The sequence below is a fragment of the Brevibacterium ammoniilyticum genome (assembly GCF_038429965.1).
Classification (GTDB): Bacteria; Actinomycetota; Actinomycetes; order Actinomycetales; family Brevibacteriaceae; genus Brevibacterium; species Brevibacterium ammoniilyticum.
In genome coordinates this window covers 1-55846 of the sequence record NZ_BAABNP010000008.1, presented here as the reverse complement: position 1 = coordinate 55846, position 55846 = coordinate 1, and the positions used below count along the sequence as shown (strand labels likewise).

Here is a 55846-nt window from a genome sequence, read left to right as displayed (position 1 = left end):
CGCACGAGGCCGGGACCGAGCGCGTAGCCGCGGCCGGGCAGCTGCCGGACGATGCCGAGGCCGAGCAGGGTCCCGAGCAGGCGGTGGATCGTCGGCAGGGGCAGGTTGACGTCGGCGGCGATGTGGCTGAGCGTGGCCGATCCCTGCGAGTTCGCGATGCACTCCAGGAGGCCGAACGCCCGCTCGACTGACTGCACTCCGCCCTTGGTCTGGCGGATCGCAGGGGTGGCTGAGTCGTTCGTGGTCATCCGTTGTCCTCTTCCTCGAAGTGGGCGACACTTCCGCTCAGTGTACTGCGGAATGGAAGAGAGTTTCCGTTCAGCGCCCGCCGCGACTAGATATTCCATGATGCAGAAGCTAACATCCATGATACGGAATAAATTTCATCAGAGAGGATGACAATGGCTGTTCCCAGTCCCGGATTCTCCATCACCCTTCGCGTGGCCACGGCCGTCGGGCAGGCGTCGACATCGGACCTCGTCGCGGCCGCCGCGGCGACCGGTGCCGCCATCACCGCCCTCGACGTCGTCGAATCCACGCCCGACACCGTCGTCATCGACGTCAGCGCCGACACCCGCGACGTCGCCCACGCCGAGGAGGTCTCCACCGAGCTGAGCGCCCTGTCCGGGGTCGACGTCCGCAAGGTCTCCGACCGGACCTTCCTCCTCCACCTCGGCGGGAAGCTCGAATCGACCCCCAAGGTGCCCCTGCGCAACCGCGACGACCTCTCCCGCGCCTACACTCCGGGTGTCGCCCGGGTGTGCACGGCGATCGCTGCGAACAAGGACGATGCCAGGCGCCTGACGATCAAACGCAACACCGTCGCCGTCGTCACCGACGGCACCGCGGTCCTCGGCCTCGGCGACATCGGACCCGAAGCCGCGATGCCGGTCATGGAGGGCAAGGCCGTGCTGTTCAAGCAGTTCGCCGGCGTCGACGCCTGGCCGGTGGCACTCGATACGAAGGACACCGAGGAGATCATCGCGATCTGCAAGGCCATCGCCCCGGCATACGGCGGGATCAACCTCGAGGACATCTCCGCCCCGCGCTGCTTCGAGATCGAACGCCGTCTGCGCGACGAACTCGACATCCCCGTCTTCCACGACGATCAGCACGGCACGGGCATCGTCACCCTCGCCGCCCTGAAGAACGCACTGAAGGTCGTCGGCAAGGACATCGGGGATGTCCGCATCGTCGTCTCCGGCGTGGGTGCCGCCGGACATGCGATCATCCGCCTCCTCCAGGTCGCCGGAGCCCGGACCATCATCGCGTGCGGACGCGACGGGGCGATCGGGCCGGATTCGGTCGTCGACACCGAGCACAAGGTGTGGCTGAAGGAGAACACCAACCCCGAGGGCTTCTCCGGCACGCTCAAGGAAGCCGTGGTCGGCGCGGACGTCTTCATCGGCGTCTCCGCCCCGAACATCCTCGATGGCAGCGACATCGCGGCGATGAACGACGGGGCCCTCGTCTTCGCGATGGCCAACCCCGACCCCGAGGTCGACCCCGCCGAGGCGCTCAAGCACGCCGCCGTCGTCGCCACCGGCCGCAGCGACTACCCCAACCAGATCAACAACGTCCTCGCGTTCCCCGGGATCTTCCGCGGACTCCTCGACGCCGAAGCCACCGACGTCGACGAGTCGATCATGGTCGCCGCCGCCGACGCGATCGCCTCGTGCATCCCCGAAGAGGACCTCCACCCCGGCTACGTCGTGCCCTCGGTCTTCGACCCCGAGGTCGCGAAGAAGGTCGCCGAGGCCGTCGCCGCCGTCTCACGGTGAGGGGAGACATGTATGTGAGCGACAATGGTGGGGAGACCGGCAGGCTCACCCACACGGCAACGGAAGAGGAAGCAGTGAAGCGAACAACGCTGGATGACATCGATGCTCTGCTCGCGGACACGGATGAGCTGCTGAGCACGCGCTATCCGGGTGACCGGGACGTCCGCCAGCCGATCCACACGGTCTACGTCCCCGGTGACCACGCGAGTCCGAGGATCCAGCAGGAGTGGGGTGAGCAGGCGCTGGCGGCCGTCGAGGCCGGCGGCGGCATGGTCCAGCTCGCCGAACGCGTCATCGTCGCCTCCCGCAAGGAGAGCGGGGAGGCCTTCGGGCAGACCCCGCCCAGCCTCCACCAGGTCGCCCGGGAGGCGGAGCTGCTCGCCGAGGCGGTGACCCGGAAGCTTTCGAGCGAACCGATCGAGGACCTGAGGTTCGACTTCGAGGACGGCTTCGGCGACCGGGGCGACGAGGCCGAGGACGCCGCCGTGCGTGCGGCCGCCCGGGCCGCCGTCGCCTCCCGCGGGGAGCCCACCGCCCCTGGGTTCGTCGGCATCCGCTTCAAGAGCCTCGAGGCGGCCACCCGAGCCAGGGGTCTGCGCACCCTCGAGCTCTTCGTCACCGAGGCGATCGCCGGCAGCGGTTCCCTGCCGGAGGGCCTCGTGCTCACCCTGCCCAAGGTGAGCACCCCCGCCCAGGTGCAGGCGATGGTGCTCGCCGTCCGAGCGCTCGAGGCCGAGAACGGTCTGGCCGACGGCTCGATCACCTTCGAAGTCCAGGTCGAGACCCCGCAGCTCATCCTCGGCCCCGACGGCACCGTGCCGCTGCCGGCCGTGCTCGACGCCGGGGAGGGACGGATCACCTCGCTCCACTACGGCACGTACGACTATTCGGCGTCGATGGGGGTGGCCGCGGCCTACCAGTCGATGGAGCACCCCGTCGCGGACTTCGCGAAGAACCAGATGATGCTCGCCGTCGCCGGCACCGGCGTCCACCTCTCCGACGGGTCGACGAACATCCTCCCCGTGGGCGAGCCCGAAGCGATCCAGCAGGCCTGGAGCCTCCACGCCCGCCTCGTCCGCCGGCACCTGCGCCGGGGGATCTACCAGGGCTGGGACATGCACCCCAACCAGCTGCCCACGCGGTTCCTCGCGACCTTCCGGTTCTACCGGGAGGGCCTCGAACTCGCCGCAGCACGCCTGCGCAGCTACGTCCACCGCACCGACTCCGGCGTCCTCGACGAACCGGCGACCGCGAAGGCGCTCGCCCGCTACCTCAGCCGCGGGCTCTCGTGCGGGGCGCATGCACCCGACGAGGTCGAGGAGCGCATCGACCTGCCGGTTGAGACCCTCGAGGCGCTCGCCCGCACCGGGACGACCCAGCCGCAGGCTTGAGCGGCCCCGCAGACCCCAGAGAACGCACGAGAGACCGAAGGAGCCCCATGAGCATCACCACCGACCCGTACACCTACTGGGCGCCGACCGGCGGACACCCGCCGCAGTCGGACCTGCTCACCGACCGCGCGATCGTCACCGAGGCCTACACGGTCATCCCCCGCGGCGTGCTGCGCGACATCGTCACCTCGGCGCTGCCCGAATGGACCGGGACGCGTTCGTGGGTGCTGTCGAAGCCCGTGGCCGGGGGAGCGGTGACGTTCTCGCAGACGATCCTCGAGGTCGCCCCCGGGGGCGGCTCCGAGCGTCCCGAACCGCAGCCGGAGGTCGAGGGCTTCCTCTTCCTCATGGCCGGTGAGCTCACTGTCACCCACGAGGGCACCGACCATGTGCTCACCCCCGGCGGGTTCGCGTACCTGCCCGCGGGGTCGACGTGGAGCGCGTCCTCGACCGGCGCCGAGGCGGCCCGCTTCCACTGGGTGCGCAAGCGCTATCAGGAGGTCGCAGGGCTGACCCCGGAGGCGGCGTTCGGCAACGAGGGCGATGTCGAACCCTCCTCGATGCCGGGCACCGATGACCGGTGGCGGACGACGCGTCCGCTCGACCCTGCGAACCTCGCCTACGACATGCACGTCAACATCGTCACCTTCGAACCCGGTGCGGTCATCCCGTTCGCGGAGACCCACGAGATGGAGCACGGCCTCTACGTCCTCGAAGGCAAAGCCGTCTACCGTCTCAACGGCGACTGGGTGGAGGTGCAGGAGGGCGACTTCATCTCGATGCGCGCATTCTGCCCGCAGGCCTGCTATGCGGGCGGTCCCGGCCGCTTCCGCTACCTGCTCTACAAAGACGTCAACCGCCAGGTCGAGCTCTGAGGCGCGACCTGACGGCTGATGTGTTCCGCTCAGATGAGCGGGCCCCGGCGAGCCCCGCTCAGATGAGCTGAAGGGTCCTCGCGGTGTACTCCGAGAGCTCGGTGAGCAGGGTCTCGTCGTCGGCGAGGCTGCGACCGAGCGAGGGGACCATGTCCTTGAGCGAGGGCTCCCAGCCGTCGTACTGACGGGGGAAGCAGGTCTTGAGCAGACCGAGCATGATCGCCACCGCCGTCGACGCGCCCGGGGAGGCGCCGAGGAGGGCGGCGATCGAACCGTCGGCGGAGGAGACGAGTTCGGTGCCGAAGCCGAGCACTCCGCCGCGCTTGGCGTCGTGCTTCATCACCTGGACGCGCTGACCGGCTTGGATGAACTCCCAGTCGGCGGGGTCCACCTCGGGGATGAACTCGTTCATCGCCGCGAAGCGGGCCTTCTTCGAGGCCGCGAGCTCGGAGAGCAGGTAGGTGACGAGGTCGGTGTTGTCCTTCGCGACGCCGAGCATCGTCGGCAGGTTGTTCCCGCGCACGGAGAACGGCAGGTCGGTGAAGCGGCCCTGCTTGAGAAACTTCGGCGAGAATCCGGCGTAGGGGCCGAACATGAGGTAGTCCTGGCCGTCGACGACACGGGTGTCGAGGTGGGGCACGGACATCGCGGGGGCGCCGAACGAGGCCTGACCGTAGACCTTCGCCTGGTGCCGGGAGACGAGCTCGGGGTTCGCGGTGCGCAGGAAGATGCCGGAGACGGGGAAGCCGCCGTAGCCGCGTCCTTCGGGGATGCCGGACTTCTGCAGCAGGGGCAGGGCACCGCCGCCGGCGCCGATGAAGACGAACTTCGCGCTCACCTTGTGGGTCTCACGCGAGAGCAGGTCGCGCACCGTGACGGTCCAGCCGTCGGAGGCGCGATCGAGGTCGGTGACCTGGTGGCTCGTGCGGATCGTCGCGCCCTTGTCGGCCGTGTAGCGCAGCAGCTGGCGGGAGAGCGAACCGAAGTCGACGTCGGTGCCGATCTGCGTGCGCGAGATGCCGTTGACCTGACCGGGTCCGCGGCCCTCGAACATGAGCGGCAGCCACTCGGCCTGCGTGGCCGGATCGTCGGTGTACTCCATCTCCGCGAAGAGCGGGTTGCGGACCATCTGCTCGCGGCGGTTCCGGATGTAGTCCCGGCCCTTCTCACCGCGGCCGTAGCTGATGTGGGGAACCTGGTTGATGAAGTTCTTCGGCTCCGGGAGCACCCCGGTGTCGACGAGGTGCGACCAGTACTGGCGCGAATGATGGAACTGCTCGTTGATCTGCGAAGCCTTCGTCAGGTCGATGTGGCCGTTCGCGTCCTCGGGGGTGTAGTTGAGCTCGCACAGTGCGGCATGACCGGTGCCGGCGTTGTTCCACGGGTCGGAGCTCTCCTTGGCGACATAGTCGAGCTTCTCGTAGACCCGGATGTCCCAGTCGGGCTGGAGTTCGGTCAGCATCGCGCCGAGGGTGGCGCTCATGATGCCGCTGCCGATGAGGACAACGTCGACCTTTTCCTGCGTTGAGGGCATTTCCACTCGCATTCTTCGTCAGAGGCTTTAACGACCTTCAGACTACTCCGAGCCCCGCCCCAACCCGAAGTCGGGGCCGGGAACCGGAGACGATGATCACTCTCAGCGCAGGCGACTGAAGCGCAAGCGACTCAGCGCGAAGGGTGGCAGTGCCAGCCCCAGCCGACATCGTGGCAGAGCTCGCCCCCATCGGTCGGCGACGGGTCGGGCGTCGGTTCCTCGGTGGGAGTCGGCGTCGGGGTCGGCTCGTCGGTGGGCGTCGGGGTCGGGCTGGGCTCTTCGGTCGGAGTCGGACTGGGTTCCTCGGTCGGCGACGGGGTCGGGGCGGGCTCCTCGGTCGGGGTCGGCGCCGGGCTCGGCTCCTCCGTGGGGTCCGGACTCGGTGCGGGTGCCGGTGGACTCGGTGCCGGTGCGGCGGGAGGATCGGTCGGACGCGCAGTCTCGGGATTCTCGCGGGGGACAGGGTGCGGGCGCTGCGGCGACGGCGGTCGCACTCGCTGTGCGGGCTCGGCGGGCACCTCGGCCGGGCTCTGGGGAGCGAAGGCATCGGGCTGGTTCGCCGAGGGCGGCGCCCCCTGGTTCGGCGACGAGCTGCCCTCGGCGTCGTCGAACTGAGCAGTCGCCGTCGGTGCCGGCGATGGAGTGCTCGCAGCCTCGGGCACCTCGCCGCCGCGCGTGAGCGCGAGCGTTCCCGCCGCGACCGCGGCGGTGGCGATGAGGACGGCGGCGGCGATCTTGACGACGGTCGCGAGGCCGCTGCCCGAGGAGAGGCCGCTGCCCGACGCCCCCGCCGGTTCGGCAGCACCGACCGGCTCACCGGCTGTGCCGGCAGGCTCGACAGCCGACCCGCCGGCGGCCCCGGCGGCCGCCTCGGCGAGGGTCGGCACGGCCGGGAACTGACCGGACTCGATGAGGGCGCCGGCGAGCATGGCGGGGGTCAGCCACGCTCCGAGTGTGGTGTTGAGGCGGCTGAGCACGAGCGACTGGCGCCGACAGTAGATGCAGTGGCGCAGGTGCGACTCGACGGATTTGCCGCGCTTGAGTCCCAGGTGGTTGCGCACATAGCGGGCGAGTTCGGAGGAGTATTCGGCGCACGCGGGCTGCGCGGGTTCGACGTGCTCCTGCAGGTACGCGGTGCGCAGCCCCTCCCGAGCGCGGTGGAGGAGCGAGTTGAAGGCGTTCGCCGAGAGTCCGAGGGCGGCAGCAGCGGCAGCCGTCGAGGTGCCGTCGATGTCGATCATCGTGATCGCCTGCTGCCACGAGGTCGGCAGGGTCCGGAACGCCCGAGCCAGCTGGTCGCGTTCGGAGACCTCGCTCGCGACGTCCTTGGGGCCGCTGCCGGCGAGGACGGCAAGGACCTCGGGGTCGACGGCGGTCGTCGCCTTCGACGTCGCCGTGGACCGGTGGGCCTCCGAGCGCACCGCGGTCATGAGATAGGACTTGAAGGATTCCCGCGGCCCCGAACCGTTGCCCCACGCGCGCCAGATCTTCGCGAAGGCCTCGGCCACCGCATCCTCGGCGCGGGTGGGATCCTGGGTCAGGCGCAGGGCGAAGTGGAGTGCGGGAAGGCGGTGCCGGTCGTAGAGTTCGGCGAAGGCCGCGCGGCCGTCCTCGGAATCCGGGGTGCCCTCGATGATGCGGGCGACGAGATCTGCGTCGGGGATGGTGCTCAAGGGTTCGGACATCGATCCTTCGCCTCGGGAGGGGACTTGAGGGGACGGCGCCTGATCGCGGGTGCGAGGAGGCGGAACGAGGGGAACGCTCAACCATCCATTGTAGGTTCACCCACCCCCTTCTCACAATCAGTCATCCGTCAAGCATCCTTGAGAGCCCTCGCCTCTCACCTGGGAGTTCTCGTGAGCGTGAAGAAAATCCGCCGGTTCGCGAACGAACGAGCCCGCTACCGGGTCTGTATAGGTGAAGGGTCCACCACCCATGGCCCTTCGCGTCCCGCCGTGACGGACGACCCCTCGAGTCCTCGACTCATCCCCGGTGGCCCTGCAGATCGCTGCAGGGCCACATTGTGCCCGGCGGTCGTTTCCGGCACCCGTCCCCGGCACGGACCGGTGGTGCCCTGCGCGCGTTACCTGTGTCACGATGGGGGCATGTCGAAACGATTCCTCCTTCGTGATGCCTTGTCCCAGTTCCCGCCCTACGTTCCGGGCAAGCCCCCGGCCGGCGACACGGGACTGACCCCGTACAAGCTGTCCTCGAACGAGAATCACCGGCCCCCGCTGCCCGGGGTCACCGAGGCCGTGGCCGAGGCCACGCAGACGCCCGCGGCCTACCCCGACCCGAAGTCGACGGGGCTCGTGGCCGACCTCGCCGCCTACCTCGACGTCGACCCCGCCGAGGTGGTCCCCGGCGCCGGTGCCTCCGAGATCCTCTCGGCGCTGACGAACATCACCCTCGAAGCCGGCACCTCGGTCGTCTACCCGTGGCCGTCGTTCGAGATGTACCCGATCCTCGCCGCCGCCCGCGGGGCCGAGAAGCGCGCGGTCCCGCTGCTGGCCGACGGTCGCCACGACTTCGCCGGGATGCTCGCCCAGATCGACGAGACGACCCGGCTGGTCCTGCTGTGCTCGCCGAACAACCCGACCGGGCCCTCGGTGCGCACCGAGGAGCTCGAGGGCTTCATGGCCGAGGTCCCGGAGAACGTCATCGTCGCCCTCGACGAGGCGTACTGGGAGTTCGCCACCGACGCCGAGGCGGTCGACGGGCTCGCTGCCTTCCGTGAGCACCCGAACCTCGTGCTCGCCCGCACCTTCTCCAAGGCTCATGGACTTGCGGGCCTGCGGGTCGGCTACGGTGTCGCCGACGCCGAGATCGCGACCGCCCTGCGGCAGGTCGTCGCCCCGTTCAGCGTCACCGCCGGGGCGCAGGCCGCCGCCGCGAAGTCCCTGGCCCGCACCGACGAGGTGCTCGTGCGGGCGAAGGAGGTCGCGGCCACCCGTGACCAGTTCGCCGCCGACCTGCGGGACCTCGGCTTCGACGTTCCCGACGCGCAGGGCAACTATGTGTGGATCGCCCTCGACGACGAGGCGGCCGCGGCCTTCGAGGATGCGTGTGCGGCCCAGGCCGTGGCGATCCGGAAGCTCAAGGGCGGCGTGCGCGTGAGCATCGGCGCCGATGAGGCCCTCGACCGGGTGCGCGCGGTCGCCGCGGACTTCGCCGCCGGCCGATGAGCCTCGACCAGGCGGCGGAGAGCCTCGGCGACCTCGCCGACCGGCTCACCGAGGGTGCGCTCGTCACCGACCGCGACGTCATCGACGCCTACGCCTTCGACCGGGCGCTGTTCTGCCCGGCCGGGCAGGCGCTCGGCCTCGTCCGGGCCCGCAGTGTCGACGACGTCGTCGCCGTCATGCGCTTCGCCACCGAACACCGCATCCCCGTCGTCACCCAAGGTGCGCGCACCGGGCTCTCCGGCGGGGCTAACGCCGTCGACGGGAGCCTGCTGCTCAACGTCGCAGGCCTCGACGCGATCCTCGAGGTCGACCCCGTCAACCGGATCTGCCGTGTCGAACCCGGCGTCATCAACGCAGACCTCAAGGCGGCGCTGAGGGCGGAAGGGCTTGCCTACCCGCCCGATCCCGGTTCGGTGGCGATCTCGACGATCGGCGGCAACGTCGCGACGAACGCCGGGGGCATGTGCTGCGTGAAGTACGGGGTGACGAAGGACTACGTCCGCGGGCTCACCGTCGTCCTCGCCGACGGCACCGTGACCAGGCTCGGACATCAGACGGCGAAGGGCGTGGCCGGCCTCGACCTCACCTCCCTGTTCGTGGGCTCGGAGGGCATCCTCGGCGTGATCGTCGAGATCACCCTCGGCCTCACCCCGGCCCTCCCGCCGCCGCTGACCGGGGTGGGGATCTTCCCCGACGCCGAATCCGCCGGGCGCACCGTCGCCGACTTCATGGCCGCGGGCCTCCAGCCCTCGATGCTCGAGCTCATCGACGCAGCGACCATGGCGATGATCAACGACTTCGGGGACTTCGGTCTGCCCGACGACGCCGGCGCCCTCCTCCTCGTCCAATCCGATGCCACACACGCCGAGGCGGAGGCGGTGCTGGCGCGCTTCCAGTCCGTGGCCGAGTCCAACGGAGCCACCGAGGTCGTCGTCTCCGACGACCCCGACGACAGCGACATGCTCGTCGCCGCCCGACGGGCCGTAGCCCCGGCGATGGAGCAGTACGCGAACGCCCACGGCGGGGGAGAGCTCGTCGACGACGTCTGCGTGCCCCGGTCCCGCCTCGGCGAGTTCTTCGCCCGGCTGCGGGAGATCGACGACCGCTACGACATCGCCGTCGCCACGGCAGGGCATGCGGGGGATGGGAACATGCATCCCTCCGTCCTCTTCGACGCCCGCGACGAGGAGCAGATCGCCCAGGCGCAGGCGGCGTTCGCCGAGATCATGGCGCTCGGGCTCGAACTCGGCGGGACGATCACGGGGGAGCACGGGGTCGGGTATCTCAAACGCGAATGGCTCGGCCGGGAGCTCGATCAGGGAGCCCAGCGCCTGCAGGCGGGGATCAAGGACACCCTCGACACCTTGGGGATCCTCAATCCCGGGAAGGTGCTGCCAGGGACGCTCTCAGGGCAATGATGTCATCCGGCGTCGTCCGGCAGCAGCCGCCCAATATCCGGGCACCGTGGTCGATCCAGTGGTCGACCGGCCATGCGCCGAGGCGGTCGTCCGGCTCTGCTGCCGACGGCGCTGCCGGCCGCCATTCCATCGTCTCCGCATCGTAGGTCTCACCCGAGTTCGGGTAGGCGAGCAGCGGGAGATCCGTGCCGGTCGCAAGCGCCTCAAGGGCCGACGACACCTGGGCCGGTCGGACGCAGTTGACGCCGAGCGCGCGGATGATCGGATGGGCGCAGGCCACCTCGGCGATCGCGGTGAGCGGGGCACCGTCGGGCAGACGCGGAGAAGTCGCGTCCCCGTCGGCGAGCGTCACCGACAGCCACGCAGGGACGCCGACGTCCTCGGCGAGGTCGGCGAGCACGCGGATCTCGGCGAGGTTCGGCTGGGTCTCCAGGGCGATGACGTCGGCGCCGGAATCGGCGAGGGCCTCGATCCTGGGACGGTGGAAGGCGGCGAACTCGTCAGTTGTGAGACGGTAGTCGCCGGTGTACTCCGAGCCGTCGCCGAGGGCGGCCCCGAACGGACCCACGGAACCGGCGACGAAGGAGGCCCCGGCCACCGCCCGCCGGGCGATGTCGACGCTGGCCGCCGCGAGGCGGCCGACCTCTGCCCCGCTCAGGCCGGCACGGGTGCTCAGCTGGTAGCTCGCGGTCGTGACGATGTCGGCACCGGCGGCGGCGAAGGCGGCGTGCACCTCGGCGAGGGTCTGCGGATCATCACGGAGGAGACCGGCCGACCACAGATCATGGTCGAGCCCGACACCCCGGGTTTCGAGCGCGGTGCCCAAGCCGCCGTCGAGGACGAGGGGGACGCCGGAGCCCAGGCTCGTGTCGAGTGCCGTGGTGAAGGTCGTGCCCATCGACCCAGTTAAACTTGTCCGGTGACCGGAATCGAATCGCCCGCAGCATCTGAGACCGTGCCCGTCGAGGCAGCGCCCATCAACGACCGTTCGGCCTTCGGCTTCGAAGTCGGCACCCGGCTCGAGACGGGCGGGCGCACCGGCGTCATCTCCACCCCGCACGGGCAGATCCCCACCCCCGCCTTCATCCCCGTGGGGACGAAGGCCACGGTCAAGGCCGTCAAACCCGAGGACGTCGCGGCCCTCGGCGGGCAGGCGGTGCTCGCGAACGCCTACCACCTCTACCTCCAGCCGGGCTCGGACATCGTCGACGAAGCCGGCGGGCTGGGGCGGTTCATGAACTGGCCGGGACCGACGTTCACCGACTCCGGCGGATTCCAGGTGATGAGCCTCGGCGCGGGGTTCAAGAAGGTCATCTCGATGGAGCTCACCGGCGAGCAGAACGACGACGTCATCGCCGAGGGCAAGGAGCGGCTGTCGAACGTCGACGACGACGGGGTGACGTTCAAGTCCCACCTCGACGGGACGATGCACCGGTTCACGCCCGAGGTCTCGATGCAGGTCCAGCATCAGCTCGGCGCGGACATCATGTTCGCCTTCGACGAGCTGACGACGCTGGTCAACACCCGCGGCTACCAGGAGACCTCGCTCGAGCGGACCCGACTGTGGGCGATCCGCTGCATCGAGGAGCACCGACGGCTGACCGAATCCCGGTCGCACCGGCCCTACCAGGCGCTCTTCGGGGTCCTCCAGGGTGCGCAGTACGAGGATCTGCGGCGCAAGGCCGCCCGTGATCTCGGGGCGATGGACTTCGACGGCTTCGGCATCGGCGGAGCCCTGGAGAAGGAGAACCTCGGGACGATCATCCGCTGGGTATGCGAGGAGCTGCCGGAGGACAAGCCGCGGCATCTGCTGGGGATCTCCGAACCCGACGACCTCTTCGAGGCGATCAAGACCGGGGCGGACACCTTCGACTGCGTCTCACCCTCGCGGGTCGCCCGCAACGCCGCGATCTACACCCGCGACGGCCGGTACAACCTCACGGGTGCCAAGTACCGCCGCGACTTCGGTCCCCTCGACCCCGAATGCGACTGCTACACGTGCGCGAACTATTCGCGGGCGTACCTGCGGCACCTGTACAAGGCCAAGGAGATGCTCTTCTCGACCCTGTGCACGATCCACAACGAGCACTTCGTCGTCAGCCTCGTCGCCGAGATCCGGCAGGCGATGGAGGACGGGCGCTTCGCGGAACTCGAGGCCGAGGTGCTCGGCCGCTACTACGCAGGGTGAGTCAGAGCGCGTAACTGGGTTCGTGCCGTTTGACGACCGTGATGACGCGGTAGGTCACCGGCAGGAGGATGACCTCGACGGCGACCTTGTAGACGAAGCCGACGACGATGTAGGTGAGGAAGTCGAGGCCGGGGATGACCCCGGCGAACGCGATCGTGCAGAAGAGCAGCGTGTCGACGAACTCGCCGACCCCGGTCGAGGTGAGGAGGCGGACCCAGAGCTTCGACTCGCCCATGCGCTTCTTCACGGCGACGAGGACGTAGGAGTTGAGCAGCTGCCCGACGAAGTACCCGGCCAGGGAGGCCGCGACGATGCGCGGGTAGAAGCCGAGGACCGCGGCGAACGCATCCTGATTCTCATACCCCGGTCCCGGCGGTGAGATGAGGACGAGCCAGAAGACGAAGGTCGCGAGGATCTGCAGGGCGAAGCCGGTGATCACGGCCTTGCGGGCGGCCTTGAAACCGTAGACCTCGCTGATGACGTCGCCGAGGATGTAGGCGATGGGGAAGAGGAACGCCCCGCCGTCGGTGACGATGGGGCCGAAGCCGATGACCTTCGTCGCCGAGATGTTCGAGATGATGAGGACCGCGCAGAAGATCGCGAGGAAGATCGCGTAGTACCGGCCGCGGGAGGATGCGAAGGCCGCGAGGCGGTGGGTGGGTTCGGTCTCGCTGCCCTGGTCGTCACTGGCCTGCGACAACGGCGATCTCCTTCCCGCCGGTCAGGGCGACGAGCTGGTCGTAGGTGAGCGGCATCATCGAGTGCGGGGTGCCGGCGGCGACCCAGAGTTCGGGGAACTCGCGCAGGGCTGTGTCGATGTAGGTGGGGATCGGTGCGGGGTGGCCGATGGGGGCGACCCCGCCGATGACCTGACCGGTCGCTGATCGCACGAGGTCCTTGTCGGCGCGGTCGAGGGAGTCGACGCCGATGAGGTCTGCGACGACGTCCGTGTCCACGCGGTGGGCGCCCGAGGTCATGATGAGCACAGGGTCGCCGCCTGCGGAGAAGATGAGGCTGTTGGCGATCGCTCCGACGTCGACTCCGAGCCGCTCCGCCGCCGAGGCGGCCGTCGGGGTGGCCTCGGTGAAGACCGTGATCTGCGGGTCGATCCCGTTCGTGGTGAGGATCTCGGCGATGCGGGTGATGTTGGGATGGCGGTCGGTGTCGGCGTCGGACTCAGCATCGTTCTCGGCCGGCTCAGGGATCGCCTCGGCGAGGCCGCGACGGCGCAGGAGGGGGCCGACGTCGGGACGGACGCCGAAGAACCTCTCGATCGCGCTCATCGGGTCGACCGAGTAGCCGGGGGCGAGGATCGCCTCGCGGAACCCGTCGCCGGCTTCCCGGCTCAGCCCGCCCTGGGCCTCGAACCATTCGCTCACCCACGCGGCGATGACCTCGGAGTAGAGGTACGAGTAGTAGCCGGCGGCGTACCCGGAGGCGAAGATGTGGCCGAAGTACGTCGTGCGGTAGCGCGGGGGCACGAGCGGGGCGAACCCGGAGGCGGCGAGGACCTCGGATTCGAAGGAGAGCACATCGGTGATGTGCTCGCCGGCTTCGAGCGAATGCCACGAGAGGTCGAGCATGGCCGCGGCGAGGTATTCGATCGTCGAGAAGCCCTGCCCGAAGCTCTCGGCGGCCAGCAGCGCGTCGACCATCTCGGTCGGCATCGGCTCACCGGTGTCGACGTGGACGGCGTAGTGGGGGAGGACCTGAGGGTGGAAGCGCCACATCTCGTTGAACTGGGAGGGGAACTCGACGTAGTCCCGGGGCACCGAGGTGCCGGCCGTCGACGGGTACGTCGAGTTCGCGAACAGGCCGTGGAGGACGTGGCCGAATTCGTGGAAGAGCGTCGTCAGCTCGGTCGGGGAGAGCAGCGTGGGCCGGCCCGGTCCCGGTTTGGCGAGGTTGAGGGAGAGGGTGGTGACGGGCAGGTCGCCGGTCAGCCTCGAGGCGGGGACGAGCTGGTCCATCCACGCTCCGCCGCGCTTCGTGTCCCGGGCGTAGGGGTCGATGAGGATGAGGCCGAGGGTGCGGTCGGTGGTGTCGGTGACCTCGAAGGCGAGGACGTCGTCATGCCAGCCGGCGATGTCGTCGCGGGCGGCGAAGGCGATCCCGTAGAGTCCGGTGGCCGCACGGAAGACGCCGCCGGAGAGCACGGTGGAGAATTCGAAGTACTTCGCGACCTCGTCGGGGTCGACGCCGAACTCGTCCTGCCGGTACTTGGCGAGGTAGTGCATGACATCGGAAGGGGCGATGTCGTCGAGTCCGTAGCGGGCGCGGACCGTGTCGAGTTCGGCGGTCAGCTGGGCGTTCGCGGGGGCGATGAGGGAGGAGACGATGTCGGCGGCGGCGTCGGGGCCGCCGGCGGTCTGGTTGTCGATCGCATAGGAGGAGTACGAGGGGTAGCCGAGCAGCTTCGCCTGCAGGGCCCGCAGTGCGGTGATGTCGGAGACCTGCGCGCGGGTGTCGCCCTTCCCGCCCTGGGATCCGCGCGCCATCGAGTTCGCGAGCACCCTTTCGCGCGTCTCCGCGCTGGTCAGGGGGCCGAGGACGAGCTGCTGGGTGAAGTTGTTCAGCGGCAGCAGGTAGCCGGTCTCCTCGCGTTCGCCGGCCCGGGTGGCTGCGGCCGCGATCTGGTCCTCGCTCAGTCCCGCCAGCTGACCCACCTCGCCGAGGTGGACGGCGAGTTCGCGTGTGTCCGTGCCGAGTGCCCGGGAGAAGGAGGTCGAGAGCGCGGTGAGTTCGGCTTCGATCGTCGCCATGTGCGCGCGGTCCTCCTCGCCGAGGCGGGCTCCGGCGCGGACGAAGTTCTCGATCGTCAGCTCCTGGTGCCGTTTGTCCTCGGGGTTGAGGTCGGTGGTGGGCACCTGTTCGATGCGGTGGAAGAGGTCGACGTTCAGCAGCATCTGAGTGCGGGTCGCGGACAACCGGACCCACACCTCGGCGACGGCATCCGTGAGCTCAGGGGTGAGGTGGTTCGATTCGATCGTGCGCACGAGGGCGGCGAGCCGTGCCATGGGCACGGTCGCCGATTCGAAGCGGACGGTGGCGGTGGCGAACGTCGGATCGGTCTCGTCGGTGACGATGTGGTCGACCTCGGACAGGGCGAAGTCGGTCGCGGCCTGGGCGGCGGCGATGAGGGAGTCGGGGGTGACGGCGGTGAAGTCGGGGAGGGAGAAGTCGCCTTGTGGGTCGAGGAGTTCGTCCCAGACATCGGCGGCCGTTGGTTCGGAACTCATCGTCGACGTACCACTTTCTTCACGATCTTCTCAGGTAACGCCTCCGATCCTAACGCGTGGCGGCCGCAGGGCGCATGGTTGCTGGCTAGACTGGGGCGCATGAGCAGCACATCCTTCCCCATCACCAATGCCTTCCGACTCGGGTTCATGGGCACCCTCGGCGTCGGGCTCGCCCTTGTGCTCATCACCGCGGTGCAGTCGGTGGGGACCGTGCTCATCTACATCGGACTCGCGCTGTTCCTCGCCCTCGGGCTCGATCCCATCGTCCAGTGGCTGGTGGCGCGGAAGCTGTCGCGGACCCTGGCCGTCATCCTCGTCGTCGTCGCGTTCATCGGCGTCGTCGTCGGCGTCGTCCTGCTCATCGCGCCGGCCGTGATCTCGCAGATCCAGCAGTTCATCACCGACCTGCCGGGGATCATCGCGAAGCTGCAGACGACCGAGTGGGTCCAGGACCTGGAGAACCGGTTCACCGGGGCAGTCGACGTCGATTCGATCTTCTCGAGTGCGACCGCGTGGGTCTCGGATCCGAAGAACGTGCTGTCGGTGGGCGGCGGCGTCGTCTCGATCGGGGCGGGGATCCTCAGCTTCGTCAGCGGCGTCATCATCGTCGTCATCCTCACGATCTACTTCGCGGTGACCCTGCCGACGATCAAGGCGGCGATGCTCTCGCTCGTGGCTGCGAGCTCGCGTGAGACCGTCGGTTCGGTCTCCGATGAGATCACGCGGTCGGTCGGGCGCTACGTCCTCGGCCAGCTCTCGCTCGGCGTCATCAACGGCGTGTGCTCGGCGATCTTCCTCACCATCATCGGGGCGCCGCTGCCGGCGCTGCTTGCGTTCGTCGCGTTCCTCGCCTCGCTCATCCCGCTCATCGGTCCGATCTCCGGTGCCATCGTCATCACGGCCTCGTGCCTCATGGTGTCCCCGGGTCTGGGGATCGCGGCGGGTATCTACTACCTCATCTACATGCAGATCGAGGCGTACCTGCTCAGCCCGCGCATCATGAATGCCGCGGTCGCGGTGCCCGGTGCCCTCGTCATCATCGCCGCGATCGCCGGCGGCACGCTCGGCGGTGTCCTCGGAGCCGTCGTGGCAGTGCCCGTGGCCGCGTCGTTCCTCATCATCATCCGCAAGGTGATCATCCCCGCGCAGGACAAGAAGTAGGGGCTCAGGTGTCGCTTGGTCGGCGGCGTCAGTCGTCGGCCGAGCGGCGGAGCTGAAGGCGTGGGCCGATGACCGGGCTCAGGTGTCGTCGTGATCGCTGTCTGTGTCGCTGTTGCGAGCGGAACTGCGGTCAGCCAGGCGTCCGATGACGAACCTGCTGAGCACGAATGTCACAAAGTAGGTGAGAGCGCCGATGGCGATTCTCAGCAGGACGTCGACATCGCGACCGAGGGGGAACCCGACGAAGACCACGGCCGTGATCCCCAGCAGGTAGGGGAGGGCCCGGAGAGTGGGGCTGAGGTCGCTGTTCATACGCTCAAGCGTAGCGCGAGCGATGGCTGATCCGAGCCGGATGAACACCGAGCTTGCAGAGGACTGACGACCATGTTCGAACAGCACTGACGACCGTGTTCGAACAGCACTGACAAGAGATGCTTCGCGGCAGCCGACACTCAGACGACCCCCGCGGATCGTGACCGGGTCACGATCTGCGGGGGCCGGTGGGGATGAGCCCGATCGTCAGCCGCCTCTCCAGGCGGTCAGCGGTGTGCTTCACGTGGCGGGGAACCCCCGGTGCTTCACTCGGTGAAGAGTGTGCCTCACTCGGTGAAGGGCACGCTGTCCTCGTGGAGGGCGTTGTGGAGGAAATCGATGGCCACGGTGCGGGCAAGGTTCGCGGCCTTCGTGTTCCGGAGGCTGTCGAGGAGGAGGAAGTCGTGGACCATGCCCGCCACGCGCAGCGAGGTGACAGGGACGCCGGCTTCGCGCAGCTTGTTCGCGTACTGCTCGCCTTCGTCGCGGAGGACGTCGGCTTCGTCGGTAATGACGAGGGTCTCCGGAAGTCCCTTGAGCTCGTCGAGGGTGGCCTGCAGCGGTGAGGCGTACTTCTCCTTCCGCTGGGCGTCGTCGGTGGTGTAGGCGTCCCAGAACCACTTCATGCCGTCGCGGGTGAGGTAGTAGTCGTCGGCGAACTGGATGTAGGACGGGGTGTCGAAGTCCGCGTTGGTGACCGGGTAGAGCAGGGCCTGGGCCTTGAGGTCGAGCCCGCCGCGGTCCTTGTTCATCAGGGCGAAGACCGCGGACATGTCACCGCCGACGGATTCGCCGGTCACGGCGATGCGTGAGGTGTCCATGCCGCGGGAGGCGCCGTTCGCGGCGACCCACTGGCCGACGGCGTAGTTCTGCTCGACCTGAGTCGGGTACTTCTTCTCGGGCGCGCGGTCGTAGACGGGGAAGACGCCGACAGCGTTCGCACCGACCGTGAGCTCGCGGAACAGCCGGTCGTGGGTCTTGTCGTCTCCGAAGACCCAGCCGGCGCCGTGGATGTAGAAGAGGACGGGCAGGTCACCGGTCGCGCCCTTGGGTCGGATGATGCGGGTTCGCACAGTGCCCCACTCCCCGGCGTCGACGTCGACCCATTCCTCGTCGACATCGGGGCGCTCGACGCCTTCGCCGCTCTGGAGATCGACGAGGATCTTCCGGCCTTCCTCCGGCGGGACTTCGTAGATGCGCGGATGTGGGGCGGTCGCCTCGGCGAGCTCCTTGGCTTCGGTTTCGAGGAACGGGGTGACGGGCTGGGGGATCTCTGACATGGGAGCGGGCTCCTTCGGTGTCGGTGTCGGCTTCGGTGGTGCGAGGCGATTCCGAGGTGCGTCGAGGCCGGTCCGATGTGACAACCGGCCTGTTCCTCAAAACGGCCTGTTCCTCAAGAGTGCCTGTTCCTCAAGAGTAGGAGGGCGCCTATGATGGCGCCATGGTCGCAAACGACACGTACCTGGGGGATGACGACAGTCGCGGGCTGGTGAACGACGGCAGGCGGCAGTCCAGGAGCGACGATGGTCGTCGGCGGGGGAACGCAGACAGGTGTCGCCCGGAGATCGCGATCGTGCGGTATCGGGAGTGCCAGCTCGCGGCTGTCTATGGGCTCACGGATGTCTTCCGCGTGGCCGATGAGCAGTTGGCGCTCGTCGGCCGGGGCGGGGAAGGCGCGCGGGTGAGCCATTGGGAGTGGTCGGACGACGGGGTCGTGTGCACGTTCGATTCGGATCCGGGCACGCCGAATGCGCCCACGCATGTCGTCTTCCCACCGAGCCTGGTGCCCCCGCAGGGGATGGACGCCGCTCACGCGCTCCGTGATTGGGCTCTGCTTCGGCGTGATGAGGGTGCGGTGCTCTGCGGTCTGTGTGCGGGGGTGTTCGTGCTGGCGGAGACGGGGCTGCTCGACCGTCGCCGGGCGACGACGCATTGGGCGTTCGCCGAGGAGTTCGCTCGCCGGTTCCCGGCTGTGCGCCTCGACGCGCGTCGGATGGTCGTCGATGAGGGCGATGTCATCACGGCGGCGGGGATCATGGCGTGGCTCGACTTCGGGCTCTCTCTCGTCGAGTCGATGTTCGGGCCGAGCATGATGATCCGCACGTCGCGGTTCATGCTCGCCGATGCGCCGCGGACGGACCAGCTGCCATACATGGGTCAGCTTCCGTCGACGACCCACGACGACGAGGTCGTGCGCCTGGCCGAGGAGACGATCGATCGGGAACTCGGGTCGTCGCTGACACTGGGCGGTCTGGCTGCTGCGACGTCGACGCATCCGAGGACGCTGCAGCGGCGGTTCAAGGCTGCGACGGGGAAGACGGTGACGCAGTACGTGCAGTGTCTGCGGGTCGAACGGGCGAACCATGCGTTGGCAACGACGGACGAAACGTTCGAGTCGATCGCTCGGTCCGTCGGATACGACGATCCGACGACTCTGCGCCGGCTCATTCTGCGCGAGACCGGACTGACTCCGACCGGTTACCGGCAGAAATTCGGCGCGAAGTCCTTGGTCGGAGGACGGGGTCAGACCTTGGTCGGGGGACGGATTCAACGGCGGTAGGGAGTCCGGTCGCTGGGCCGGCAGAGCCGGCCGGTCAGAAGGGCGGTGGGTCGCCACTGTCCCACACCCATTCAGGGGCGGCCGGCCGCTTTCTGCCGCTCGTTCGCAGGGAGTCAGTTCGTCGCACCCACCCTGGCGTCCCGACTCCGCCTTCGGGGCCCGGGCACTCCTCGCCGATGCGGACGTCGCCTGGCTGAGGTTCGGGTTCAGGCGGAGGTGGTGGGAAGCGCGGATCGACATAGTCGGACGACGACCCGCTCTCTGTGTGTCCGGTGCTCTCCAGGAGCTCGCCGCTCGCCATGAGCCTGGCGTGCTCGACGTTGACAGGGTTGTCCCCTGCAGCCACGTTCGCACGGATTCCGTGCGGGAATCGGTACTCGATGATCCCTCTGTCGTTCATGGCGACGGAGTAGTTGCCGTCGGTTTTACTCTGATGGTCCTTCTTGCACAGGGGGTGAAGGTTGCCGAACACGGTCAGCCCTCCCAATGCGGGATCGTCGTGGTTGAAGGGGATGATGTGGTCGACTTCGGATGACTCGGCGCGTCTTCGGCATCCGGGCATCGTGCACGCCTGCCATTTCGCGGTGAGCGTCTGGCGGATCCTCGCTGGAATGTAGTAGCTGGTGGCGTTGGCGTCGACAGGGGTTCCGGTTGCAGGATCAGTGAGGATCCGCGTCCACGTGGAGCACTCCTTGGCGATCCTGCGTGCTGTGTCCGCGGGGATCGGCGAGCCGTCGGGGAAGGTGCCGGGCAGGTCGGAGTACCCGAGGAGGGTGAGGAACGGGACCGTGGTGATCATCTTGCCCTGCCCTGCCAGCCAGTAGGCGTCGGTGGGCATGGTGAGGAGGATGTCGATCAGCCTGCCCTTCCTGCGGACGGTGCCGATGAGGTGGTCGTCGGTGCTGTCGGGTTTCACGTCTTCATCGGCGAGAGCGCTGGGAAGTTCGGTGCGAACGATGCGCCCGAACGCCGAATCGATGATCTCGAGGGAGGCCGGCTCGCGCCCACGGTCAGCGTCACCGGCGGGGTCGGAAGTGGTGCCAGCAGGGTCGGAAGGGACACTGGCCGAGGCGGCGGAATTCCTCTGAGCCGTTCCGCCGGCAACGGAAGGTCGGTTGTCGGTGTCTGCGCTGTCGAGGTCGATGCCGACCGCCTCGGCGGCTGCGGTGATCCGGTCGGCGACGTCGGCGACATTTCTCACGCCCTCGAGGTCGATCGGCAGATCACTGGTCTCGATCTGCCCGGTATCGGTGTCGTCGGTGCGGACCTGGATGCGGACCTGCGGGCAGGTGCGGGTGAAGATGTCGAACATGAGGGCCGCGATCTCGCGGTCGTCTTCGATGACGGCGCCGTCCGGGATCTGGTCGCCGAACGCTGCGGTGTTGCCGTTGCGGATTGCTTTCGCGAAAGCCTCGATGCGGAGGAAGCAGGCCTGCAGCTCGGCCGACGGCCCGGTCAGGGTGAGACACGAGGACCCGTCGGGGTAGGTGGTGATGTCGACGCGACGACGTTCGAACGCCTGCCGCGTGCGCTCCTCGACGGGTTCGAGGACGCTGACCCTCATGGCGAGCGACTTCTTGAACGTCTCGATCGTGATGTCGGCGCGCCGCGATTCGAGGTAATCGTCGATGTCGGGGAGGTGGGAGAACTGCACGTTCTTGCACAGTCGAGTCGCGGCATGGACGTGGGCGATGGTGAATTCTCCCGCCCGGCACCGAGCATGGAACTTGGGCAGGCCGTGGACCAGGGTCATCGCGTCGTTGATGTGTGCGTAGGTGCCTGCGGTGGTGGTGCCGAGGATGGCGGTGAACTCGCCGATCTCCTCTGTGTGGGAATGCATATGGACCCATCCGTCGATGGTCTGGGTCTCCCGGAACCTGGGGAAGCCGGGCAGGGCCGTCGTGTCCGGGGTCTCTGAGGGGGAGTCGCCTCGGTGGTCCGGGTCTGCAGAGGAATCGCCTTCCGCCATCGAGCTGGCGGACGGTTGCGATGAGCTCTCCGCATTCGCCTCGGCGAGCGAACCGGCGTCCCCGTCGGCGTTGTCGGCTTCGTGGTCTTCTTTGCTCGCGGTGGCGAAGCGGATCGCGGTGTCGGTCAGTGATGCGTGCTGGTACGGGGACTCCGGTGAGGGGTTGATGAGGCCCAGGTGATCGATGACTTCGGCGAGGAAGAGCGAGGCGGTTGTCTCGAGGGCGGCGAACTGAGCGCGGTCGCTGCTCGTGTAGACGTCCAGGACGTCAGCGAACGGGGAGTCGGGGTCGATCTCGAGGCGGGGAGGCGTCATCAGCTGGTCAGGCGGCTCATCATCGGCAGCACTCGAACCAGGTCCTGCGGGGTTCGCGAGGTCTGTCACTGCCGTTCACCTGCCTTCTCCATATCGGTGTGGATCGTTGCCCTCAGTCTAGACCTCAGAGCAAATTGTGTCAATAGAAATTTCGAAACTGGTTCGAACTAAGATTCATATGAATTCACTCTGCTGAGCGATTTTCGGCGATCGTCCTAGCGGGTATGGAGAGAATCGAGCACCTCGGGAAGCAAACGTCGAGGTGGTCGGCACAGATCGCGTGCAGCCTCGAGTTTGATCATCGGACCGGACTCAGCCGGTATCGATTCGGCGTCTGAGAGGTGCCATGCACTATTCATCACGCGGACGTGTCTGTGCAGGTGGCCGGTGTGCCGTGACAGTCGCCTCATCGGGCAAGTGGGCGCCGGCGGGTCATCGTCATTCGGTCGGAGAAACAAAATGAGCTCGACCAGGCTGCCAGTGTGGCCGGATCCGCAGCCGTCGTCTGGTCACGTCGCGCTCCGCGCGGTCAGTGATTGCGACATCGTCATGGCGCAGGAGCTGTCGACCGACCCGTATGTTCCGCAGACAGGATCTCTGCCGTTCAATGCCTCCGAGTCGCAGGCTCGTGACTGGGTCCGCAGGCAGCAGAATCGGTATGCCGACGGGTCAGGCTTCTCGTTCACGATTGCTGCTTCGGAGAGTGGTGAGCCCGTGGGGCATTGCGGTCTGTGGCTTCGCGACCTTGCACATGGGAACCCTCAAACCCTTCCAGTTCCCTTGTTCCGGGATTGCGCGAGGCCTAGGCTGGAACGACAGAGTCAGCAGTCGGAAGGCGTGCCGTCGCGACGCCGCACCACCGCCCCGACGTGCGACCACTTGATGGAGGTCATGTCATGAGCGAACAGATCGACACCGCGAAGGTCGGTGCAACCGACATTTCGACGGACCGGACGGCCGCAGAGAGCAGCGTTGTCACCGAAGAAACCGCGCCGCTCGCCCTCGAATCCACGCCGACGATCGAGGGGGAGACGAAGTCCCGGGTGGCGATGACGCAGGCGACGGTCGACCTCCTCGGCGAACTCGTCGCCAAACACGGTCAGCTGATGTTCCACCAGTCGGGCGGCTGCTGCGATGGGTCGTCGCCGATGTGCTTCCCCGAAGGCGATTTCCTCACCTCCGACGCCGATGTCCTGCTCGGCCACTTCGAACTGCCCCTGCCCGAGGCCGACGCGAACGGGTCGAGCGCGAACGACGGCCCGACCACTTCGGGTATCGACTTCTGGATGTCGGCCGAGCAGTTCGAATACTGGAAGCACACGCACCTCACGGTCGACGTCGTCCCCGGCCGGGGAGCGGGTTTCAGCGTCGAATCCCCGACCGGCAACCGATTCATCATCCGCTCGACGCTCATGGACATCGGATAGCGCCGGATACCGGACTGCGCGGGACATCGGACAACGTCGGGCGGGGCACCACGCCGGACATCACGCTGCGCCGCACGCCCGGTTGCGATCGCCCGACCCTACTTCCCCGGCGCGATGAGCTCTGGTTCGCCGAGTGAGAGCATGAGGCGATTCGCCCAGTTGAAGAACGCCGCGGCACCGATGACGTCGACGACGTCGGCATCGTCGAGCCCCGCCTCCCGCAGCGCGCCGACCTGCTCCGGCCCGAACGCAGAGGGTGTGAGACTGAGAGCGACCGAGGCGTCGACGACGGCATCCCACACCGGATCGCCGAGGCTGGAGCGCCCTGCCGTGCCCGTGTCCAACAGCCGCTGGACGACCTCCCTGCGACCGGACTCCTCGCTCGCCCGATCCGAATGGATCGACGCGCAGAACAGGCACCCGTTGAGGCGCGAAGCCGCAGTCGCCGCGAGCTCCCGCTCGGCACGACCGACCCCGTCGGTGACGTTGAAGAAGATATCGAGATCGGTCAGCGTCCGCGCCCGCAGCGCCGCCGGATCCCTGGCGAGCAGCCGGAAGTACGGATTCTTCGCCCGCCCCACCTCGATGAGCGCCTCACGCTGAGCCTCCGTGAGATCCGCCTCCGCGACCGGCGCGATCCACGGTACCCAGCCGAGCCCGGCCTGCTGGAAGACCTCGGGCCTGGCCAGGTCAGGGTACGTGCGCACCCGGTCGCCCACCTCGGCGAGGGCAGTCGGATTCGACGTCGACCCGGACCGACCCGAGACCGCAGGCGACCCCGACCCCGCCGAGGCGGTCGCGCCCTGACCGTCGCCGGGATCCCGAAGATCACCCGAGGTCAGCGGCCGCAGCGGCACCGGATCCGTGACCGCGGCCGGGGCGTGGGCAAGCGCGGCGAGGCCGGCGCTGAAGCGGACCTGGAAGCTCACGAACGACACGAGCTGGGCAAGCGTGACGATCCCGTCCTCGTCCCAGCCGGCCGCGAGCAGACGGGCGAGATGCTCAGGCCGGGCATCGCGGGGATGGAGGGTGAGCAGGTGCGCGAATTCGATCCCCGCCGAGGTGGCCTCCCCAAGCGTGTCCCGTGAGTTCGCGTCGATGCTCAGCTCCGGGCCCGCGACGTTCTCGCTGGTCAGGGCCGCCGACTCGTACGAGCCGAAGGGTCCGCGCACGGGACCGTGGGAGTCGAGGTCGACGACGACCTCGTCGAGGAGTTCGGCGACCGTCCACGACGCGGCTTCGTCCTCGTCGCGGAGGAGATCACGGTAGAACTCCTCCCCGGCCGCGGACCCGAGCAGGCCCGCGGTGAACGCGGCGATGACGTAGCGGTCGCGGTAGGAGAAGGCGCCCGGCTCATCCGGTTCGAGGAGCGCTTCGAAGCTCAGCTGCGCGTTCTCCTTCGCCTGCGCGCGATGGTCGCGGATGGCGTCGAGCGGGTCGCCGTCGGTGAGGCCGGCGAGGAGGTTGATGATGTCGGGCATCTCAGCGCGCCGATCCTGCCGCGGCAGCGCCAACGCCGCCAGTACCGGCACCCGCGCCGGCACCCGCGCCGGCACCCGCACCCGTTCCCGCAGCTCCCGCGGCACCGTCGACCTGCAGCCCGAGCGCGGGAGCGACCTCGGTGGCGAGCAGTTCGATCGAGCGCAGCGTGTGCTCATTCGTCGCGGGCACCGAATGGACCTGGAAGCTGACATCGCTCACCCGCGAGAGCACCCGATCCTCAGCCAACCGCTCGATGACCTGTTCGGGCGTGCCGAGGTACGTGTCGGTCGCTGCGAGCAGCTCGTCGAGGCTGAGGCCCGAGGTGTCGTAGCCGACGAGCCGATCCGCCTCGGCGCGCAGGGCAGGTTCGGTGAGCTCGCGCAGGCGCGGCAGGTCCTCGGCGTCGGCGACGACGGCGGTGCGTGAGGCGAGAATGCGCGGCTCTACACCGTTGGGCAGTGCGGACAGGTAGGTGTCGATGACAGGCAGCTGCACCTCGTCGAGAGAGGCCCCGGTGTTCTCGGCCGGGCGCGGCTGCGTGCGGGAGAGCATGAGACCGTCCCCGGCCGCCCCGGCCGCGCCCGCACCGGCGGCGGAGAACGTCGCCTGCCAGAGGCGGCCTCCCAGGCCCGGTGCCTGCGGATAGAGGCGGTAGCCATCCGCTCGTGCGTCGCCGGAGCGCTGTGCGTCCCCGGCATGCAGGGTCTCCGCGGCCAGCAGGGTCCGCAGAGCGCCGAAGTTGTCGGCGAAGACCTCACGCCGCTCACCGAAGGTCGTGCCGAACGCAGGGAACGACCGCGGGTTGCCGCCCGAACCGAGCCCGATCTCGACGCGACCCTCGGCGAGCACGTCGAGGACCGCGGCGTCCTCGGCCACGCGCACCCCGTTCTCCATCGGCAGGGTGATGATGGCCGTGCCCAGCCGGATCCGCGAGGTCCTCGCCGCAGCATGCGAGAGGAAGACGAGCGGGGAGGGCAGACCGCCCTCGGTCGCAGAGAAATGGTGTTGGGCGACCCAGGCGGTGGCGAACCCGAACCGCTCGGCCGTCTCGATCTGCTCGAGCGCGAACCGGTACCGCTCGTCCGCGGGGGCGTCCTCGAGGAGCCGGGTGAAGAATCCGAGCCGCGGGCCCGAGGTCAGGGTGGGGGCGATGGTCTCAGTCATGGTGGTTCTCAGCTTTCTGCTGCGGCGAAGGTGCCGGTCGGACGGGTGTCGTCGGCAGCGGCACCGGAGGCGATTGCGCCGTCGGTCCGGGCGCCGACGACCGGGGCATCGGTGGACGGGAGAATCGCGAGCGGGCGGGGGATCGCGTCGAGGAGCGCCCGCGTGTAGGCGGTCCGCGGTCGGGTGAAGAGGTCCTCCGTCGGCCCCGATTCGACGAGGTGGCCCCCGGACATCACCGACACCGTATCGGCGATCTGCCGCACCACCGAAAGGTCGTGGGAGATGAAGACATAAGTGAGGTCGAGCTCGTCCTGCAGTTCGCCGAGGAGGTCGAGGATCTGCGCCTGGACCGTGACGTCGAGCGCGGAGACCGCTTCGTCGAAGACGACGAGTTCCGGCCCGGCGATGAGCGCCCGGGCGATCGCGACCCGCTGCAGCTGCCCGCCGGAGAGCTCCCGCGGCCGGCGGGAGACGAAGTCGGTCGGCAGGGCCACCTTGTCCAGGATGTCGGCGACCCGTGTCTCGCGGTCGGCGCGGGTGCCTATGCGGAAGTTGCGCAGCGGTTCGATGAGGATCGCCTCGATCGACTGCATCGGGTCGAGCGCCGAGTACGGGTTCTGGTGGACGAGCTGAACCGTCCGTCGCAGCGCCCGCAGCCGTTCCCGTCGGTCCCGTCCCTCGCCGAGGCGGCTCGCATCGATCTCGCCGATGCGCACCGACCCGGCCTGCGGGGTGATGACCCCGGCCAGGGCCTTGCCTGTCGTCGTCTTCCCCGACCCGGATTCGCCGACGATGCCGTGGGTGGTCCCGCGGGCGACCGTGAACGAGACGTCCTCGACGCCGATGACCGGTGCGGGACCGGCAGCGGCGGAGCCGGCATCCTCGGTGCCCGCATCAGCCTCGGCGTAGATCTGCGTCAGCCCGCTCACGGCGACGAACGGCACCGACGACGTCTCGATCGCACGAGCACGCGGGGCCGTGGCCTGCAGGGCAGGAGCGTCGGCAAGCAGTCGTGCGGTGTACTCGGTGGCAGGGTGGGAGAAGATCTGCGCGGCCGTGCCCGTTTCGACGACCCGGCCCGAGCGCATGACGACGACCTCATCGGCGCGCTCACCGGCGACCGCGAGGTCGTGGGTGATGAGGAGGACGCCCATTCCCGTCTCGGCGCGCAGTTCGTCGAGGAGGTCGAGGATGCGCTTCTGCACCGTGACATCGAGTGCCGAGGTCGGTTCGTCGGCGATGAGCAGCCGGGGCTGCAGGGCGATGGCGGCGGCGATGAGCACGCGCTGGCGCATGCCGCCGGAGAGCTCGTGCGGGTACTGATCGGCCCGCAGCTGCGGACGGTCGATGCCGACGCGCTCGAGCAGGTCGATGACCTGGGCGCGTGCGGAACGGCGGTCTGCCCGGCGGTGGATGCGCAGCGCCTCGGCGACGGAGGCCCCCACGGTGCGGAGCGGATTGAGCGAGCTGCCGGGATCCTGCGGAACGTAGCCGATCTGCGCACCCCGGACGTCCCGCCAGGCCCGCTGGGACAGGGAATCGAGGGCCACCTCGCCGAGGTGGATCGACCCGGAGTTCACCTTTGCGTTCTCCGGCAGGAGACCCAGGACCGCGTTGGCCGTCGTCGACTTGCCCGACCCGGATTCGCCGACGACGGCGGTCACGTGTCCGGGACGGACGGTGAGGTCGAGGTCGTCGACGGCGGGTTCGCCGGCACCGCCTCGGCGGGCATAGTCGACGGTGAGCCCGCGCACGGACAGCAGGGAATCGGGAGCGAGGACGGAGGTCATGATGTCGCCTTTCGCAGGGTGTTGCCGATCTGGTGGGTGGACAGGACGATCGCCATGACGACGAGGCCCGGCAGCACCGTCAGCCACCATGCGGTGGCGACGAAGTTGCGACCTTCGGCGATGATGAGGCCCCATTCCGGGGTCGGCGGGGGCGTGCCGTAGCCGAGGAAGCCGAGCGTGGAGATCTGCAGGATCGCCGAGCCGATCTGGAGGACGGCGAGCGTGAGGACAGGGGAGAGCGAGTTCGGCAGGATGTGGCGGACGAGCACCGAGGCGTACGTGCCACCGGACCCGTAGGCGGCGGTGACGAAGTCGCTCGTGTTGATCCGCACCGCCTGGGAGCGGGCGAGCCGGGCGAACTGCGCGATCGCGGTGACCCCGACGGCGATGGCTGCGTTGATCGTGCCGAAGCCGAGGACGATGACGATCGAGAGGCTGAGCAGGATCGCCGGGATCGAGAGGAGCACGTCGACGGCACGCATGAGGACGTCGTCGATCCAACCGCGGCGGGTGCCTGCGATGAGTCCGATGCTCGTGCCCACGACGAGTCCGACGCCGACGGCGACGAGGGCGGCGAGCAGAGACTGGGAGGCGCCGTAGACGACGCGGGTGAAGACGTCGCGGCCCGTCTGGTCGGTGCCGAACCAGTGCTCGAGGCTCGGCGCGAGGAGTGCCGGAGTGGTTCCGCCGTCGTTGGGGTCGTACTGCGTGAACAGGCCGGGCACGAGTGCCCAGAGCACGGTGACGAGGAGGACGAGACCGGAGACGACGGTGGCCGGGCCGATGAGGGTGCCCGAGGTGCGGCGGGTGGTGCGGCCGGGGCGGCCCGAGGTGGAGCGGTCCACGCGGCGGGTGTTGGGGCCGGTGCGGGTGAGGCTGGAGATGAAACTCATGAGGTCCTCGTTCCCTTCGTGTCAGTGCCGTATGCGACTCTGTCCGTACTGGAAGGGCCGGTGACGGAGCCGGTCTCGGGAGGGGCGGTGTCGGTTGCGATGGGGTCGGTGACGGGTGACTCGTCCCAGTCGAGGCTGACTCCGACGCTGCCGGCGCTGGCCGTCAACGCCGCTCGAGTTGCGGCGTCCGGCACCGCGCCGGTGGAGCTGACCGGGTCGGAGTCGTTCGCCGAGGTGGCGGTCGCGCGGGCCGGGCCTGTTGCGGTCGCGTGGGCCGCGGTGCCTGCCCTGCCCGCGGTGCCCGCTTTCGCCGAGGCGGCCGCTGGGGTCCGGCGCAGGCGGACATCGATGACGGGATAGAGGAGGTCGACAGCGAGATTGATGACGACATAGCCGAGAGTCGCGATGACGACGACGGCGAGCAGGATCGGGTTGTCGCGGTTCGTCACCGCCTGCGCGGTGATCTGACCGATGCCGTTGCGGCCGAAGACCGTCTCGGTGACGACGGCCCCGGCGACGAGTTCGCCGAAGATCAGCCCGACGATCGTCAGTCCCGGCAACAGGGCGTTGCGGGCCACGGTGTGGATGAGGATCCACCGCTCCGAGGCGCCCTTGGCCGCAGTGACCTTGACGAAGCCTGCGGCCTTGACCTCGGTGATCGAGCGGATGAGGACCTGGGCGATCGGGGCTGAGAGCGGGACCGCCACGGTGAGCGTGGGCAGGATGAGCGCCTCGGCAGGGCCGGGGGAGACGACGGAGACGATCCCGAGCTGGAAGGAGAACACCTGGATGAGGAGGATGCCCAGCCAGAACACGGGAATGGAGATGAAGAGGCTCGGCACCGAGTCGAGCACCTGCCGCACCCACGCCCGCGGTCCCGTCGCCGGGCCGTAGGTCGCGAACACCGCGATGAGCACGCCGAGGACGACGGCGGTGAGGAAACCGGACACGGCCAGGGCGATCGTCGAAGGCAGAGCCGCGGCGATGATCGTCGACACGGCCGCGCCTGTCTGGACGGAGAACCCGAAGTTCCCGGTGAGGAAGCCGCCCAGAGTGATGAGGTAGCGGGAGATCAGCGGGGCGTCGGCACCGGTCTCGGCGCGGATGGCCGCGACCTGTTCGGCGGAGAGCCCGAGTGCGGGATCGGCGAAGCGCGCGGTGACCCCGTCGCCGGGGATGGCGGAGAGGAGGATGAAGGCCGCAGTGAACGCGAGCAGCAGGACGAGCACGGCCTGGCCCAGCCGCAGCAGGAGGTATCTGAGGTCGATCATCGTCAGCTCGCAATCCAAGTGCTGTAGAAGTCGGGACGGCCCACGGGTTCGGTCGCGAAGCCGCGGACGCGACGGCGGAACGCGAACACCTGAGGCTCCTCGAAGAACGGGAGGACGTAGGCCTGGTCGACGAGGTAGTCCTGGACCGCCTCGGCGGCGGCCTGGCGCCTCGTCGTCTCCGGTTCGGAGGCGAGCGTCTCGAGGAGCCGGTCGATCTCCGGGTCGACGCTGCTGTCAGGGGCGTCATCACGGCCGGCGGCGTTGAGGAAGACGTCCCGGTTGACCGAGGAGTAGTTCGAGCGCAGGTTGTCGTAGTCGGCGCGGGCGACCATCGAGTGATAGATCTGGACGCGGTCGAGCTCCAAGGCGTCGAGCGTCTGCTTCGCCTGGTCGCCCGGGTTGATCGTCAGCCGCACTCCGACGCGGCGCAGCTGCTGTTGGATGAGGGTCTGGACCTCGTTCGACCGGGGTTGGGGCAGGGCCGTGTTGACGGTCAGCGCCAGCACCTGCCCGTCCTTGCTCCGGTACCCGCTGGAGGTCGCCTGCCAACCGGCCTCGTCGAGGAGACGGTTCGCCTCGGCGGGGTCATAGGTCCACGACCCCGACTGGTCCTTGTACCCCATCGCTCCCTTGGCCAGCAGGCCGGTGGCAAGCGGGTAGTTCGGGGTGAAGAGCTTGTCGACGATCTCCTGCCGGTCGATGGCCGAGATGAGGGCCTGCCGGACGCGGATGTCGGAGAGCAGGTCCGTGCGGAATCGGAAGTTGATGCTGTTGTTGATCCCGTTCGTCGCCTTCGCATAGAGGCGGAGACCCTGCTCCTTCACCCGCGTCTCGTCGGGTGCCTGGACGTCGCGGACCCCGTCGGCCTGCCCGGAGAGCACCGCGCCGATCCGCACCGAGTACTCATTGTTGACGAGGTAGTCGATGCCGTCGAGGTAGGCCCTGCCCTGATGCTTAAGATGCGGGGGCGCCCAATCGTAGTCTTCGCGGGCGCGGACGGAGAGCTTCTGCCCGATCGTCTCGGCACTGATGTAGAAGGGGCCTGCGGTGTGGATCTTCGTCGCGCTTCCCGGCCCGAAGCCCTCGGCGTCGAGGTCGAGGGTCGAATCGGCGAGGAGGCCCGCATTCATCGTCGACGTCGCCTGGGCGAAGCCGGGGGAGGGTGCGGTGAAGTGGAAGCGGACTCGGGACGCGTCGAGGACCTCGCTGCGGTCGTAGTTCGAGATCTGCTCGGACACCGGCAAGGTACGGGCTTCGTCGCCGCGGCCGAAGAGATCGAAGTTCTTCGCCACATTGGCCGGGGTGAGCGGCGACCCGTCGGAGTAGGTCACGCCCGGACGCAGGGTGAACGTGTACTGCGTGGCATCGGCGTTGACCTCGGGCAGCGCTGCCGCCAGCCACGGGTGGAGTTCAAGGGTCTCCGGGTCCTGCCAGAGCAGGCGGGCTGCGATGTTGTTCATGATCCCGCCGTTGGGGTAGAAGCCGACGGACGGTGGGTAGAGCAGCGTCCACGTCTGCGGTTCGAAGTACGTGAGCACCCCGCCGTCGACGGGTGAGCCGCCGCTGAGCGGGTCGGTGTCCGTGGGTGTGCAGGCGCTGAGCGTGAGGAAGGTGCCGAGTCCGAGTCCGACGCCGAGGATGCTGCGGCGGGTGGTCGTCTGCCTCGCCGAGGCGGGTGCCGCCGAGGCGGGAGGAGCGGAGATCATGCGTGGGTGTCCTTCGAGCAGGTGGGACGGAGGTGTCCGGAGAGCAGATGGCAGGGTGTCGACGTCGCGGATCGGAGCTGTTTAGCTCAACAATCGACGCGTGGCATCAATTCCATGTCGGCGCACATCATGGTTCGACATGTGGCGCGGCGGGAGGTCGTCTGCATGCCATGAGTCAATCCCATAAGGGCGAAAGCTGTCAATCTGTGCCTTAATATTGAGACATGATGCTGCCTGCCGACTTCGATCATCTCGTCATCGCCGTCCCGAATCTCGCCGAAAGTGTTGAGCAATGTGAAGCCGTGCTGGGGGTTCGTCCGGTCCCCGGCGGAGTGCATCCGGGGCTCGGGACGGCCAATGCGCTGCTCGGTCTCGACATCGGCGGCACTCGCGCCCGGCGCGCCTATCTCGAGATCCTCGGGCCCGACCCCGACCAGGATCCGCAGCTCTCCGCACCCCGCCTGGGCGGGGTGAGCGCACCCATCGTGCAGCGGTGGGCGATCCACCCGAGCGACTTCGACGGGGCCGTCGCGGCAGCCGCAGGTGCGAGCGATCCGGCGGTCGACCTCGGCGAGGTCCACGACATGACGAGGCGGACACCGGAGGGTGAGACGCTGCGATGGCGGCTGACGCGGCGGATCCCGCTCGCCCTCGGCGGCATCCAGCCGTTCCTCATCGACTGGCTGGACTCGCCGCACCCGGCGAGCCGGGACATGCCGAGCGTGAGCCTCGCGCAGTTCTGGGCGACGAGCCCCGACCCGGCCGAACCTCGCGCCGTCCTCGCGGCCCTTGATGCGAGGATCGAGGTCGAAGAGGGCGAGGCCGACTCCCTGCACACACGACTGGAAGGACCCCGCGGACCATGGATCCTCTGATTCCCGCACATCTCGACCACCTCGTCGTCACCGTCCCCGACCTGTCGGCCGCCGTCGCCGAGATCGAGGCGACCACCAGGGTGCGCGCCGTGCCGGGCGGCCGGCATCCCGGGCTCGGGACCGCGAACTTCCTCATCGGGCTCGCACCGGCCGGTTGGGAAGCGGGGGCTCGGACCTATCTCGAGATCCTCGGACCCGACCCGGAACAGGAGAGGCCCGCAGACGGCACCCTGCCTCTCGACGCGCACCTGGCGACGACGCCGCGGCTGCAGACGTGGGCGATCCACCCGCCGGCATTCGCCGCGAAGGTAGCTGCCGCGAACACCGAAGGCGTCGATGTCGGCGAGGTCCGCGACATGTCCCGCGAGACCGCCGACGGTGAGCTGCTCGAGTGGCAGCTGACCTCCCGGGCGCCCCTGCCGGGCGAGGGCACACAGCCGTTCCTCATCGACTGGGGGCTCTCGCGGCATCCCGCCGAGGGTGAGCTGCCGAGCCTTGAACTGCTCGGCTTCGCCATCGAATCGCCCGAACCCGATCGCACTCGTTTCGCCCTTGAGGTGCTCGGAGCCTCCGACACCGAGGTGGTGGCCGGACCTGAGTTCCGACTGCGTGCTCGTCTGCGGGGTCCGGGCGGGGAACTCGCCTTCTGAGCGGTATTCACCTTGAGGTCCCGCGGAGGAGCGGGCCTCGCGGTTAGACTCGCAGGTGTGATTCCGCCCCTCCCTGTCACAGAGAACGGTCCGCGCTCTGCACGGATCGGCCGTGCCGCCTCGGCGATGGCCGTTGCAGTCCTCCTCACCGCCGTGAGCGCCTGCGCGCCCGCCGAAGAACCGACGGAGACCCGCAGGACCCCGCAGGTCGTCGAGACGATCGCGGCCCCCGCGGTCACCGAACCCCGCGAACCGACCGAGAAGCCGACCGAGTCGTCCGGCGGCGGGGAGGATGTCAGCGAAGATGACATCGACATGAAGGGCAGCGGGTCGTGGAATCGGCCCGCCGAGGAGGTCGGACCCAATCGCGAAGGAGGCCGGTCGTTCAAGGTCGCCCTGCGTGTCGAGGACAACCTGCCCATCGACGTCGACGAGGCGGCCGCCTTCGTCATCGACACCCTCCAGGACAAGCGTGGCTGGCAGGACATGGACGGCGTCTCGATCGAACTCGTCGACAAGGGCCAGGACGCGATGATCAGCATCGCGAGCCCGAACACCGTCGACGAGATGTGCCTGCCGCTGAAGACCCTGGGCAAGCTCTCGTGCCGCAACGGACCCAACGTCATCCTCAACGCCAAACGCTGGGTGAGTGCGACGAAGGAGTTCGACGACCTCACGCAGTACCGGCAGTACCTCATCAACCACGAGGTCGGGCATGCGCTCGGCCACGGACACAAGTCATGCCCGGGCAAGGGCAAGACCGCTCCGCTCATGCAGCAGCAGACGAAGGGTCTCCAGGGCTGCACACCCAACGGGTGGCCGTCGAAGGGGTAGCTCGTTCGTCGAACTGCCAGCCGGACCGTTTCAGGGGCAGCCTGCTGGGCGGTCAGTCCGCCCGGTCCGGGTGTTCCGCGTCGGTGAAGAGGCGGCCCGCGACGTCCTGCTGGGCCAGCCGGCGCAGAGACAGCAGCACCGGTTCGAGAAGGACCGTGCCGAGGACCGACTGGCGGACGGCTCGGGAGATCTCGTCGGTCGGCACGGTCGCGACCTCCGCCTGGGCGAGATCATGGACCGTACGCCCGTAGCGCGCCAATCCGCCGTCGACGACATCGATGCCACCGGCCTCGACCGCGCGTAGAGCGCTCGCGAGCTGAGTGAGTTCGACGCTGCCCGGATCGACCGTCCAGCCGAGTTCGGCGACGAGCTCTCGGGCAGGGCCGAGGTCCGGGTCCTCGTCGGAGGCCGTGCCGGATGCACCCGTCGGGGCCGTCGCCGTCTGCGCAGCACCGAGCACGTCGAGGAACGTCTCCGGCGGATCGTCGATGACCCTGAGTACGCGCCCCGCCGCCTCGACCGAGAGCCTCGCCGGGCCGAGGAGCGCACGGATGAGCTCGAGCCGGTCGACGTGCGCCTCGGAGTAGACCGCCTGCGTCGCCGAGGTCCGCTCGCCGGGTGGCAGGAGTCCTTCGCGCAGGTAGTACTTGATCGTCGCCACCGGAACGTCGGTGCGACGCGAGAGCTCGGAGATGCGCATGCGGACCTCGTTTCGTCGACCGGTCACGGGCTGCGACTGTCCGTGGAATTCGCCCCTTGACAGAATCGCCCGCCATATTGGAAAGTGAAGGTATCCAATATTGGAGAGTTCAGGTATCCAGTATGTCAGGAGAAGGCGATGACGACCAAAGCGACCATGCAGCAGGGCTCGAACGTCGGGCCGGAGAAGCTCACCCACGACTACGACGGCGAACTCGTCGTCTTCATCATCGGCATGCGGATCCGGCAGTGGTGGCGCCCGGACCTCTGGGTGCCGGTCTTCACCGCGATGCCGCGGATGCTCGCCGAGCTCTCCGCGGATCCGGACTCGGGAATGCGCGGCTACCGACTCGTGTTCGACCCACGTGGGCCCTGGCTCGTCCAGTACTGGGACTCGCTCGAGAAGCTCTACGCCTACGCCGCCGACCCGGCGGCGAAGCACCGACCGGCGTGGACGGCCTTCAACAAACGGGCCCGCTCGGCACCGAACGCCGTCGGCGTCTGGCACGAGACCTTCCCCGTCGACGGGGCCGAGTCGATGTACGTCGGCACTCCGCCGCTCGGCCTCGCGAAGGCCGTCGGCACCCGCCCGGTCGGTCCGCGCAGCGCCCGCGCCCGCGACCGGCAGGCCCGCCGGGACCGGTGAGCTGCCGTCGCGGAGGAGCCTGCGGAGACCTCGCTCACGCTCGGATTCGAGCGGGGAATAACCCCGAAGTGATTCTCGTTGATTGGGTCAAAGGACTTAACTGAGTCACCCTGACTCAACTTTCAAGAGGAGGTCACTTTGGCTAACTTCTTCGGACCTTCCGGCGGCGGCGAGGGCTCGTTCGACGAGTTCCTCGCCCGCTACCTGCAGGGTCAGAACACTCCACGGCAGGGACGTTCCGTCGACATCAACCGTCTGCTCACCAAGCGCACGCGGGACCTCGTCGACGGCGCTGCCGACTATTCGCGCGGACGCGGCCAGGAAGAGGTCGACGCGCTCCACCTGCTGCGCGTCATGGTCGAATCCGAACACGGCGCGGCCTCACTGCGCCAGATGGGCGCCGACCCCGAGGCGATCGTGCACGCGATCGACGAACGGCTCCCGCAGGCCGCTCCTGCGCGCACCGGCGACGGTGCCCCCACGCTGACCGGCGCCGCCCAGAAGGCCCTGCTCGACGCCTACCAGGTGGCGCGCGCCTTCGGATCGACCTACATCGACCCCGAACACGTCTTCTTCGCCTTCGTCCTCAACCAGGAGATGCCCGCCGGGCGGATCCTCGCTCAGGCCGGCGTCACGCAGGCCACCCTGCAGGCCGGCGCACAGGCCGAGGCCAAGCAGAACCAGGGTGCCGAGACCGAGACGGGAGGTGAGGAGACGATGCTCGAGAAGTTCGGCACGGACCTCACCGCGCTCGCCGCAGAAGGGCGGCTCGACCCGGTCATCGGCCGCGGCGACGAGATCGAGGAGACCATCGAGATCCTCGCCCGCCGGACGAAGAACAACCCCGTGCTCATCGGTGAGGCCGGCGTCGGCAAGACCGCCATCGCCGAAGGCCTCGCCCAGGCCATCGAATCGGGCGAGATCCCCGCGCAGCTGCGCGGCAAGCGCGTCGTCTCCCTCGACATGCCCGGCATGCTCGCCGGCACCCGCTACCGCGGTGACTTCGAGGAGAGGCTGACGTCGACCCTCGACGAGATCGCCGAGGACGGGGACACCATCGTCTTCGTCGACGAGCTCCACACCCTCGTGGGCGCCGGCGGCAACGGCGAATCGAACTCGATGGATGCCGGCAACATCCTCAAGCCGAGGCTCGCCCGCGGAGATCTCCACCTCCTCGGCGCGACGACTCTGCGCGAGTTCCGCACGATCGAGAAGGACTCGGCTCTGGCCAGGCGCTTCCAGCCGGTCATGGTCGGGGAGCCGAGCATCGAGGACGCCGTGACGATCCTCGACGGCCTCTCCGGTCGCTATGCCGAACACCACGGCGTCACCTACGACGCCGAGGCGATCCGCGCCGCCGTCGAACTCTCGCACCGCTACATCACCGACCGGTTCCTGCCGGACAAGGCGATCGACCTCATCGACCAGGCCGGTGCCCGGCTCTCCCTGCGCCGCGGACCCGTCGTCGACACGGCGGCGATGCGCGCCGAACTCGGCGAGCTCGAAGCGGAGAAGAACTCGGCGATCGCCGCGGAGAACTTCGAACGGGCAGGAGAGATCCGCGACGAGATCTCCCGCCTCACCGACCGACTCGAGGAGGTCCTGAACTCAACGACCGCCTCGGCGGAGGACGGTGACGGCGTCGTCGATGCCGAGCAGATCGCTCAGGTCGTCTCCCGGGCCACCGGCATCCCGGCGTCGAGCATGACGCAGGAGACGAAGATCCGCCTCGCCGGGCTCGAGGACATGCTCCACGGGCGCGTCGTCGGTCAGGACGACGCCGTGACCGCGGTGTCGAAGGCCATCCGCCGGTCCCAGACCGGAATGGGCGACCCGGCCAGGCCCATCGGCAGCTTCCTCTTCCTCGGCCCCACGGGCGTGGGCAAGACGGAGCTGGCGAAGGCGCTCGCCGCGACCCTCTTCGACGACGAGTCGGCGATGATCCGGTTCGACATGAGCGAGTTCGGGGAACGGCACACCGTGTCCCGTCTCGTCGGCGCCCCTCCCGGGTACGTCGGCTACGACGAGGCCGGCCAGCTCACCGAGCAGGTCCGCAGGCGGCCGTATGCGGTCATCCTCCTCGACGAGGTCGAGAAGGCGCACCCGGATGCGTTCAACCTGCTCCTCCAGGTCCTCGACGACGGTCGGCTCACCGACGGTCAGGGCCGGACGGTCGACTTCCGCAACACGGTCATCATCATGACCTCGAACCTCGGGTCCGAGTTCATCGGCCAGAGCACCCCGCTGGGCTTCACCTCGGCGGATGCCACGGTCACCGACCGTGACCTGCGGGCGAAGGTGATGGGCAGGCTCAAGGAGGTCATGCGTCCCGAGTTCCTCAACCGGATCGACGAGACCGTGATGTTCACCCGCCTCGACCGCGTCCAGCTGCGGGAGATCGTCGGGCTCCAGCTCGAACTCTCGATCGAGCGCCTGGGCCGTCAGGGCATCGCCCTCGACGTCACCGAGGAGGCTATGGACTGGCTCGCCGAGGCGGGCTACGAACCCGAGTTCGGTGCCCGTCCACTGCGCCGTGTCATCCAGCGCGAGCTCGACGACCGGATCGCTGACATCCTCGTCACCGAGGCGGTCGGCGAGGGCGGAGTCGTCGACGTCACCGTCGTCGACGGTCAGCTCGCCGTCACCGCGCGAGAGAGCGCGCCGCTGGCCGCGTGAGTGCGGACTCCGTGGGCGCGTGAACTGAGCGCTGCCGCTTGAGCGCGGCTGCTTGAGCGCGGCTGCAGAACGTGTGTGACTGCACGGGCCAGTGCCCGGGTGGGAGATCATCTCCGACCCGGGCACTGTGCTGTCCGGGGACGAGTGTGGCTGTCTGCGGGCGCGAGCGGCTGCTCAGGGACGCGGACCAGCACGACGATCCGACACCAACGCGGTTAGCCGACACCAGCTCGGAGATCCGACACCAACGCGGTGAACCGACTCCTCGCGAAATACGAGCACGGTGTTCCGACCCCAGCACGGTACATGTGCCGTGCTGGGGTCGGAACACCGTGCTGTTGCCGGCGCTGCCCACCGCGGCACCCCGCGGCACCCCGCGCCACCCCGTCGTCTCACACGAGCGGGACGGTGATCTCCTTCATCCACGCCTTCCGGCCGAAGTCGCGGGCCTTCACGGTCACCGAATCGGAGGCGACCTCGACCTGCAGACCCTGGTTGAACCCGCCGGGCACGGTCTTCTCGCCGCCCTGGCCGTTGTCCGTGTAGCCGGTCTCGATGGCGCCGGTGTTGAAGACGTTGAAGCCGACGAGGTTGCCCGAGGCGGGCACGACCCGGCGCGTGTACCAGTCGGAGAGCTCGAGGTCCCAGTGCGTGTGACCGCAGAAGAGGAACACGTTTCGGTACGGCGCGAGCACCTCGAGCAGTCGATCGGCCTGCATGTAGTCGGAGAGGTAGAGCTTGTTCCTCGTCCCGGAGACCGTGTTCGGCAGCGGGTGGTGGGTGATGACCATGATCGGCTTGTTCCGCCGGTCCCAGTAGGCGATCCGGTCGGCCAGCCATGTGAACTGCTTCTCGCTCATCCACACTTCGTCCCAGCGCTTCTCGTCGTAGTAGCGCATATAGCGTTCGGTGCCGATCGTGAGCACGGGGACGCCGCCGAAGCTGAACTCCTCGTAGATCGTGTTCCGGCCGGCGAAGTTGTAGAAGGACTTGAACAGCGAGTCCTCGACGACCCCGTTGGGCCACGTGTCCTGGGCCAGGGTGTTCGGGTCCTTGTACTTCGGGACGTAGAACTCGTGGTTGCCGATCGCCCACGCCACCGTCGAGGGGTGGGCGTGCTTGTCCATCCGCTTCGTCACCTCGGCGTATTCGAAGTCGTAGCCGCGCGGGGTGATGTCGCCGGCGATCGCGAGACCGGCGCTGGCCCGGTTGGTCGTGCGCATGTCCTCGAGGGCGACGCCGAGGTCGTTGAGATCGCCCTGGATGTCGGAGATGACGTTGAAGCGCGTCACCGACCCGTTCCCTTTGTCCTTGCCCTTCGCCTTCCCGTTTCCGGGCTTCGCGGCCGCCGGGCCGGCCGCGAGGGTGGCGCCGAGCGCTCCGATGCCTGCAGTGGTGATGAGTGCGCGTCTGTTGACCATGGGAGTGAGGCTAGGGGAGCCGGACGCGCGGCAGATGGCCGCCGGGTGGATCGCGGCTGAATCGGTGCGTTCAGCTCTCGTTCACCCGCGGCGCCCCCGTGTGATCGACGCTGAGGGCACGGTTGATGACGAGCCTCTCGCACAGCGTCCACGTGGTCGTCGTCATGAGGTAGAGGGTCGCGGCGAGCGGGACGAAGGCCGCGATGACGGCGGTGATGAAGGGCATGAAGCTGAGGATCTTCGTCATCCCGCTGAGGTCGGGCATCCCCGGTGCCGTCCCCTGACCGGCGTGTGTTCCCGTGCCGGCCGGGGTCCCCGTCGCCGAGGCGGTCGGTGCCGCCTCCGGCAGAGGCGGAGTGAGGAGGTGGCGGGAGAGGGCGGCGACCGTGCCGATGAGGACGATGAGGACGGCGAAGAGCAGGCCTGAGACCCAGGTCAGTCCGCCCGAGCCGATGAGGCCGACGAGGCTCGAGCTCAGCGGGATGCCGAAGAGGGTGTGGCCGAGCAGCTCATTGGGCGCCCCGCCGATCGTCGCCTGGACGAAGAGCCCGTAGACGGCCATGAGCACGGGCGTCTGCGCGAGCACCGGCAGGCAGCCGGCGAACGGGGAGGCCTTCTCCTCCCGGTAGAGCTCCATGAGCTTCTCCTGCATCCGCTGCGGATCGGACTTGTGCTTGGCCTGGAGTTCGGTGATCTTCGGGGCCAGCCGTCGGCGCGTGATCCCCGCCCGCACCTGGGAGAGGCCGACGGGGATGAGCAGGCAGCGCACGGCGATCGTGAGCACGATGACCGCCAGCGCCGCACCGTTGGCTCCTGCAAGGGGTTCGAGGAGATCGCTGAGCGTGGTGACGAGCCAGTAGGCGCCGTCGAGGAGGAGGCGGATGGGCGGGAATTCGTAGATGTTCATGGTGGTGTCCTTCGCAGGTTCGGGTGGGAGCGCAGCGGTGCGCTCGAGCCGCCTGAGAACGACGAAGGATCATCGACGAAGGGTCATCGCAGAGATGGGATCACCGAGGTGGGCTCGCCGAGGTGGGACCGCGGAAGCGGGAGACTTCGGGCGAGACCTCGGGGAGGTCGTCGTTCAGGCGTGAGCGCGAACGACGAAGGAGGGTGCTCTGGCCAGCGTGGTTCCGGGAGTGCCCGGTGCTTCGGGGAGCGGGACGTCGCGGACCTCTGCGGGTTCGCGACGCATCCACGGGCCGTGTGGGGCCAGGGAGAGGACCCTCACAAGCGCTCTGCCCGCCCTCGCCCCCACGGGCGACAGGATCGCCGCACCGAGGATGACGAGGACGAGCAGATGCGCGGGGGATTGGGGGAGGACCGCGTCGAGGTCAGTGCTGAGTACGACGACGATGAGTTGGACTGCCATCCACAGACTCAGCATCGCACCCGCCTTTCCTCTTTGCTGTCGGTACACGATGCTAGCACCGACTCGGGTGTCCCGGCGCACAATCCGCTCCGGGCAGAACCGTCCCGCTCCCGGCGGAGAGCCGTTCCCGACCGCGACGCCGGGTGCGAGCCTGAGGTCATGAACGCACACACCGCCCCGCCGGTCTGGGCCGATGACGAATCGCCGACCGTGTCCCCTGTCCCCGAGACCCAGCGCATGCTCGCCGCCTACCGCACCGTCGTCTTCAACGGCGAACTCCGCGACGAGAACGGGATGGAGATCGTCTCCCGGCTCGTCCTCCTCTCCGCCGAGGACCCCGAGGCCGACATCTTCCTCTGGATCAACTCTCCCGGCGGGTCGGTGCCGATGATGCACGCGATCGCCGACACCATTGCGACCCTGCCGGGCGATGTCGTGACGATCGCGTTCGGGTGGGCCGCCTCGGCGGGGCAGTTCGTCCTCACCATGGGCACCCCGGGCAGGCGCTTCGCCCTGCCCCATGCCCGCATCCTCCTCCACCAGGGGTCGGCGGGGATCGGGGGAGCGGCCGCCGACATCGAACTCCAGGGCGGGGACCTGCGGGCCGTCCGCGACTCCGTGCTCACCCGCATCAGCGAAGCCAGCGGTCAGGCCTTCGAGAAGGTCTTCGCCGATTCGCTGCGGGATCGGTGGTTCACCGCCGAGGCGGCACTCGAGTACGGGCTCATCGACGGAATCGTCTCCTCCCCGGCCGAGCTCTACGCCCCGATCGCGCCGAGGCGGAGACTCGGCGTCACGGCGGGAGCGCGGTCATGAGCCAGTACACGATCCCGCACGTCGTCGACCGGTCGGGGAATTCGGAGAAGATCGTCGACGTCTATTCGCATCTGCTGGGCAATCGGATCATCTACCTGGGCGTGCCCATCGACGACGGGGTCGCGAACACCGTCATCGCCCAGCTCCTCCACCTCGAATCCGTGAGTCAGGAGCTGCCGATCCACATGTACATCAACTCCCCGGGTGGGTCGCTGACCGCGATGACCGCCGTCTACGATGCGATGTCCCATGTCGGTGCTCCCGTGGCGACGACGTGCGTGGGCCAGGCCGTCGCCGATGCCGCGGTGCTGCTCGCCGGCGGTGAGCCGGGCAGGCGGTCGATGCTCGCCCATGCCCGCGTCGTCCTGCGCCAGCCGCATGCCGAGGGGGCGCGGGGGACGATCCCGGATCTCATCGTCGCCGCCGATGAGATCGTGCGTCAGCGTCGCGAGGTCGAGGCGATGCTCGCCGCCGACACGGGGCGCAGTCTCGAGCAGATCCATGCCGACCTCGACCGGGATCTCGTCCTCGACGCCGAGGCGGCGAAGGCGTTCGGGATCATCGACGCGATCGTGTGAGGGGTCCGGGCCGCAGTGGCCGGGCCGCGGTAGCTGGGCCGCGGTTCACGCGGCGAGGGAAAGCTGCGCCCGGCCCACGTCGCTCAGCCGCGCCCGAGCATGCGGGAGGCCTGCGGGCTGCAGGCCCGCGAGTTCGAGCCCCGCGAGCTGGAGGCTGCCGTGCTCGGCATCGGCGGCGGCGAGGACGAGGACCTGGGGCAGGGCGAGTCCGAGGACCGCGGCGATGGCCTCGATGACCTCGGACGACGGGTCCTTGAGGCCGCGTTCGACCTCTGAGAGGTACTGGGTCGAGACCCCCGAACGGGCCGAGACTTCGGCGAGGGTGAGTCCGAGCTCTGTGCGCCGCAGTCGCAGGACGCGACCGAGGGCCTCGCGCCACAGGCGGGGTGGGACGGTGCGGGCTGCGGGATCGCGCTGGGTCTCCATGTCCTGAGCCTAGGGCGGGCAGGGGAGGAGGGCGAGGCTTTCTGCTGTGAGCGGATGGACGTTGCCGCTCCACGCGGACAGGCGGTGTCGGGCCGCGAGACAAGGTTTCAAGAACCTTGAAAGTTAAGTTAGGCTGGCCTAGTCAAAATCGCTGGGCCGGTTGCCGGCCCCACTGTCGAAAGGGCAGAGATGTCGCTTCCATTAGTGCGCCGGGCTCTCGCCGCAGGCACCCTCATCGTTCTCGCCTTCACCGCGAGCGCGTGCGGGCAGAACTCCTCGGCCGACGCCGGGTCCGCCTCCGGGGACTTCACCCCGGTGACGATCAAGCACGCCCTCGGTGAGGCGGTCATCGAGTCCGAACCGCAGCGCGTCGTCACCCTCGGCCAGGGGTCGACCGAGACGGCGATCGCGCTCGGAAAGACGCCGGTGGGCATGGAGGAGTACGCGTGGGGCAGCGACGACACCGGCTACATGCCGTGGATCTACGACGCGGTCAAGGAACGCGGGGACAAGCTGCCCGAACAGTTCCAGGGCGCCACCGAACTCGACGTCGAGAAGATCGCCTCGCTCAACCCCGACGTCATCCTCGCGCCGTGGTCGGGGATCACGGCCGATCAGTACAAGCAGCTCGACCAGATCGCGCCGACCGTCGCGTATCCGAAGGAACCGTGGACGATCAAGTGGGATGAGCAGATCACGACGATCGGCAAGGCGCTCGGTCAGGAGGACGAGTCGAAGAAGCTCGTCGAGGACGTCAAGAAGCAGCTCAACGATGCGAAGCGTCCCGAGTACAAGGGTCTGACCTTCTCATTCATCTACAACTCGGGACCCGGCACGCTCGGGGTCTTCTACCCGCAGGAACAGCGCGTGGCGATGGTCTCCGCGCTCGGGCTCACTCCCGACCCGGTCATCGAGGACCTGCGCAAGGAGTACGACGCCCCCGGCACGGACTCCGCGCTCATCGGGCTCGAGAACGCCGACAAACTGAACAACTCCGACCTCATCTTCACCTTCTACTCGGATCCGAAGAACAGGAAGGAGATCGAGTCCCAGAGCGTGTACGCGAACATCCCGGCGATCAAGGCCGGCGCCGTCGTCGCGCCCGAGGACCAGCCCTTCGTCACCGGATCCTCGATCATCAACCCGCTCACCCTGCCCTGGGCGCTCGAGCGCTACGTGCCGATGATCGACGAGGCCGTGAAGAAGCTCGACAAGTAGGACTCAGCAATACCGCTGCGCCATCGCCTGGGCCCTCTCGCCGAGGCGGTGGCGCAGTGAGTCCGGGGCGATGACCTCGGCGCGGTCTCCGAGCAGCCAGAGCGCCCATTCGGCGTGCTCGGCATCCTGGAATCGCACGACGACCTCCACCCCGCCGTCGACCGCAGTGAGCGCACTGCGGTCGACGGCAGTCTCGTACAGGGCTGCCGCACCGGCTTCGTCTGTGCGCACGGTGACCGTGAGCCCAGCCCCTGACCTGCGGAAACGGTCACTGCGCTCGGCCCACAGGGCGGCGAGGTCGACATCCTCGGTGCGCTGCGCCTCCTCGGCGAGGAGTTGCGCCGCACGGACACGGGAGAGCCGATACGTCCGATCCTCACCGGCACTGAGCGCAAGCAGGTAGCCACGGCCGCGCGAGGTGACGAGACCGATCGGATCGACGGTGCGCCACCTCGGCGAGCTGTCGGCCGATCCGTAGTCGAGGCGGAGGCGACAGCCCTGAACCACGCCGAGGCGGATCGGCGTCATCACCTCGGCGTCGATCTCCTCGGCCGGCCGGGGTCGGGCGAGCAGGTCGGCTTCGGGCTCGACGAGGATGCGCCGGGCGATCGCAGCGGCGCCGCCGCGGTGGCTGGCGGGCAGGGCGTCGAGGAGTTTGAGCATGCCCGAGCCGAGGGCGGGAGCGAGTCCGAAGCGGTCGTGGCCGTTGGGGAGGCCGGAGGCGACGAGCGCGAGCGTCTCGTCGTGGCTGAGTCCCGTGAGCTCGGTGCGGAAGCCGGGCAGCAGAGCGAAGCCGCCGTGTCGGCCGCGTTCGGCGAAGACGGGGACGCCGGCGAGCGAGAGCGCGTCGATGTCGCGGAGGATCGTGCGCGTCGAGACCTCGAGTTCGGCGGCGAGGGCATCCGCTGTCATCCTCCCGCGCTGCCGGAGCAGGAGCACGAGGGAGACGAGGCGGTCAGCGCGCATACCGACACTGTATTCCCATACACGACAGGAGATGTCGTGATTATCCGGAAGTCTCATCCGCAGGTCGTCGACCGACGGCGGCCACGGCACAGCCGGCAGATCACGCCGGCCAGGCAGAGGAGGACAGATGGAACGCAGCGCAGTCAACCCGGTCACATGGTCACAGGAGCTCGGCTTCAACCAGGGAGAGCTCGTCACGGGTGCCGTGCGCACCCTCTTTATCTCGGGGCAGACGGCGATGGATTCGGGCGGGCGCCCGCAGCACGACGGTGACGTCGCCGCGCAGCTGAGGCTCAGCCTCGACAATGTCGAAGCCGTCCTCGCCGAGGCGGGAATGGGCTTGGCCGACCTCGTGCGGCTCAACGTCTATACGACGGGGATCGACGACCTCGTCCCGCACTACGGGCAGCTCGCGGCCAGGTTCGCGGCGGTCGGGGTGGCGCCGACGACGACGATGCTCGAGGTCGCCCGCCTCGCCGTGCCCGGTCAGCTCGTCGAACTCGAGGGCATCGCCGTGCAGTGAGCCGCGGCGGGAACCCGATCAGCGGTCGCGCGGGCCCTCCCGTTCGCGGCGCAGTGCGGCCTTGTGCTTCGCCCAGGCGCTCGCGAGGTCGACGTCGTCGATGAGCCACGACATGTAGTCGTGCATGTTCGTCACCCGGGCATGGGCATCCGTGCCCGGGTCGACGTGGTCGAGCGCAGAGGCGGCGAGCTCGCGCTGGGCCCGCAGGTACGCGTACTCCCGGTCGAGGAACCCCGCCCACACGTCGGGGTCCATGACGAACCGGTCGGCACGCGTGCCCACCGGGCGGACCCTGCGGACGAAGCCCGCCTCGATGAGCCGCCTCGTCGCCGTCGACACGGTGCCCGCGCTGATGCCGAGCACCTCGACGAGCTCGGCCGCGGTGACCCCGCCAGCGGAGTCGAGCAGCAGATAGCCGGCGATGCGGCCCTCGAGCTCGGACCCGCCCGACATCGTCCACATCGTGCCGAAGCGGGTGCTGAACTCGCGGCGGAAGGCACTGGGAGGATCGGCGACCATCAGCTCAGCGCGCTCATCTTCTTCCAGTCATCCCAGTCATAGACCCAGTCGGAGATGTCGCTGTCGTCGGTGGACAGGTTCACCGAGGAGTCCTTGACGATGACGGGGTCACCGTAGAGCGCGGAGTCGTAGTACTCCTTGGCCCGCGCGGTGCTCAGGTTGATGCAGCCGTGGGAGACGTTCGCCGAACCCTGCTGCCCGACCGACCACGGGGCCGCGTGGACGAACTCGCCGTTGTTGTGAATGCGCACCGCCCACTTCACCGGGGTCGTGTACCCCCACCGGGCCGAGGTCATCGTGTAGTCCGAATGCTTCGACATGACGACGTGCACGCCGTTGTACGACGGTGCCTTCGCCGAGCCGAGCGAGGTCGGGAAGTCCATGACCTTTTTGCCGTCGCGGGTGACGACCATGCGGTGGGTCTTCGCGCTCGCCTCAACGATCTGCTCCCGGCCGACCTCGAAGTCGATCGACAGGTCGTTCTTGCCCGTCCGGTCCTCGGCCATCGGCACGTTCTTCAGCGGCGCATCGACGGAGACCTTCGAATTCGCCGGCCAGTAGTCCTTCGGGCGGAAGTGCAGCCGCGACTCCGGGTCGTCCGGCAGCCATGCCCAGGACCCTTCGACCTCGCGCTTCTTCCCGTCCATGTCCGTGACGTCGACCGTGAGCCGGTGCTCGACGTCGTCACGGTATTTCTTGGCCACCTTCGAGCCGAAGGTGAGGATGATCGGGGCCGCCACCCCGACCGTCTGGTCATCGGCGAGGACGGTGCGCACCGCCATCGGGTCCCCGCCCGCGTCGTCGACCTTCGCCGAGGTGGTGAACTCGTGGTCCTTGCCGTCCGGGGTCGTCGCCGTGGCTGTGAGGTCATAGGTGCTCGAGGCGACGAGATCGAACCGCGAGGTCCACGATGTGGCCTCGTCCGGGGCGGTGACCGGGGCATCCGTCGCCGGGTCTGTCGCCGAGGCGGTCGGGCTCTCGGTCGGGGCAGCGGAGTCGGTCGCGTCAGGCGAGGGTGACGCGTCGGAAGTGGCCGACTTGTCAGGGGACGCAGTCTCGTCGGGGGAGGTCAGGCCGCCGGCCTTCGCGTCCTCGGTCGTCAGCGCGGTCCCCTTCGCGTCGAAGAACGTGCCGGGGTCCGTGGTGATGCGCGGGTGGTCGGCGTCGGTGATCTTCACATCCTTGAGCGCAGCTCCTTCGACGCTCAGGCTGATCCGCTTGCCCGCCTCGACGTCGATCGACGAACCCGAGTCGACGGTCTCCCCGGACGGTGCCGCTGTGGGGGCTGCGGAGGCGCTGGGACTCCCGGTCGCCTCGGCGTCCTTCTCGGATTTCCCGGTGTCGTCGACGGCCCCGACGCGGAAGACCGGGGCGGGAGAGGTCGTGACGTCGGCGGAGTCGCCGTCACGGGTGGCGGAGGAATCGGAGCTCGAGGGGGTGCAGGCGGCCAGCAGCGTCAGTGCTGTGACGGCGGCGACTGCCCCGGAGATTTTCGTGCGTGACAAACTGGGGACCTCGTTCGGAGACGGAGTGGAGAACCGGATCCATGCTAGGAAAGCCACATCTCGAAACGATGTCGGATGGTGTCGCTGACCGGCGGAAAAGGCTCCTGATATCGGCTCTGACCTGGGGAATCAGTCAGCTGGGGAGTTGCCGAATCGTGATCTTGGGAAGAGAGGACTCCCCGTGCACCCGCCAGAGCTCGCTTACCCTTGCTGCCTTCCGGCCCTGGGGGAGTTCACAAGATGACGCCGCACGGGGAGCCGTGGACCAGTCTAGGGGAGAGGGTGCGCGGGGGACAAAATGAGCGTGTGCGAACTCGGTCACGCCGGCGGCTCACGCTTCCCGCAGGCGATCCGCCTTGTCGCGGAGGACAGCGGCCTCACGGTCGTTGACGGCGAGCTCGGCGGCACGGTCGAGCTCGGAGAGCGCCTCGGCGGTCCGTCCTGCTCGGGCGAGCAGCTCCCCGCGGACGCTGGGCACATGATGGAACCGGGCCAGCGCACGAGCGATCCCGCTGTCGTCGATGACGCGCAGACCCGCCTCGGGAGACTCGGCTTCGGCGATCGCGATCGCCCGGTTGAGCGTCGTCATGGGGGAGGGGGCGACGGACTCGAGTTCACGGTAGAGCTGCGCGATGCGATCCCAATCCGTGTCCGCGAATCGTCGGGCCGAGGCGTGGACGGCCGCGATCGCCGCCTGCAGCGTGTACGGTCCGCTCCCCGTTCCCGTGGTCTCCGCCGTGTGCAGAGCCTGCGCCGTGGGCACTGCCCTGGCCGCGTGCAGCCTCTCCGCCGTGTGCAGGGACCTCTCACCGAGGCGGATGAGCGACCGATCCCAGCGGGTCCGATCCTGGTCGGCCAGGAGGATCGGCGTCCCGTCGGGGCGCAGGCGTGCCGGGAAGCGGGCGGCGGTGAAGGCCATGAGCGCGACGAGCCCGTGGACCTCAGGCTCCTCGGGCACCAGTCCCGCGGTGATGCGGGTGAGCCGAAGGGCGTCCATGGACAGCTCCGGTTTCATCCAGTCGGCGCCGGCGGTCGCGACATGCCCTTCGGAGAACATGAGGTAGAGGACGGAGAGCACCGAGGTGAGCCGGTCGGGCCATTCGTTCGCCGGCGGCAGTTCGAAGGGCACGTCGGCCAGAGCCAGGGTCTTCTTCGCCCGCACGATGCGCTGCTGGACGGTGGCGACCGGGACGAGGAACGCCCGCGCGATCTCCTGCGTGGTCAGTCCGCCGACGACCCGCAGGGTGAGCGCGAGCTGGGCTTCCCTGCCCAGCACCGGGTGGCAGGAGATGAAGATGAGCCGGAGCACGTCGTCGTCGATCGTGTCCGGATCCCACGGCAGCGCCCCGGCGTCCGATGCCTGTTCGTCTTCGAGCCGGTGGCCGATCTCGGTCACCCGGGTCTCGAACCGCTCGCGGCGCCGCCACGAGTCGATGGCTCGGCGTTTGGCCACGGTCATCAGCCAGCCGGCGGGGTTCGCGGGGATCCCGGTGGCGAACCACGAGGTCAGGGCCTCGGTGAGCGCCTCCTGCGCGAGGTCCTCGGCGAACCCGAAGTCGCCGACGTGGCGGGTCAGGGCGGCGACGATCCTCGCCGCCTCGATCCGCCACGTCGCCGCGAGCACCCGGGACGCCTCGGTGAAGGACGACTCCACGGCAGGCGGTTCGGCATCGAACGGGCCCGGGCGCCCGGCAGGTGCGTCGGTCATCAGCCGCGACCGACCCGACCCTCCTCGATCCACTGCTGCTCCTTCTGGATCCATTCGTTGTCCTGCGGGAAGTCCTCGGGACCGGTGACGCGGCGGATCTCCATCTGCGAACCGGCGCCCAGCGGTGCGCGCTTGGCCCATTCGATCGCCTCCTCCTTCGAGGACACCTCGAGCATCCAGAAGCCGTTGAACAGCTCCCGCAGCTCCCCGTAGGGACCGTCGGTGACGACGGGATCGTCGTCACCGAACTCGACGACGGCGCCTTCGGAGGCGTCGGAGAGCCCCGCGCCGTCGACCATGACCCCGGCTTCGATCATCGACTCGTTGTACTTGCCCATGGCCGCGATGATCTCGTTGAAATCGGTGTTCTCGAAGGTGTCCACGGCCGCCTGGTCGACGGCGCGCATGATGAGCATGTATTTCATGATGACTCCTGTGTCGGAAGGTGCGAGGACCCCGGACGGGACCCTCTCATGCACTGCGTCGAACAAGCCTACGTGCGGATCGACACAGCGCCGAAGATTTTTCCCTGAACTTCTTCCAACCAGGTCGAGACCACAGTGTTACCACCTCGTGACTCCACCGCGACACGACTTCGGGGCTCCTCTGCTTAGGGTGGAGTGTCCCCTTTCCCTGTCCTCAAGGAATCATGCATATCTTCCGCCGCGTCATCCTCCCCTCGGCCTTCCTCTTCGTGCTCCTGCTCATCGCAGGTCTGCTCGCGTGGATCGCGTTCAAACCGGCGCCCGAGGACGGTTTCGACTCCACCTCGGCGACGGGGCAGCCGCAGGGTTCGTCGGTGTTCGCCGAACGCGGGTCGATCGCCAACTCCCTCGAACTCAAGGGGTCGATCGCCGTCGACCCGCCCACCGCGGTCAAGGCCGACCATGAGGGCACGGTCAACCACTTCTTCGTCCAACCCGGCGACGATGTGCTCGAAGGGGCCCAGCTGTTCCAGGTGAGGTCCACCGGTGAGGCACCCGCTCCCGCGGGCGGCTCCGACGCCGGCGATGCGGACGGTGCCGCCGAGGCTGCCCCGGCTCCTGCGAAGCCGAAGTACTACACCGTCGTCGCCCCCGCCGACGGCACCGTCGGGGACTTCTCCGTCGACAAGGACGCCACGGTGACCGCTGAGACCGAGGTGACCCAGCTGCTCAAGGACTCCTTCACCGCGCAGGCCCCGATCCCCGCCGTCGACCTCTACCGGGTCCCGAAGCTGCCGAAGACCGCAACGATCGCCATCACCGACGGTCCCGCCCCGTTCGACTGCACGGCCCTGCGCCTCGACCAGGGCGGATCCGTGAAGAACCCGCCGAACACCGATCCCAGCACCGAGGACGGCGAAGCCCCCGCGGACACCGGTTCGGACACCTCGGCGACGGGGGACGGACCCAAGCTCATCTGCACGGTCCCGGAGAAGCAGACCGTCTTCAACGGCCTCGAGGCGACGATGACCGTCGACGCGGGAGCGGCCGACGACGTCATCGTCGTCCCCGTCACCGCGGTGCGCGGACTCACCGACAAGGGCACCGTGTGGGTGCTCGACGACAACGGTGAGGCGACGGAGCGGGCGGTCACGCTCGGCCTCAACGACGGTGCCATGGTCGAGGTGAAGTCCGGACTCGAGGAGGGCGAGGAGGTCTCCGAATTCGTCCCCGGCACCGAACCGAAGGACGAGGGCGACATGTCCGATGACATGTCCGGTGGGGAGTTCGACTTCTGATGGCGGAGGCACCACTCCCGCCGGCACCCGAGGCGCCGGTGCCGCTGCTCAGTCTGCGCCACGTCGCCAGGACCGTGCCCATCGGTGAGGGGAAGCTGCTGACGATCCTCGCCGACATCAACTTCACCGCAAGCGCCGGGGAGCACATCGGCATCGTCGGCCGCTCCGGCACCGGCAAGTCGACGCTGCTCAACATCCTCGGCCTCCTCGACGCCCCGACCGGGGGAGAGATGGAGTTCGCCGGGGAACCCGTCCATGCGATCTCGCGGAACCGGGCGGCGAAGATCCGGGGCCGCGACGTCGGCTTCGTCTTCCAGCAGTTCAACCTCCTGCCGGGCCGCTCCGCGGTCGAGAACGTCGAAGCCCCGCTCATGTACGGCACCGGGAAGGAGTTCCGCAACCGGCGGCGTATCGCCTCTGAGATGCTCGATCGCCTCGGCCTCGGCGACCGGCTCGACTCGAAGCCCAACCGTCTCTCCGGCGGTGAGCAGCAGCGGGTCGCGATCGCCCGGGCGCTCGTGCGGCAGCCGAAGATCGTCCTCGCCGACGAACCCACCGGTGCCCTCGACGTCGAGACCGGTCAGCACGTGATGTCCCTGCTCGACGGGATCACCCGCGAATCGGGGGCTGCGCTCGTGACGATCACCCACGATCTCAGCATCGCGAACATGGCCACGCGGCGGTATTCGCTCTTCCGTGGGGCGCTGCATCCCATCGCCGACGGCGCGACCGCTGAGTCGCTGGTCGGAGGTGTGCGATGATCTCAGGTTTCCTCGCCTCGATCGTCGAGGCCTGGCAGGAGCTGCGCGTCCACAAGGTCCGTGTGCTCATGTCCCTCATCGGCGTCGGGGTCGCCGTGTGCGGTCTCACCCTCGTCGTCGGCTTCGGCGACATGATGCAGAAGGGGCTCGCTGACACTTTCGAGAAACAGAACGGTAGGGCGGCGACGTACACGCTCTACGTGATGCCTCCTTCAGGTGATCCGAACCCGAATGAGGCGGAGAAGATCGCCAGGGCGCTTGATGAGACGAAGAAACGATTCGGAATCGAGTATGTCTCGGCGGTGGCCAATGGAGAGATGGAGGTTCCGAGTCCGTCGGGCAATGTGTCTGCATTCGTGAGCGTCGTCGATCCGGACTACAACGTCATGCACAGAGTCAAAGTTGACCACGGACGGTGGTTCAACGAGTTCGATGCAACGAACTTGTCGCCGCCCATCGTTGCTGACGAGAAATTCCTGGAACAATACGGCATCGATCCAAGCTCGCTCCCCAGGACCGTTGATCTCCCGGGACATCAGGCGGGAAAGGCTACCGTCATCGGCTCATTCGCCGGCGCAGGGCCGACTTCGGACATCGGAAATGTCTATCTGCTCAACGGGCACCAGTCGAAGTTCATGCCGGATGCGACTGTTCCGACGGAGTTCGAGATGTGGCTGCCGCCGGAGACCGCGAAGGAACTGAGCAAGCAGGTGAGGACCGACCTCAAACGCCAGCTTCCAGGCTTCGACATCTCTGCGGATCGAACCGATTATGGTAACGAAGTCGACGGTCCGCTCGGGGCAGTCCAGAACGTGCTTCTCTTCATCAGCGTCCTCATTCTTCTTATGGGCATGCTCGGCCTCGTCAACATCTCGATGGTGACGATCCAGCAGAGGGTCCGGGAGATCGGCATCCGCCGGTCCTTCGGCGCGACGAGTCGGCGGATCTTCTTCTCCGTGATGATGGAGAGCGTTGTCGCGACGACGATGGCAGGAGCGATCGGCGTGCTCATCGCGATCCTCGTGCTCAAAGCTCCGATCGTCGGAGATGCATTGATGATGGGCACTGGAAGTACTCCACAGATACCGGTCACCGCCGTCATCGTCGGCATGCTCGTCTCGATCGGCATCGGTGCGCTCGCCGGTCTCGTCCCCGCGCTCGTGGCGATGCGGGTGCGCATCATCGACGCGATCCGGGCGTAGTCGTCCGACCCTCGCCGAGGCGGACCCCGGTGGGCACGGTCCCGCCGTCCCGCCTCGGCGAGGATGGGCACCGCCGCCTGGACGAAGTCAGGCGGCACCCGCCCGGTGCACGCGCAGCAGGACGAGCGCGCCGGCTCCGAAGATCAGACTGAGCGCGATCTGGGTGAGGCTGGCGAGCGCGAACGCGTCGTCGTAGCCGAACCGGGCGGTGAAGACGTGGAACAGGGCGCCGAGGAGGGCGACGCCGACGGCGATGCCCGCCTGCTGCATCGTCGCGATGAGTCCACCGCTGAGTCCCGCCACCCGGTCGGGCACGGCGCTGACGACGGTGCCGACGAGGGGACCGAACTGGAGGGCCTGACCGGCGCCGAGGACCAACCCCGGCAGCTGGATCCACAGGTTGAAGTCCCGGCCCGCGGCATCGGCGACCCAGGCGACGCCGAGGAGGCCGAAGATCTGCATGCCCGTGCCGAGCAGCATCGTGCCCGGTCCGCTCAGACGCCGCACGACGCGGGGGACGAGGAGGGAGACGATGAGGAACGAGGCCGCGAAGAGGCCGAGGGTCAGCCCTGAGACGTACGCGGGATCGCTGTGCCCGGTCTGGCTGGTCAGGGCGAAATTGAACAGGAACGTGCCGAACCCGCCGAAGAAGACGAACGACATGATCATCCCCACCCACGCGGCGGGAGCCCGGACGACCTGAGGTGGGATGAGCGGGTCGCGGCCGCGCACCTCGGCGACGGACTGCCAGACGGCGAACGCCGCGAGCGCGAGCGCGGAGACGACGAGGAGACCGGCCGGCAGCGGCACCCAGCCGGTGACGGGTCCGAGGGCGAGGCCGATGACGAGGCCGACCATGCCGATGCCGAGCAGTGCTGCGCCGATGAGGTCGAGCGGGGCCGGGTCGGGGGTGCGGGATTCGGTGAGCCGGAGCGAGCCGAGGAATGCGGCCAGGGCCACGACCCCGCAGCTGAGGAACGCCGCCCGCTACCCCCACTGGTCTCCGAAGGCGGAGATGAGGCCGCCGCCGATGACCTGCCCGCCGACGGTGCCGACCCCGGAGAACGCCCCGAAGAGGCTGATCGCCTTGAGCCGCTCGGTGCCGTTGAGTGCGTGCTGGATGCTCGCGAGGATCTGCGGCATCATCACGGCCGCCGCGAACCCCTGCACGGTGCGGGCGATGAGGAGTTCGGCCGGTCCCGGGGCGAGCCCGACGGCCACGGAGATGACGACGAGGGCTGCGGTGCCGAGCGTGAAGAGGCGGCGGCGCCCGAATCGGTCGCCGATGCGTCCGCAGAGGATGAGGCCCGAGGCGAAGGCCGCGGAGAAGAGGCCGACGACGAGCGCCGAGGCGGAGTCCCCGGCCCCGAGCGCCGTCTTCACCGCGGGGATCGCGATGTTCGACACGGAGAACATAAAGGTGGCGAGGAACGCCCCGACGTAGAGCGGCCAGAGGACCGCGCCACCCGGCGCGGGGTGGGACTCGGTCGCCGCTGTCTCGGTCGGGGGCATGGTGGGGGCGGTCACCTCGGCGGTGTCGGCGGCAGGGTTGCGTCTCATGGGACCAGTCTCGGACGGAATGCCTGCCGGTGGGAGGGCGTGGACATGGTGGTGGTCGGGCCACCTGGATCGCGTCGTCGGCCAGGGCGGACAATGGGAGTATGGCACACGTGAGAACCTCCGAACTCGGTCGCTTCCTCAAGTCACGTCGGGATCGGGTCCGCCCGTGTGACGTCGGGCTCGCCAAAGGCGCCCGGCGCCGGGTCCCGGGGCTGCGGCGGGAGGAGGTCGCGGTGCTCGCGAACATCGGCACGAGCTGGTACACGTGGCTCGAGCAGGGGCGTGAGGTCCATCCTTCCGAGTCCGTGCTCGAATCCATCGCCGAGGCGCTCCTCCTCGACCCCGAGGAGCGGGCGCACCTCTTCCTCCTCGGCGGGTATCCGGATCGGGTGACGAATCCGGGGAACTCGGCGGTGGGGGAGCAGCTGCGGACCCTGCTCGACGAGGTGCTGCCGCTGCCGGCGATGGTCACCGACCCCCGGTACACGATCCGTGCCTTCAATCCCGTCGAACGGTACCTCGTCACCGACCTCGCCGAGGTGGTCCCCGCCGACCGCAACTGTGTGATCCAGGCGTTCGAGAACCCCGAGTGGGCGTCGATCTTCCAGCCGCTGTCCGAGCACAAGCGGATCCTCGTCGCGAAGCTGCGGGCCGCGTATGCCGAGACCCTCGAGGATCCCGAATGGGGTCCGCTGCTCGAACGGCTCGGGCGGTTCGAGGAGTTCCGCTCACTGTGGGATTCGGGCAATGTCGGCCGGACGCCGGGGCGGACGAAGACGATCGAGAACCCCTACGTCGGCACCCTCAACCTCAAGATGACCACGCTCATCGCGCAGGAGAACCAGCGACTGACACTGTCCGTCTACCAGCCCGTCGACAAGGTCACCCGTTCCCGCTTGGAGACCCTGCACGGGTGGATCGAGGACGGCAGCATCGAGAAGCGGCGGGAGGCCGTGGTCGCCGAGCGGGCGGTTGCGCGGGCGGCTGAGTACGCCGATGTTGTGGCGGCCGAGGCGGGGGCTGAACGCGCCGTTCACCTGCGGGTCGTGTGATGGTTCACACTTCGCCGCAGCGATTTCGCATTGCGGTCACGACTCGGATAAGCTGATCCGCGGAGGATTCGCCTAGTGGCCTATGGCGCTCGCCTGGAACGCGGGTTGGGTTAACGCCCTCAGGGGTTCGAATCCCCTATCCTCCGCGGAAAGCAGAAGCCCCTCACCTGGGATTACTCGGGTGAGGGGCTTCTGCGTGCGCGGGTGCGTCTGCGGGTTAATAGGGGTTAATAGGCTCTTCGTAAACGAGAGTGTAAGACAGGCCTAATTCCAACCGATTTAGGTAGATGCTTGGCGATGTAGTGGGTGAGGTTGCGGAATCCCCGGTCGGATCCGCTCAGATGCTCAAGCTTCCCGTTGATCGATTCCGTCGGTGGGTTCGAGGTTCTGGTGAAGTAGGCCAACGCATCGGCCGCTCGTCGCCACAAAGCGTTTCAAGTCCACCAATTCAGCTGGCA

The 55846-nt window shown here is 68.4% G+C and carries 49 protein-coding genes, 1 tRNA gene, 1 other RNA gene and 1 pseudogene (1 of these 52 cut by a window edge); 23 read left to right on the top strand and 29 right to left on the bottom strand.

What is annotated here, in order from left to right; translation table 11 throughout:
• Window positions 1-248, bottom strand: the 5' end (the start) of a protein-coding gene (locus tag AAHA49_RS10840) for an IclR family transcriptional regulator (RefSeq protein ID WP_339393077.1). 538 nt of this gene lie to the left of the window's left edge; only the first 248 of its 786 coding nucleotides appear in the window; the start codon lies at window positions 246-248; the stop codon falls past the left edge of the window.
• 153 nt (window positions 249-401) lie between these two features.
• Between AAHA49_RS10840 and AAHA49_RS10835 the strand changes: the two genes are divergently transcribed.
• From AAHA49_RS10835 to AAHA49_RS10825, 3 genes are all read left to right on the top strand, one after another.
• Window positions 402-1781 (top strand): NAD-dependent malic enzyme, encoded by a 1380-nt coding sequence (locus AAHA49_RS10835; protein ID WP_342038284.1) that lies wholly within the window; start codon window positions 402-404, stop codon window positions 1779-1781.
• A gap of 74 nt (window positions 1782-1855) precedes the next feature.
• The gene (locus AAHA49_RS10830; protein ID WP_342038283.1) at window positions 1856-3172 is read left to right on the top strand and encodes a DUF6986 family protein; all 1317 of its coding nucleotides are present in this window, start codon (window positions 1856-1858) and stop codon (window positions 3170-3172) included.
• Between the two features lie 47 nt (window positions 3173-3219).
• Complete coding sequence (locus AAHA49_RS10825) at window positions 3220-4047, top strand: bifunctional allantoicase/(S)-ureidoglycine aminohydrolase (RefSeq protein ID WP_342038282.1); 828 nt, start codon at window positions 3220-3222, stop codon at window positions 4045-4047.
• Between the two features lie 58 nt (window positions 4048-4105).
• Here the strand turns inward: AAHA49_RS10825 and mqo are convergent, their stop codons facing one another.
• Both mqo and AAHA49_RS10815 read right to left on the bottom strand, forming a co-directional pair.
• A complete protein-coding gene (mqo, locus tag AAHA49_RS10820) occupies window positions 4106-5581 on the bottom strand; it encodes a malate dehydrogenase (quinone) (protein ID WP_339393073.1) in 1476 nt (491 codons plus the stop codon).
• A gap of 131 nt (window positions 5582-5712) precedes the next feature.
• The gene (locus AAHA49_RS10815) at window positions 5713-7266 is read right to left on the bottom strand and encodes a sigma-70 family RNA polymerase sigma factor (RefSeq protein WP_342038281.1); all 1554 of its coding nucleotides are present in this window, start codon (window positions 7264-7266) and stop codon (window positions 5713-5715) included.
• Window positions 7267-7686: 420 nt separating this feature from the next.
• On the opposite strand from AAHA49_RS10815, the gene AAHA49_RS10810 reads away from it, so the two are divergent.
• Window positions 7687-8766, top strand: a complete 1080-nt coding sequence (locus tag AAHA49_RS10810; RefSeq protein WP_342038280.1) for a histidinol-phosphate transaminase — start codon at window positions 7687-7689, stop codon at window positions 8764-8766.
• Window positions 8763-10184: an FAD-binding oxidoreductase gene (locus AAHA49_RS10805; RefSeq protein ID WP_342038279.1), complete on the top strand. Its 1422-nt coding sequence runs from the start codon at window positions 8763-8765 to the stop codon at window positions 10182-10184. Before AAHA49_RS10810 ends, AAHA49_RS10805 begins: the two co-directional genes overlap by 4 nt.
• Here AAHA49_RS10805 and mmuM read toward each other — a convergent pair.
• Entirely contained in the window at window positions 10141-11082 is a 942-nt protein-coding gene (gene mmuM / locus AAHA49_RS10800) for a homocysteine S-methyltransferase (protein ID WP_342038278.1), read from the bottom strand. The genes AAHA49_RS10805 and mmuM overlap by 44 nt on opposite strands.
• Before the next feature lie 21 nt (window positions 11083-11103).
• Here mmuM and tgt point away from each other — a divergent pair, with 21 nt between their 5' ends.
• The gene (gene tgt / locus AAHA49_RS10795) at window positions 11104-12372 is read left to right on the top strand and encodes a tRNA guanosine(34) transglycosylase Tgt (RefSeq protein WP_342038277.1); all 1269 of its coding nucleotides are present in this window, start codon (window positions 11104-11106) and stop codon (window positions 12370-12372) included.
• 1 nt (window position 12373) lies between these two features.
• Here tgt and AAHA49_RS10790 read toward each other — a convergent pair whose 3' ends face one another.
• On the bottom strand, window positions 12374-13072 hold the full coding sequence (locus AAHA49_RS10790; RefSeq protein WP_342038276.1) for a queuosine precursor transporter: 699 nt from the start codon (window positions 13070-13072) through the stop codon (window positions 12374-12376).
• A complete protein-coding gene (locus tag AAHA49_RS10785; protein WP_339393066.1) occupies window positions 13056-15611 on the bottom strand; it encodes a M3 family metallopeptidase in 2556 nt (851 codons plus the stop codon). The genes AAHA49_RS10790 and AAHA49_RS10785 overlap by 17 nt, the downstream gene beginning before the upstream one ends.
• 99 nt (window positions 15612-15710) lie before the next feature.
• Here AAHA49_RS10785 and AAHA49_RS10780 point away from each other — a divergent pair, with 99 nt between their 5' ends.
• Window positions 15711-16772, top strand: a complete 1062-nt coding sequence (locus tag AAHA49_RS10780) for an AI-2E family transporter (RefSeq protein ID WP_339393065.1) — start codon at window positions 15711-15713, stop codon at window positions 16770-16772.
• 78 nt (window positions 16773-16850) lie between these two features.
• Here AAHA49_RS10780 and AAHA49_RS10775 read toward each other — a convergent pair whose 3' ends face one another.
• Both AAHA49_RS10775 and AAHA49_RS10770 read right to left on the bottom strand, forming a co-directional pair.
• Entirely contained in the window at window positions 16851-17084 is a 234-nt protein-coding gene (locus AAHA49_RS10775) for a hypothetical protein (RefSeq protein WP_339393064.1), read from the bottom strand.
• A gap of 287 nt (window positions 17085-17371) precedes the next feature.
• Entirely contained in the window at window positions 17372-18364 is a 993-nt protein-coding gene (locus AAHA49_RS10770) for an alpha/beta hydrolase (protein ID WP_342038275.1), read from the bottom strand.
• A gap of 161 nt (window positions 18365-18525) precedes the next feature.
• Between AAHA49_RS10770 and AAHA49_RS10765 the strand changes: the two genes are divergently transcribed.
• Window positions 18526-19644 carry a GlxA family transcriptional regulator gene (locus AAHA49_RS10765; RefSeq protein WP_342038274.1) on the top strand — a complete coding sequence of 373 codons (1119 nt, stop codon included), beginning with the start codon at window positions 18526-18528 and terminating at the stop codon, window positions 19642-19644.
• Window positions 19645-19678: 34 nt separating this feature from the next.
• On the opposite strand, the gene AAHA49_RS10760 is transcribed toward AAHA49_RS10765, so the two are convergent.
• The gene (locus tag AAHA49_RS10760; RefSeq protein ID WP_342038273.1) at window positions 19679-21997 is read right to left on the bottom strand and encodes an HNH endonuclease signature motif containing protein; all 2319 of its coding nucleotides are present in this window, start codon (window positions 21995-21997) and stop codon (window positions 19679-19681) included.
• A gap of 827 nt (window positions 21998-22824) precedes the next feature.
• Between AAHA49_RS10760 and AAHA49_RS10755 the strand changes: the two genes are divergently transcribed.
• Window positions 22825-23355, top strand: coding sequence for a DUF779 domain-containing protein (locus AAHA49_RS10755; protein WP_342038272.1), 531 nt, complete (start codon window positions 22825-22827; stop codon window positions 23353-23355).
• Window positions 23356-23453: 98 nt separating this feature from the next.
• Here AAHA49_RS10755 and AAHA49_RS10750 read toward each other — a convergent pair whose 3' ends face one another.
• From AAHA49_RS10750 to AAHA49_RS10725, 6 genes are read right to left on the bottom strand one after another with little or no spacing between them, the layout of a single operon-like run.
• Complete coding sequence (locus AAHA49_RS10750) at window positions 23454-24836, bottom strand: alkylhydroperoxidase domain protein (protein WP_342038271.1); 1383 nt, start codon at window positions 24834-24836, stop codon at window positions 23454-23456.
• 1 nt (window position 24837) lies between these two features.
• Window positions 24838-26001 carry a putative FMN-dependent luciferase-like monooxygenase gene (locus AAHA49_RS10745; RefSeq protein WP_342038270.1) on the bottom strand — a complete coding sequence of 388 codons (1164 nt, stop codon included), beginning with the start codon at window positions 25999-26001 and terminating at the stop codon, window positions 24838-24840.
• An 8-nt stretch (window positions 26002-26009) separates the two neighbouring features.
• Window positions 26010-27791 (bottom strand): dipeptide ABC transporter ATP-binding protein, encoded by a 1782-nt coding sequence (locus tag AAHA49_RS10740; protein ID WP_342038269.1) that lies wholly within the window; start codon window positions 27789-27791, stop codon window positions 26010-26012.
• Window positions 27788-28684, bottom strand: a complete 897-nt coding sequence (locus AAHA49_RS10735; RefSeq protein ID WP_342038268.1) for an ABC transporter permease — start codon at window positions 28682-28684, stop codon at window positions 27788-27790. Before AAHA49_RS10735 ends, AAHA49_RS10740 begins: the two co-directional genes overlap by 4 nt.
• Window positions 28681-29955 (bottom strand): ABC transporter permease, encoded by a 1275-nt coding sequence (locus tag AAHA49_RS10730; protein ID WP_342038267.1) that lies wholly within the window; start codon window positions 29953-29955, stop codon window positions 28681-28683. Before AAHA49_RS10730 ends, AAHA49_RS10735 begins: the two co-directional genes overlap by 4 nt.
• A gap of 2 nt (window positions 29956-29957) precedes the next feature.
• Complete coding sequence (locus tag AAHA49_RS10725) at window positions 29958-31661, bottom strand: TIGR04028 family ABC transporter substrate-binding protein (protein ID WP_342038266.1); 1704 nt, start codon at window positions 31659-31661, stop codon at window positions 29958-29960.
• 224 nt (window positions 31662-31885) lie between these two features.
• Here AAHA49_RS10725 and AAHA49_RS10720 point away from each other — a divergent pair, with 224 nt between their 5' ends.
• Genes AAHA49_RS10720 through AAHA49_RS10710 form a run of 3 tightly spaced genes read left to right on the top strand, consistent with a single transcriptional unit; the run spans window position 31886 to window position 34020 of the window.
• Window positions 31886-32536 (top strand): VOC family protein, encoded by a 651-nt coding sequence (locus AAHA49_RS10720; RefSeq protein ID WP_342038265.1) that lies wholly within the window; start codon window positions 31886-31888, stop codon window positions 32534-32536.
• Complete coding sequence (locus AAHA49_RS10715; RefSeq protein ID WP_342038264.1) at window positions 32524-33186, top strand: VOC family protein; 663 nt, start codon at window positions 32524-32526, stop codon at window positions 33184-33186. Before AAHA49_RS10720 ends, AAHA49_RS10715 begins: the two co-directional genes overlap by 13 nt.
• A gap of 57 nt (window positions 33187-33243) precedes the next feature.
• Window positions 33244-34020, top strand: coding sequence for a DUF3152 domain-containing protein (locus tag AAHA49_RS10710; RefSeq protein WP_342038263.1), 777 nt, complete (start codon window positions 33244-33246; stop codon window positions 34018-34020).
• 52 nt (window positions 34021-34072) lie between these two features.
• Here AAHA49_RS10710 and AAHA49_RS10705 read toward each other — a convergent pair whose 3' ends face one another.
• The gene (locus tag AAHA49_RS10705) at window positions 34073-34720 is read right to left on the bottom strand and encodes a MerR family transcriptional regulator (RefSeq protein WP_342038262.1); all 648 of its coding nucleotides are present in this window, start codon (window positions 34718-34720) and stop codon (window positions 34073-34075) included.
• Window positions 34721-34858: 138 nt separating this feature from the next.
• Here AAHA49_RS10705 and AAHA49_RS10700 point away from each other — a divergent pair, with 138 nt between their 5' ends.
• Together AAHA49_RS10700 and AAHA49_RS10695 are read left to right on the top strand one after the other, a co-directional pair.
• Window positions 34859-35365: a DUF4188 domain-containing protein gene (locus AAHA49_RS10700; protein ID WP_342038261.1), complete on the top strand. Its 507-nt coding sequence runs from the start codon at window positions 34859-34861 to the stop codon at window positions 35363-35365.
• Window positions 35366-35503: 138 nt separating this feature from the next.
• Window positions 35504-38041, top strand: a complete 2538-nt coding sequence (locus tag AAHA49_RS10695; RefSeq protein ID WP_342038260.1) for an ATP-dependent Clp protease ATP-binding subunit — start codon at window positions 35504-35506, stop codon at window positions 38039-38041.
• 392 nt (window positions 38042-38433) lie between these two features.
• On the opposite strand, the gene AAHA49_RS10690 is transcribed toward AAHA49_RS10695, so the two are convergent.
• From AAHA49_RS10690 to AAHA49_RS10680, 3 genes are all read right to left on the bottom strand, one after another.
• Complete coding sequence (locus tag AAHA49_RS10690) at window positions 38434-39462, bottom strand: metallophosphoesterase family protein (protein ID WP_342038259.1); 1029 nt, start codon at window positions 39460-39462, stop codon at window positions 38434-38436.
• A gap of 70 nt (window positions 39463-39532) precedes the next feature.
• Window positions 39533-40369 (bottom strand): YidC/Oxa1 family membrane protein insertase, encoded by an 837-nt coding sequence (locus tag AAHA49_RS10685; protein ID WP_342038258.1) that lies wholly within the window; start codon window positions 40367-40369, stop codon window positions 39533-39535.
• A 174-nt stretch (window positions 40370-40543) separates the two neighbouring features.
• Window positions 40544-40831, bottom strand: a complete 288-nt coding sequence (locus tag AAHA49_RS10680) for a hypothetical protein (RefSeq protein ID WP_342038257.1) — start codon at window positions 40829-40831, stop codon at window positions 40544-40546.
• 159 nt (window positions 40832-40990) lie between these two features.
• On the opposite strand from AAHA49_RS10680, the gene AAHA49_RS10675 reads away from it, so the two are divergent.
• Together AAHA49_RS10675 and AAHA49_RS10670 are read left to right on the top strand one after the other, a co-directional pair.
• Window positions 40991-41647: a ClpP family protease gene (locus tag AAHA49_RS10675; protein ID WP_339393044.1), complete on the top strand. Its 657-nt coding sequence runs from the start codon at window positions 40991-40993 to the stop codon at window positions 41645-41647.
• Complete coding sequence (locus AAHA49_RS10670) at window positions 41644-42225, top strand: ClpP family protease (RefSeq protein ID WP_339393043.1); 582 nt, start codon at window positions 41644-41646, stop codon at window positions 42223-42225. Before AAHA49_RS10675 ends, AAHA49_RS10670 begins: the two co-directional genes overlap by 4 nt.
• A gap of 45 nt (window positions 42226-42270) precedes the next feature.
• Here AAHA49_RS10670 and AAHA49_RS10665 read toward each other — a convergent pair whose 3' ends face one another.
• Window positions 42271-42651: a helix-turn-helix domain-containing protein gene (locus AAHA49_RS10665; protein WP_339393042.1), complete on the bottom strand. Its 381-nt coding sequence runs from the start codon at window positions 42649-42651 to the stop codon at window positions 42271-42273.
• A 189-nt stretch (window positions 42652-42840) separates the two neighbouring features.
• Here AAHA49_RS10665 and AAHA49_RS10660 point away from each other — a divergent pair, with 189 nt between their 5' ends.
• Entirely contained in the window at window positions 42841-43869 is a 1029-nt protein-coding gene (locus AAHA49_RS10660) for an iron-siderophore ABC transporter substrate-binding protein (protein ID WP_339393041.1), read from the top strand.
• 3 nt (window positions 43870-43872) lie between these two features.
• On the opposite strand, the gene AAHA49_RS10655 is transcribed toward AAHA49_RS10660, so the two are convergent.
• Window positions 43873-44835: a helix-turn-helix transcriptional regulator gene (locus AAHA49_RS10655; protein ID WP_339393039.1), complete on the bottom strand. Its 963-nt coding sequence runs from the start codon at window positions 44833-44835 to the stop codon at window positions 43873-43875.
• A gap of 127 nt (window positions 44836-44962) precedes the next feature.
• Between AAHA49_RS10655 and AAHA49_RS10650 the strand changes: the two genes are divergently transcribed.
• Window positions 44963-45358: a RidA family protein gene (locus AAHA49_RS10650; RefSeq protein WP_339393038.1), complete on the top strand. Its 396-nt coding sequence runs from the start codon at window positions 44963-44965 to the stop codon at window positions 45356-45358.
• 18 nt (window positions 45359-45376) lie between these two features.
• Here AAHA49_RS10650 and AAHA49_RS10645 read toward each other — a convergent pair whose 3' ends face one another.
• The 5 genes from AAHA49_RS10645 to AAHA49_RS10625 form a co-directional block, all read right to left on the bottom strand.
• Entirely contained in the window at window positions 45377-45877 is a 501-nt protein-coding gene (locus tag AAHA49_RS10645; protein WP_342038256.1) for a GbsR/MarR family transcriptional regulator, read from the bottom strand.
• The gene (locus AAHA49_RS10640; RefSeq protein ID WP_342038255.1) at window positions 45877-47382 is read right to left on the bottom strand and encodes a L,D-transpeptidase; all 1506 of its coding nucleotides are present in this window, start codon (window positions 47380-47382) and stop codon (window positions 45877-45879) included. Before AAHA49_RS10640 ends, AAHA49_RS10645 begins: the two co-directional genes overlap by 1 nt.
• 167 nt (window positions 47383-47549) lie before the next feature.
• Window positions 47550-47645: signal recognition particle sRNA small type (gene ffs, locus AAHA49_RS10635), an RNA gene on the bottom strand.
• Between the two features lie 68 nt (window positions 47646-47713).
• The gene (locus tag AAHA49_RS10630) at window positions 47714-49090 is read right to left on the bottom strand and encodes an RNA polymerase sigma factor (RefSeq protein WP_342038254.1); all 1377 of its coding nucleotides are present in this window, start codon (window positions 49088-49090) and stop codon (window positions 47714-47716) included.
• The gene (locus AAHA49_RS10625) at window positions 49090-49515 is read right to left on the bottom strand and encodes a YciI family protein (protein ID WP_259801677.1); all 426 of its coding nucleotides are present in this window, start codon (window positions 49513-49515) and stop codon (window positions 49090-49092) included. Before AAHA49_RS10625 ends, AAHA49_RS10630 begins: the two co-directional genes overlap by 1 nt.
• A 224-nt stretch (window positions 49516-49739) precedes the next feature.
• Here AAHA49_RS10625 and AAHA49_RS10620 point away from each other — a divergent pair, with 224 nt between their 5' ends.
• The 3 genes from AAHA49_RS10620 (at window position 49740) to AAHA49_RS10610 (ending at window position 52776) form a co-directional block, all read left to right on the top strand.
• Entirely contained in the window at window positions 49740-50813 is a 1074-nt protein-coding gene (locus AAHA49_RS10620) for an efflux RND transporter periplasmic adaptor subunit (RefSeq protein WP_259801676.1), read from the top strand.
• A complete protein-coding gene (locus AAHA49_RS10615) occupies window positions 50813-51574 on the top strand; it encodes an ABC transporter ATP-binding protein (protein WP_259801674.1) in 762 nt (253 codons plus the stop codon). Before AAHA49_RS10620 ends, AAHA49_RS10615 begins: the two co-directional genes overlap by 1 nt.
• 68 nt (window positions 51575-51642) lie before the next feature.
• On the top strand, window positions 51643-52776 hold the full coding sequence (locus AAHA49_RS10610) for an ABC transporter permease (protein ID WP_259801672.1): 1134 nt from the start codon (window positions 51643-51645) through the stop codon (window positions 52774-52776).
• Window positions 52777-52863: 87 nt separating this feature from the next.
• On the opposite strand, the gene AAHA49_RS10605 is transcribed toward AAHA49_RS10610, so the two are convergent.
• Together AAHA49_RS10605 and AAHA49_RS10600 are read right to left on the bottom strand one after the other, a co-directional pair.
• The gene (locus AAHA49_RS10605; RefSeq protein WP_342038253.1) at window positions 52864-53736 is read right to left on the bottom strand and encodes an MFS transporter; all 873 of its coding nucleotides are present in this window, start codon (window positions 53734-53736) and stop codon (window positions 52864-52866) included.
• Window positions 53737-53763: 27 nt separating this feature from the next.
• Complete coding sequence (locus AAHA49_RS10600; RefSeq protein ID WP_259801669.1) at window positions 53764-54336, bottom strand: MFS transporter; 573 nt, start codon at window positions 54334-54336, stop codon at window positions 53764-53766.
• A 101-nt stretch (window positions 54337-54437) separates the two neighbouring features.
• On the opposite strand from AAHA49_RS10600, the gene AAHA49_RS10595 reads away from it, so the two are divergent.
• Window positions 54438-55388 carry a helix-turn-helix transcriptional regulator gene (locus AAHA49_RS10595; protein ID WP_259801668.1) on the top strand — a complete coding sequence of 317 codons (951 nt, stop codon included), beginning with the start codon at window positions 54438-54440 and terminating at the stop codon, window positions 55386-55388.
• A 61-nt stretch (window positions 55389-55449) separates the two neighbouring features.
• Window positions 55450-55534: transfer RNA gene (locus AAHA49_RS10590), tRNA-Ser, on the top strand.
• Window positions 55535-55615: 81 nt separating this feature from the next.
• Here AAHA49_RS10590 and AAHA49_RS10585 read toward each other — a convergent pair.
• Window positions 55616-55816: pseudogene (locus tag AAHA49_RS10585) on the bottom strand (transposase); the annotation flags it as partial.
• Between the last annotated feature and the right edge of the window lie 30 nt (window positions 55817-55846).

What these genes read in the sequence shown, in the direction of transcription:
- AAHA49_RS10715 (WP_342038264.1), top strand. Translation starts at nt 32,524, where the DNA reads ATGGATCCTCTGATTCCCGCACATCTCGACCACCTCGTCGTCACCGTC.
- AAHA49_RS10780 (WP_339393065.1), top strand. Translation starts at nt 15,711, where the DNA reads ATGAGCAGCACATCCTTCCCCATCACCAATGCCTTCCGACTCGGGTTC.
- AAHA49_RS10680 (WP_342038257.1), bottom strand. Translation starts at nt 40,831, where the DNA reads ATGGCAGTCCAACTCATCGTCGTCGTACTCAGCACTGACCTCGACGCG.
- AAHA49_RS10745 (WP_342038270.1), bottom strand. Translation starts at nt 26,001, where the DNA reads ATGACTGAGACCATCGCCCCCACCCTGACCTCGGGCCCGCGGCTCGGA.
- AAHA49_RS10655 (WP_339393039.1), bottom strand. Translation starts at nt 44,835, where the DNA reads ATGCGCGCTGACCGCCTCGTCTCCCTCGTGCTCCTGCTCCGGCAGCGC.
- AAHA49_RS10735 (WP_342038268.1), bottom strand. Translation starts at nt 28,684, where the DNA reads ATGAGTTTCATCTCCAGCCTCACCCGCACCGGCCCCAACACCCGCCGC.
- AAHA49_RS10825 (WP_342038282.1), top strand. Translation starts at nt 3,220, where the DNA reads ATGAGCATCACCACCGACCCGTACACCTACTGGGCGCCGACCGGCGGA.
- mqo (WP_339393073.1), bottom strand. Translation starts at nt 5,581, where the DNA reads ATGCCCTCAACGCAGGAAAAGGTCGACGTTGTCCTCATCGGCAGCGGC.
- AAHA49_RS10595 (WP_259801668.1), top strand. Translation starts at nt 54,438, where the DNA reads ATGGCACACGTGAGAACCTCCGAACTCGGTCGCTTCCTCAAGTCACGT.
- AAHA49_RS10615 (WP_259801674.1), top strand. Translation starts at nt 50,813, where the DNA reads ATGGCGGAGGCACCACTCCCGCCGGCACCCGAGGCGCCGGTGCCGCTG.
- mmuM (WP_342038278.1), bottom strand. Translation starts at nt 11,082, where the DNA reads ATGGGCACGACCTTCACCACGGCACTCGACACGAGCCTGGGCTCCGGC.
- AAHA49_RS10765 (WP_342038274.1), top strand. Translation starts at nt 18,526, where the DNA reads ATGGTCGCAAACGACACGTACCTGGGGGATGACGACAGTCGCGGGCTG.
- AAHA49_RS10725 (WP_342038266.1), bottom strand. Translation starts at nt 31,661, where the DNA reads ATGATCTCCGCTCCTCCCGCCTCGGCGGCACCCGCCTCGGCGAGGCAG.
- AAHA49_RS10810 (WP_342038280.1), top strand. Translation starts at nt 7,687, where the DNA reads ATGTCGAAACGATTCCTCCTTCGTGATGCCTTGTCCCAGTTCCCGCCC.
- AAHA49_RS10720 (WP_342038265.1), top strand. Translation starts at nt 31,886, where the DNA reads ATGATGCTGCCTGCCGACTTCGATCATCTCGTCATCGCCGTCCCGAAT.
- AAHA49_RS10835 (WP_342038284.1), top strand. Translation starts at nt 402, where the DNA reads ATGGCTGTTCCCAGTCCCGGATTCTCCATCACCCTTCGCGTGGCCACG.
- AAHA49_RS10750 (WP_342038271.1), bottom strand. Translation starts at nt 24,836, where the DNA reads ATGCCCGACATCATCAACCTCCTCGCCGGCCTCACCGACGGCGACCCG.
- AAHA49_RS10675 (WP_339393044.1), top strand. Translation starts at nt 40,991, where the DNA reads ATGAACGCACACACCGCCCCGCCGGTCTGGGCCGATGACGAATCGCCG.
- AAHA49_RS10700 (WP_342038261.1), top strand. Translation starts at nt 34,859, where the DNA reads ATGACGACCAAAGCGACCATGCAGCAGGGCTCGAACGTCGGGCCGGAG.
- AAHA49_RS10660 (WP_339393041.1), top strand. Translation starts at nt 42,841, where the DNA reads ATGTCGCTTCCATTAGTGCGCCGGGCTCTCGCCGCAGGCACCCTCATC.
- AAHA49_RS10755 (WP_342038272.1), top strand. Translation starts at nt 22,825, where the DNA reads ATGAGCGAACAGATCGACACCGCGAAGGTCGGTGCAACCGACATTTCG.
- AAHA49_RS10730 (WP_342038267.1), bottom strand. Translation starts at nt 29,955, where the DNA reads ATGATCGACCTCAGATACCTCCTGCTGCGGCTGGGCCAGGCCGTGCTC.
- AAHA49_RS10610 (WP_259801672.1), top strand. Translation starts at nt 51,643, where the DNA reads ATGTCCCTCATCGGCGTCGGGGTCGCCGTGTGCGGTCTCACCCTCGTC.
- AAHA49_RS10645 (WP_342038256.1), bottom strand. Translation starts at nt 45,877, where the DNA reads ATGGTCGCCGATCCTCCCAGTGCCTTCCGCCGCGAGTTCAGCACCCGC.
- AAHA49_RS10705 (WP_342038262.1), bottom strand. Translation starts at nt 34,720, where the DNA reads ATGCGCATCTCCGAGCTCTCGCGTCGCACCGACGTTCCGGTGGCGACG.
- AAHA49_RS10775 (WP_339393064.1), bottom strand. Translation starts at nt 17,084, where the DNA reads ATGAACAGCGACCTCAGCCCCACTCTCCGGGCCCTCCCCTACCTGCTG.
- AAHA49_RS10670 (WP_339393043.1), top strand. Translation starts at nt 41,644, where the DNA reads ATGAGCCAGTACACGATCCCGCACGTCGTCGACCGGTCGGGGAATTCG.
- AAHA49_RS10650 (WP_339393038.1), top strand. Translation starts at nt 44,963, where the DNA reads ATGGAACGCAGCGCAGTCAACCCGGTCACATGGTCACAGGAGCTCGGC.
- AAHA49_RS10625 (WP_259801677.1), bottom strand. Translation starts at nt 49,515, where the DNA reads ATGAAATACATGCTCATCATGCGCGCCGTCGACCAGGCGGCCGTGGAC.
- AAHA49_RS10740 (WP_342038269.1), bottom strand. Translation starts at nt 27,791, where the DNA reads ATGACCTCCGTCCTCGCTCCCGATTCCCTGCTGTCCGTGCGCGGGCTC.
- AAHA49_RS10620 (WP_259801676.1), top strand. Translation starts at nt 49,740, where the DNA reads ATGCATATCTTCCGCCGCGTCATCCTCCCCTCGGCCTTCCTCTTCGTG.
- AAHA49_RS10785 (WP_339393066.1), bottom strand. Translation starts at nt 15,611, where the DNA reads ATGAGTTCCGAACCAACGGCCGCCGATGTCTGGGACGAACTCCTCGAC.
- AAHA49_RS10690 (WP_342038259.1), bottom strand. Translation starts at nt 39,462, where the DNA reads ATGGTCAACAGACGCGCACTCATCACCACTGCAGGCATCGGAGCGCTC.
- AAHA49_RS10665 (WP_339393042.1), bottom strand. Translation starts at nt 42,651, where the DNA reads ATGGAGACCCAGCGCGATCCCGCAGCCCGCACCGTCCCACCCCGCCTG.
- AAHA49_RS10770 (WP_342038275.1), bottom strand. Translation starts at nt 18,364, where the DNA reads ATGTCAGAGATCCCCCAGCCCGTCACCCCGTTCCTCGAAACCGAAGCC.
- AAHA49_RS10685 (WP_342038258.1), bottom strand. Translation starts at nt 40,369, where the DNA reads ATGAACATCTACGAATTCCCGCCCATCCGCCTCCTCCTCGACGGCGCC.
- AAHA49_RS10815 (WP_342038281.1), bottom strand. Translation starts at nt 7,266, where the DNA reads ATGTCCGAACCCTTGAGCACCATCCCCGACGCAGATCTCGTCGCCCGC.
- AAHA49_RS10600 (WP_259801669.1), bottom strand. Translation starts at nt 54,336, where the DNA reads ATGAGACGCAACCCTGCCGCCGACACCGCCGAGGTGACCGCCCCCACC.
- AAHA49_RS10805 (WP_342038279.1), top strand. Translation starts at nt 8,763, where the DNA reads ATGAGCCTCGACCAGGCGGCGGAGAGCCTCGGCGACCTCGCCGACCGG.
- AAHA49_RS10630 (WP_342038254.1), bottom strand. Translation starts at nt 49,090, where the DNA reads ATGACCGACGCACCTGCCGGGCGCCCGGGCCCGTTCGATGCCGAACCG.